Source organism: Tahibacter sp. (assembly GCF_032229445.1).
Lineage (GTDB): Bacteria > Pseudomonadota > Gammaproteobacteria > Xanthomonadales > Rhodanobacteraceae > Tahibacter.
The window spans coordinates 1-48,185 of sequence record NZ_JAVTWC010000082.1; the positions used below are offsets into that span (position 1 = coordinate 1).

Annotated in this window: 39 protein-coding genes; 23 read left to right on the forward strand and 16 right to left on the reverse strand. The window is 66.1% G+C overall.

The window, feature by feature from the left end; all coding sequences use genetic code 11:
- Positions 1-157 precede the first annotated feature (157 nt).
- From RUU78_RS14455 to RUU78_RS14470, 4 genes are all read right to left on the reverse strand, one after another.
- Entirely contained in the window at positions 158-823 is a 666-nt protein-coding gene (locus RUU78_RS14455) for an ATP-binding cassette domain-containing protein (RefSeq protein WP_313917768.1), read from the reverse strand.
- Positions 816-1,505, reverse strand: a complete 690-nt coding sequence (gene modB, locus RUU78_RS14460; RefSeq protein WP_313917770.1) for a molybdate ABC transporter permease subunit — start codon at positions 1,503-1,505, stop codon at positions 816-818. The genes RUU78_RS14455 and modB overlap by 8 nt, the downstream gene beginning before the upstream one ends.
- A gap of 6 nt (positions 1,506-1,511) precedes the next feature.
- Positions 1,512-2,279 carry a molybdate ABC transporter substrate-binding protein gene (modA, locus tag RUU78_RS14465; RefSeq protein ID WP_313917771.1) on the reverse strand — a complete coding sequence of 256 codons (768 nt, stop codon included), beginning with the start codon at positions 2,277-2,279 and terminating at the stop codon, positions 1,512-1,514.
- Between the two features lie 228 nt (positions 2,280-2,507).
- The gene (locus RUU78_RS14470) at positions 2,508-3,269 is read right to left on the reverse strand and encodes an AraC family transcriptional regulator (protein ID WP_313917773.1); all 762 of its coding nucleotides are present in this window, start codon (positions 3,267-3,269) and stop codon (positions 2,508-2,510) included.
- A gap of 234 nt (positions 3,270-3,503) precedes the next feature.
- Between RUU78_RS14470 and RUU78_RS14475 the strand changes: the two genes are divergently transcribed.
- Positions 3,504-5,834 (forward strand): M9 family metallopeptidase, encoded by a 2,331-nt coding sequence (locus RUU78_RS14475; protein ID WP_313917775.1) that lies wholly within the window; start codon positions 3,504-3,506, stop codon positions 5,832-5,834.
- An 18-nt stretch (positions 5,835-5,852) separates the two neighbouring features.
- Here RUU78_RS14475 and RUU78_RS14480 read toward each other — a convergent pair whose 3' ends face one another.
- Entirely contained in the window at positions 5,853-6,143 is a 291-nt protein-coding gene (locus tag RUU78_RS14480; protein WP_313917777.1) for a hypothetical protein, read from the reverse strand.
- Positions 6,144-6,170: 27 nt separating this feature from the next.
- Here RUU78_RS14480 and RUU78_RS14485 point away from each other — a divergent pair, with 27 nt between their 5' ends.
- From RUU78_RS14485 to RUU78_RS14510, 6 genes are all read left to right on the forward strand, one after another.
- Positions 6,171-7,109 carry a proline racemase family protein gene (locus tag RUU78_RS14485; RefSeq protein ID WP_313917778.1) on the forward strand — a complete coding sequence of 313 codons (939 nt, stop codon included), beginning with the start codon at positions 6,171-6,173 and terminating at the stop codon, positions 7,107-7,109.
- Positions 7,106-8,236, forward strand: a complete 1,131-nt coding sequence (locus RUU78_RS14490; protein ID WP_313917781.1) for an FAD-dependent oxidoreductase — start codon at positions 7,106-7,108, stop codon at positions 8,234-8,236. Before RUU78_RS14485 ends, RUU78_RS14490 begins: the two co-directional genes overlap by 4 nt.
- Positions 8,226-8,471, forward strand: a complete 246-nt coding sequence (locus tag RUU78_RS14495) for a (2Fe-2S)-binding protein (RefSeq protein WP_313917783.1) — start codon at positions 8,226-8,228, stop codon at positions 8,469-8,471. Before RUU78_RS14490 ends, RUU78_RS14495 begins: the two co-directional genes overlap by 11 nt.
- The gene (locus RUU78_RS14500; protein WP_313917785.1) at positions 8,464-9,744 is read left to right on the forward strand and encodes an FAD-dependent oxidoreductase; all 1,281 of its coding nucleotides are present in this window, start codon (positions 8,464-8,466) and stop codon (positions 9,742-9,744) included. Before RUU78_RS14495 ends, RUU78_RS14500 begins: the two co-directional genes overlap by 8 nt.
- Entirely contained in the window at positions 9,735-10,640 is a 906-nt protein-coding gene (locus RUU78_RS14505) for a dihydrodipicolinate synthase family protein (RefSeq protein WP_313917843.1), read from the forward strand. The genes RUU78_RS14500 and RUU78_RS14505 overlap by 10 nt, the downstream gene beginning before the upstream one ends.
- Positions 10,641-10,741: 101 nt before the next feature.
- On the forward strand, positions 10,742-12,325 hold the full coding sequence (locus tag RUU78_RS14510) for an aldehyde dehydrogenase (NADP(+)) (RefSeq protein ID WP_313917787.1): 1,584 nt from the start codon (positions 10,742-10,744) through the stop codon (positions 12,323-12,325).
- A gap of 48 nt (positions 12,326-12,373) precedes the next feature.
- On the opposite strand, the gene RUU78_RS14515 is transcribed toward RUU78_RS14510, so the two are convergent.
- Positions 12,374-13,705, reverse strand: coding sequence for an amidohydrolase family protein (locus tag RUU78_RS14515; RefSeq protein WP_313917789.1), 1,332 nt, complete (start codon positions 13,703-13,705; stop codon positions 12,374-12,376).
- Positions 13,706-13,784: 79 nt separating this feature from the next.
- On the reverse strand, positions 13,785-14,192 hold the full coding sequence (locus RUU78_RS14520; protein WP_313917791.1) for a hypothetical protein: 408 nt from the start codon (positions 14,190-14,192) through the stop codon (positions 13,785-13,787).
- 77 nt (positions 14,193-14,269) lie between these two features.
- Here RUU78_RS14520 and RUU78_RS14525 point away from each other — a divergent pair, with 77 nt between their 5' ends.
- From RUU78_RS14525 to RUU78_RS14535, 3 genes are all read left to right on the forward strand, one after another.
- Complete coding sequence (locus tag RUU78_RS14525; protein ID WP_313917793.1) at positions 14,270-14,809, forward strand: MGMT family protein; 540 nt, start codon at positions 14,270-14,272, stop codon at positions 14,807-14,809.
- 212 nt (positions 14,810-15,021) lie between these two features.
- Positions 15,022-16,800, forward strand: a complete 1,779-nt coding sequence (locus RUU78_RS14530) for a DUF1800 family protein (protein WP_313917795.1) — start codon at positions 15,022-15,024, stop codon at positions 16,798-16,800.
- Positions 16,801-16,810: 10 nt separating this feature from the next.
- Positions 16,811-18,199, forward strand: a complete 1,389-nt coding sequence (locus RUU78_RS14535) for a DUF1501 domain-containing protein (RefSeq protein ID WP_313917797.1) — start codon at positions 16,811-16,813, stop codon at positions 18,197-18,199.
- Positions 18,200-18,347: 148 nt separating this feature from the next.
- Here the strand turns inward: RUU78_RS14535 and RUU78_RS14540 are convergent, their stop codons facing one another.
- Positions 18,348-20,744 carry a serine/threonine-protein kinase gene (locus tag RUU78_RS14540; protein WP_313917799.1) on the reverse strand — a complete coding sequence of 799 codons (2,397 nt, stop codon included), beginning with the start codon at positions 20,742-20,744 and terminating at the stop codon, positions 18,348-18,350.
- Between the two features lie 225 nt (positions 20,745-20,969).
- On the opposite strand from RUU78_RS14540, the gene prpB reads away from it, so the two are divergent.
- Complete coding sequence (gene prpB, locus RUU78_RS14545) at positions 20,970-21,857, forward strand: methylisocitrate lyase (protein WP_313917801.1); 888 nt, start codon at positions 20,970-20,972, stop codon at positions 21,855-21,857.
- Positions 21,858-22,637: 780 nt separating this feature from the next.
- The gene (gene prpC, locus RUU78_RS14550) at positions 22,638-23,792 is read left to right on the forward strand and encodes a 2-methylcitrate synthase (RefSeq protein ID WP_313917803.1); all 1,155 of its coding nucleotides are present in this window, start codon (positions 22,638-22,640) and stop codon (positions 23,790-23,792) included.
- A gap of 191 nt (positions 23,793-23,983) precedes the next feature.
- On the opposite strand, the gene RUU78_RS14555 is transcribed toward prpC, so the two are convergent.
- The 3 genes from RUU78_RS14555 to RUU78_RS14565 all read right to left on the reverse strand — a co-directional run bounded on the left by RUU78_RS14555 (position 23,984) and on the right by RUU78_RS14565 (position 29,889).
- Complete coding sequence (locus RUU78_RS14555) at positions 23,984-26,884, reverse strand: hypothetical protein (RefSeq protein ID WP_313917805.1); 2,901 nt, start codon at positions 26,882-26,884, stop codon at positions 23,984-23,986.
- A 123-nt stretch (positions 26,885-27,007) separates the two neighbouring features.
- Positions 27,008-29,029: an NADPH-dependent 2,4-dienoyl-CoA reductase gene (locus RUU78_RS14560; protein ID WP_313917807.1), complete on the reverse strand. Its 2,022-nt coding sequence runs from the start codon at positions 29,027-29,029 to the stop codon at positions 27,008-27,010.
- Positions 29,030-29,169: 140 nt separating this feature from the next.
- The gene (locus tag RUU78_RS14565; protein WP_313917809.1) at positions 29,170-29,889 is read right to left on the reverse strand and encodes a TerC family protein; all 720 of its coding nucleotides are present in this window, start codon (positions 29,887-29,889) and stop codon (positions 29,170-29,172) included.
- A gap of 807 nt (positions 29,890-30,696) precedes the next feature.
- On the opposite strand from RUU78_RS14565, the gene RUU78_RS14570 reads away from it, so the two are divergent.
- From RUU78_RS14570 to RUU78_RS14605, 8 genes are all read left to right on the forward strand, one after another.
- The gene (locus tag RUU78_RS14570) at positions 30,697-31,836 is read left to right on the forward strand and encodes an OmpA family protein (RefSeq protein WP_313917811.1); all 1,140 of its coding nucleotides are present in this window, start codon (positions 30,697-30,699) and stop codon (positions 31,834-31,836) included.
- A 334-nt stretch (positions 31,837-32,170) separates the two neighbouring features.
- A complete protein-coding gene (locus tag RUU78_RS14575; protein WP_313917813.1) occupies positions 32,171-32,596 on the forward strand; it encodes a YjfI family protein in 426 nt (141 codons plus the stop codon).
- A gap of 6 nt (positions 32,597-32,602) precedes the next feature.
- Positions 32,603-33,358: a PspA/IM30 family protein gene (locus RUU78_RS14580; RefSeq protein WP_313917815.1), complete on the forward strand. Its 756-nt coding sequence runs from the start codon at positions 32,603-32,605 to the stop codon at positions 33,356-33,358.
- A gap of 100 nt (positions 33,359-33,458) precedes the next feature.
- Positions 33,459-34,511, forward strand: coding sequence for a potassium channel family protein (locus RUU78_RS14585; protein ID WP_313917818.1), 1,053 nt, complete (start codon positions 33,459-33,461; stop codon positions 34,509-34,511).
- Positions 34,508-35,158, forward strand: a complete 651-nt coding sequence (locus RUU78_RS14590) for a DUF2491 family protein (protein WP_313917819.1) — start codon at positions 34,508-34,510, stop codon at positions 35,156-35,158. Before RUU78_RS14585 ends, RUU78_RS14590 begins: the two co-directional genes overlap by 4 nt.
- Positions 35,159-35,170: 12 nt before the next feature.
- Positions 35,171-35,584: a DUF350 domain-containing protein gene (locus RUU78_RS14595; protein ID WP_313917822.1), complete on the forward strand. Its 414-nt coding sequence runs from the start codon at positions 35,171-35,173 to the stop codon at positions 35,582-35,584.
- 11 nt (positions 35,585-35,595) lie between these two features.
- Entirely contained in the window at positions 35,596-36,141 is a 546-nt protein-coding gene (locus RUU78_RS14600; protein WP_313917824.1) for a DUF1190 domain-containing protein, read from the forward strand.
- A 2-nt stretch (positions 36,142-36,143) separates the two neighbouring features.
- Positions 36,144-37,307, forward strand: coding sequence for a glutathionylspermidine synthase family protein (locus RUU78_RS14605; protein WP_313917826.1), 1,164 nt, complete (start codon positions 36,144-36,146; stop codon positions 37,305-37,307).
- A 143-nt stretch (positions 37,308-37,450) separates the two neighbouring features.
- On the opposite strand, the gene RUU78_RS14610 is transcribed toward RUU78_RS14605, so the two are convergent.
- From RUU78_RS14610 to RUU78_RS14620, 3 genes are all read right to left on the reverse strand, one after another.
- The gene (locus RUU78_RS14610) at positions 37,451-38,317 is read right to left on the reverse strand and encodes a trypsin-like peptidase domain-containing protein (RefSeq protein WP_313917828.1); all 867 of its coding nucleotides are present in this window, start codon (positions 38,315-38,317) and stop codon (positions 37,451-37,453) included.
- A 110-nt stretch (positions 38,318-38,427) separates the two neighbouring features.
- Positions 38,428-40,482 (reverse strand): M13-type metalloendopeptidase, encoded by a 2,055-nt coding sequence (locus RUU78_RS14615; protein WP_313917830.1) that lies wholly within the window; start codon positions 40,480-40,482, stop codon positions 38,428-38,430.
- A gap of 80 nt (positions 40,483-40,562) precedes the next feature.
- Positions 40,563-42,590, reverse strand: a complete 2,028-nt coding sequence (locus RUU78_RS14620) for a M13 family metallopeptidase (protein WP_313917832.1) — start codon at positions 42,588-42,590, stop codon at positions 40,563-40,565.
- A gap of 188 nt (positions 42,591-42,778) precedes the next feature.
- Here RUU78_RS14620 and RUU78_RS14625 point away from each other — a divergent pair, with 188 nt between their 5' ends.
- From RUU78_RS14625 to RUU78_RS14635, 3 genes are all read left to right on the forward strand, one after another.
- Positions 42,779-44,158, forward strand: a complete 1,380-nt coding sequence (locus tag RUU78_RS14625) for an MBL fold metallo-hydrolase (protein WP_313917834.1) — start codon at positions 42,779-42,781, stop codon at positions 44,156-44,158.
- A 71-nt stretch (positions 44,159-44,229) separates the two neighbouring features.
- Positions 44,230-44,976, forward strand: a complete 747-nt coding sequence (locus RUU78_RS14630) for a gamma-glutamyl-gamma-aminobutyrate hydrolase family protein (RefSeq protein WP_313917835.1) — start codon at positions 44,230-44,232, stop codon at positions 44,974-44,976.
- 68 nt (positions 44,977-45,044) lie between these two features.
- The gene (locus RUU78_RS14635; protein ID WP_313917837.1) at positions 45,045-46,652 is read left to right on the forward strand and encodes an FAD-dependent oxidoreductase; all 1,608 of its coding nucleotides are present in this window, start codon (positions 45,045-45,047) and stop codon (positions 46,650-46,652) included.
- Between the two features lie 560 nt (positions 46,653-47,212).
- On the opposite strand, the gene RUU78_RS14640 is transcribed toward RUU78_RS14635, so the two are convergent.
- Positions 47,213-47,473: a hypothetical protein gene (locus RUU78_RS14640; protein ID WP_313917839.1), complete on the reverse strand. Its 261-nt coding sequence runs from the start codon at positions 47,471-47,473 to the stop codon at positions 47,213-47,215.
- Between the two features lie 3 nt (positions 47,474-47,476).
- Positions 47,477-48,022 (reverse strand): hypothetical protein, encoded by a 546-nt coding sequence (locus tag RUU78_RS14645; protein WP_313917841.1) that lies wholly within the window; start codon positions 48,020-48,022, stop codon positions 47,477-47,479.
- Between the last annotated feature and the right edge of the window lie 163 nt (positions 48,023-48,185).

Sequence of the window (48,185 nt, forward strand, 5' to 3'; positions counted from 1 at the left end):
TCTGGGACAGCAGGAAAATCAATAAGGTTCATTAATTGCGGAGCACTACACTAGCAGCGGGTAAGCAGGGGAAAGGAGTGAGAAATGGGTAAATGAGCAAAAGCGATGCGGAATCGCCTCTACTCATTTCTCACTCATCTTCACTCGTTCCTCGCCCTCAGCCACGGAACTCGCCGATCGGCCGTTGCTCCGCGACGCGCCCGTCGTCGAGCAGCACGACTTCCTGCGCCAGTGCCTGCACTTCGTCGGGCTGGTGGCTGACCAGCAGCGTGGGCAGGCCGATCTCGTCGCGCAGGCGGCGCAGGTATTGCAGCACCTGGCCGCGCGCCTCGCGATGCAGGCCGACGAGCGGTTCATCGAGCAGCAGCGCGCGCGGCTGGCTCAGCAGCGCGCGGCCGATCGCGACGCGTCGCGCCTCGCCGCCGGACAACGTTGCCGGCCAGCGCTCGAGAAGCTCGGTGAGGCCGAGGAGGCCGACCGCGGTGTCGAAGGCGGTCGCAGCGGTTATGCCCGATTTGCCGCGTTGTCCATAAAGCAAATTGTCATTGACGCGCAGGTGCGGAAACAGGCGCCCGTCCTGGAACACCACGCCGAGACCGCGCCGCGCCGGCGCGATATGCACGCCGCGCGCGCTGTCGAACAGCAACTCGCCGTCCAGGCGTATGCGTCCGGCGTCGGGCCGGCGCAGGCCGGCGATCGCGAGCAGCACGCTGGTCTTGCCGCTGCCCGACGGACCGAACAGCGCGACATGGCGCGCGTGCGATTCGAACGTGACCTGCAGGTCGAAGTCGCGCGGTTTCCAGCGGATGTCGAGTTCAATCATGGGCTGCGCCGTTGGCCTGGCTGCGCCGGCCGAGCAGGGCGGCGAACAGCGACGCGGCCACGCCGACCAGGAGCGCGACCCAGACCAGCCGCCCGAGGCCGGTTTCGCCGCCGGGCTGGTTCAGCAGTTCCCAGATCGCGATCGAGAGTGTGCGTGTTTCACCGGGGATGCTGCCGACGAAACTGATGGTCGCGCCGAACTCGCCGAACGCGCGCGCGAACGCCAGTACGCAGCCGGCCAGCACGCTGCGCCGCGACAGCGGCAAGGTGATGCTGAGGAAACGGCGCCACGGACCGGCGCCCAGCGATTCGGCGGCCGCTTCCAGCCGCCGGTCCACGCCGTCGAAGCCCGCGCGGATCGAAATCACGAGCAGCGGGAAGCTCATGATCACGGCCGCGACGACGGCGCCGCTCCAATGGAACGCGAACTGGATGCCGAACGTGCCCAGCCACGCGCCGATCGCGCCGTTGCGCCCGAACAGCAGCAGCAGCGCGTAGCCGGTCACGACTGGCGGCAGCACCAGCGGCAGGTTCAGCAGCGCCTCGAGCACGCTCTTGCCCGGAAAGCGCAGCCGCGACAGGGCCAGTCCGAGCGCCAGCGCGAACGGCAGCGCGACGACGATGCTGAGCAGCGCGACCTTGAGACTGATCGCCAGCGCCGTGCTTTCCGCCGCGCTCAGCACCGGCTGTCAATCCGACGCGGCGTCGCGGAAACCCCAGCGCCGCAGGATCGTCCGCGCCTCAGGGCCTTGCAGCAGTGCGAGCCATTGTTTCGTCGCCGCGCTGTCCCGGTCTTTCAGTGCCGCAGCCGGATAGGAGATGGGCGGATGGCTGCTGGCCGGAAACGCCGCCACGACCCGTACGCCAGGCTCGGACACCGCATCGGAGCGATACACCGCAGCGAGCGGTGCTTCGCCGCGCGTCGCGAGCGCCAGCGCAGCGCGCACGTTCTCGGTCGCGACGTAGCGTGTCTCGACCTGTGGCCAAAGGCCGAGTTTTTCGAATGAAGCCTTGGCGTACTTGCCGGCCGGCACGCTGCCGGGTTCGGCCAGCGCCAGGCGCGAATCGCCGAGCGCGCCGCGCAGATCAGTCTTCGCGTCGAGCGTGAATTCGAGCTTCGACGCGGCCGGCGCGACCAGCACGAGTTCATTGCGTGCGAGTACGAAACGCGTCGCTGCGGCGATATGGTCGCGCTGCTGCAGCCAGTCCATCCATTCCAGGTCGGCGGAGATGAACACGTCCGCCGGCGCGCCCGCCTCGATCTGTCGCGCGAGCGCGGAACTCGCGCCGTAGCTGATCGTGATCCCGGCGATCGCCTTCGTCTCGGGCAAGGCGACGATCTCGTCGAGCGCGGGTTTCATGCTGGACGCGGCGAATACCAGCAGTCCGCCTGCGCGCGCCGGCACGACGGCCGCGAGTAGCAACAGCAGCGGACCGATCAGTCGGAACAGGAGCATGCAGACTCGCGTGGTGGACGGCCTTGCGGCGGGAAAGAGGGGAGAGCAGTGAGAAACGAGTATAGACGCGCGGCACGTTGTTATTCCTTTCTCACATCTGTTCAACGAGGCAGCAATGCGTTGAGCGAAGTGGGAGAACAGTAGAGGCACGCGGCACGCTGCCAGTCATTTCTCATTTCTCACTTCCCTTCACTCGTTACGCGACGAGACGCAGGCTCCGGCAGCGCATCATTCATCGCTGGTCGGCCGCATCAGCTGCCGGTACTGCCGCGGCGCGAAACCCGTGACCTGGCGGAACTGCCGCGACAGCGCGCTCTGGTCGGAAAACCCCGCGTGCTGGGCGATCTCCGCGATCGGCAGCGGCGTGGACGCTAGCAGGCGCGCAGCGTGATCGATGCGCGACTTGATCAGGTACTGGCCTGCGGAAAGGTGGAAGATTTTCTTCATGCGCCGCTCGAACTGCGCCTGCGAAATGCCGGCGCGACGTGCCAGGTCTTCCATGCGCAGCGGCTGGTCGTAGTTCTCGAGCATGTAGTCGACGGTTTCCGCAAAGCCCGTGTCGATGAGTCCGGCGCGGCTGGGCTCGATGAGGTCCTTGGAAATGCAGGCCAGACCGATGACGCGGCCCTGCGCGTCGTACAGCGGTTCCTTCGTCGTCAGGCACCAGCCTGCGCTGCCATCGCGATACACGGTCAGGTCGAGGTTGTCGACGATGGGCCGGCCGGTGTTGAACAGACGCTCGTCCTGGCGCGCGTAGCGCTCGGCCATCGGACGCGGAAACAGGTCGAACGCGGTCTTGCCGATCGCGTCCTGCTTGCGCTTGAGTCCGCAGCGCACGACCGAGGCTTCGCTCATCGACACGTAGCGTCCTTGCTTGTCCTTCACCGAGAACACGATGTCGGGCAGTCGGTCGAACAGCGTTTCGACGTACCACGGCGAGGCGACGCGTGCCATGAAGGCTTCGCGCCAGCGTGCAAGTTCGTTGTTCATTGCTCCCCCTGGCGAATCGCTCGTCGATATTTGCTCTGTGACGGGCGTCTGCGTGGTTTGTGCGGATTGTGTCGTGCCTATGCCGGTATACGGCTAGACCATCATCGTCGCCGAAACCTAGCATCGTCGTCAGCAGGAGACAGGGTGGAGGCGAACGCGTTGCAGCGCGCCCGCCTCCGGAACACCGGTCTCGTGCAGTGTTGTCCACACAAGACGATGTTCGGGGAGAAACCAATGTATTCGTTTGTCCGGCTTTTGCAAGCCGGCACAGGACTGGCCGCGTGCCTGGTCCTTGCCGCCTTGCCCCTGGGTGCCAACGCGCGCCCGCAGATTCCGCTGCCAGGACCGGCCGCCGCCCGCGCGGTGGAGGTCAGTCCCTCGGCGCATATCCAGATTCACCGCGTCGACTGGGACCGGCGCGCGCCGCTGCCGTCCACGCGCGACCACCTGTTCCAGTCCTATGACGCGCCGCAGGCACTGCGCGCGCCGCGCGGCACCTGCAATATCGCTGGTTTCGCCAGCGTGAGCGGCGCGGCGCTCGTCGCGGCGGTGCGCGCGGCCGACGAATCCTGCTTCTACAGCGGCGGCCTGTTCGACGTGACCGGCACCACGGCCGGGCAGATCTTCGCCGAAAGCAAGATGATCACCATCGCCAACGCGATGCAGGCCGATGCGGCGAGTTATCCGGGCGACAACAGCAACCACATGCTGGAACTCGTGCTGTTCCTGCGCGCGGGACTGTTTGTCGAGTACTACAACCAGCCCGATGTCGGCGCCTATGGCACGGCGTTCACGAACGCCATCCGTCCGGCCCTGAACGCCTTTGTCGCGAGCAGCCACTTCCAGGACGTCAGCGATGCGCATGGCGAAGTGCTGTCCGAATTCGTCACCCTGATCGACAGCGCCGGCGAGAACGCGCAGCAGCTGGGCACCGTGCGCGGCATCCTCGATCGCTACGGCCCGGCCTGGTCCAGCCTGGGGAACATGACGGCCGCAACCAACAGCGTGTTCACGGTGCTGTTCCGCGGCCACTATGATCCGGCATTCCAGACGCTGGTGCAGGGCAGCGGCAGCGGTGTGCTCGATACGCTCGTGAGCTTCATCAATGACAACCGCGCGGCTGATGTCGGCAGTGACCGCGAATACCTGCTGATGAATGCCGCGGGCGAACTCGGCCGCTTCAGCCAATACAGCGCGACGGCCTTTCACAATCTTGCTCATCCCAAGATCAAGTCGGTGCTCGACCAGTTCACGATCGGCGGACCGGGCGGCGGCATCTACGTGCGCATCGCCAGCGTCGTGGACTACTACGACAATGCCCACTGCAGCTATTTTGGCTTGTGCAGCTTTGCCCAGGACCTCGAGAACCAGGTGCTGCCGCTGGCCAACGCGCGCGACTGCAGCGCGACCCTGCGCGTGCGCAGCCAGGCGCTGACGGCCACGCAGCTCGATCAGGTCTGCAGCATCGTCGGCGCGGAAGAAGGCTATTTCCACGCCCAGTCGCAGACCGGCAACACGCCGGTGCCGGACGATTTCAATGCGCGCCTGGAAATGGTGATCTTCCATTCGAGCAGCGACTACGAGACCTATTCCGGCGTCATCTTCGGCAACGACACCAACAACGGCGGCGTCTATCTCGAAGGCGATCCGTCGCAGCCGGGCAACCAGGCACGCTTCCTCGCCTATGAGGCCGAGTGGCTGCGGCCGGACTTCCAGGTATGGAACCTGACCCACGAGTACATCCATTACCTCGACGGCCGCTTCAACTGGCACGGCGGCTTCGGTGCGCTGCCGATGGACGCGCCGTACTCGACGATCTGGTACATCGAAGGGTTTGCGGAGTACCTGTCGTACTCGTACCGCAACCTACGCTACGACGATGCCATCGACGAGGCCGGCAACCCGGACACGTTCACGCTGGCGCAGCTGTTCGACACCGAATACAGCACCGACTACGCGCGCACCTACCAGTGGGGCTATCTCGCCACGCGCTTCATGTTCGAACGCCACCGCGACAAGATCACGAGCCTGTACGTGGTATCGCGCCCTGGCAACTACAGTCCGGGCTATCAGGGTTGGCTCGACCCGATCCGCACGGCCTACAACGCCGAGTTCCGCGCGTGGCTGGTCTGCTTCGCCGCGCACAACGGGGACACGACGGTCTGCAACGGCGGCCAGCCCGACGCGATCTTCGCCGACGGTTTCGGTACCGATCCGAGCGTCGTGCCCGAGTGCACGCTGACGGACGTGCGTCAGCTCGACAACGGCTGCAAGCGCAGCAACCTGTCCGCCGCCGCGGCGCAGGACCGCGTCTATCTGATCCTCAATCTGCCGGCGGGTCGAAGCAATCTGAAGTTCCGCATGACCGGCGGCAGCGGCGATGCGGATATCTATGTCCGCGCCGGCAACTGGCCGACGGATACCGTCTTCGACCAGGCGCCGCGTCTGGTCGGCAACGACGAGACCGTCACCGTGGCCACGCCGGCCGCCGGATGGCACTACGTCATGCTCAAGCCGCGCACCAGTTCATTCGGCGGCGTGCAGGTGGCGACGAGCTGGGACTAGATGCCGCTGCGACGTAAGCTAATAGATGTTCCCAAGCCGCAGCGCCTGGCGCTGCGGCTTTTTCTCTTTGTCAAATACGGCAACAAGGGATCGGTCAGTGCGTCGCGCAAGTACGCGCATCGGCAGCGGCATGAACGTTTTCCCGGTCTTGGCGTCACATGTCTGCAGCGCGGGGTCACCGCATTCATCCTTGTGAAAACCCGCCCTTATGACTTTAGTCGAACCTGCGCCGGCGCAGACCAATTGTGCGATTCGTGCCACGCGTGCAAGGCGATGCGCCAATCTGAATCGCGGCGGCTTGGTTAGCATGCGGGCTCTTCCCTATCGTTCCTGCGCATGAGCCAGACCCGCGTCATCGATTCCCATACCGGCGGTGAGCCGACCCGTGTCGTGGTCGCGGGTGGGCCTGACCTCGGCGGACGCGACCCGGTCGCGGCGCGCGACTGGCTGCAGCGCGAACAGGATCGCTGGCGCCGCGCGATCGTCTGCGAACCGCGCGGTTCGGATGTTCTGGTTGGTGCCTATCTGCTGCCGGCGACACGCGAGGACTGCCTCGCCGGCGTCGTGTTCTTCAACAACGTTGGCTATCTCGGCATGTGCGGACACGGCAGCATCGGCGTGGTCGAGACGCTGCGCCATCTCGGCCGCCTCGGACCCGGCCGCTTCCAGCTCGAAACGCCGGTCGGCGTGGTTGCGGTGGAACTGGCCACCGACGGTCTCGTGACCGTCGCGAACGTGCCGAGCTATCGCCACGCCGCAGGCGTCACGCTGGATGTGCCGGGCCACGGTCGCCTGCATGGCGATGTCGCCTGGGGCGGCAACTGGTTCTTCCTCGTCGACGACCACGGCCTGACGATCGAGCGCGACAACATCCCGGCGCTGCTGGACTGCAGCGTCGCGATACGCCGCGCGCTGGACCAGGCCGGCATCCGCGGTCGCGACGGCGGCGAGATCGATCATGTGGAGCTGGTCGCGGACTCGTTCGACCCCGGCGTGGATTCGCGCAATTTTGTACTTTGTCCGGGCCTGGCCTACGACCGTTCGCCCTGCGGCACCGGCACCAGCGCGAAGCTGGCCTGTCTTGCGGCCGACGGCAAACTCGCGCCGGATGTGGTGTGGCGCCAGCAAAGCGTCATCGGCAGTGAATTCCAGGCGCGCTACCGGCGCATCGACGCACAGAACATCCTGCCGCTGATCAGCGGCCGTGCCCACGTGGTCGCCGATTCGACCCTGCTGTTCGACGCGGCCGATCCGTTCGCCTGGGGCTTCGATTGAACCTCGACGCGATCATCGTCGGCGGCGGCATCGTCGGCTGTGCGATCGCCGAGCGACTGGCGCGCGCCGGCCTCGCGATCTGCCTGCTCGAACGCGACGTGCTCGGCGGCGTGGCAACCGCGGCCTCGATGGGGCATCTCGTCGTGCTCGACGACGATGCGGCCGAACTGTCGCTGTCGGCGTATTCCTGCGCGCGCTGGCACGAACTCGCGCCGCAGCTGCCGACGACGGCGGACTACCGCCGCACCGGCACCCTGTGGATCGCGCGCGACGCCGCCGAGATGGGCGAGGCCGCGCGCAAGCGCGAGCGCCTCGCCAGCGCGGGCGTCGATAGCGAACTCGTCTCGCCGGCGCAGCTCGCGTTGCTGGAACCGGCGCTCGCGCCGGGCCTGGCCGGTGGACTGCGCGTCGTCGCCGACGCGGTGGTGTACCCGCCGGTCGCTGCAGCCTGGCTGGCGCAGCGCGCCGTCGCGGCCGGTGCGCAGGTGCGCTGCGGCGTCGAGGTGCGCGCGATCGGCGACGGCGACGTGCTGCTCGCCGACGGCAGCCGCCTGCGCGCGCGTCATGTCATCGTCGCCAACGGCTGTGCCGTGCCCGAACTTCTCGCCGGCGTGCCGGTGCGCAAGCGTAAGGGACACCTGCTGATCACGACGCGCGCGCAGCCGGCGGTCAATCATCAGCTCGTGGAACTGGGCTATATGCAGAGCGCCCACGGCGGCGACGGCGAATCGGTCGCGTTCAATGTGCAGCCGCGGCCGACGGGCCAGCTGCTGCTCGGTTCCACGCGCCAGTTCGACGACCATAACTGCGGCATCACGCCGCGGCTGCTCACGCGCCTGGTCGCGCGCGCACAGGAATTTCTGCCGGCGCTGGCCCGCATGACCGCGCTGCGCGCCTGGACCGGTTTCCGTCCGACGACGCCGGATCACCGCCCGCTGATCGGCGCCTGGCCGGCGCGGCCCGGCGTGTGGCTGGCCTGCGGCCATGAAGGCCTCGGCGTGACCACGGCACTCGGCACGGCGGACCTGCTCGCAGCGCAGCTGCTCGATCAGCCGCTGCCGTTCGACGCGCGGCCCTACGCGCCGGCGCGGTTTGCGGCCGATGCGGAACTGGCCCATGCCGGCTGAGGTGCGCATCCGCGTCGATGGTGTCGAGGTTTCGGTGCCCGCCGGCTGCTCGGTCGCCGCGGCGCTGTGCCATGCGGGCCGCAGCGCGACGCGTCAGGCGCTCGATGGCGCGCCGCGCGCGGCGTGCTGCGGCATGGGTATCTGCTTCGAATGCCGCGTGCGCATCGACGGCGTCGAGCGGCTGGGCTGTCTCACGCGCATCGCCGACGGCATGGAGATTGGCTGCGATGCGTGAACTGCGCACCGAGATCCTCGTCATCGGCGCCGGCCCGGCCGGCATCGCCGCCGCGGTCAGCGCCGAGCGTGCCGGCGCGCGCGCGCTGCTCGTCGACATGCAGGCCGAGCCCGGAGGGCAGGTCTGGCGTGGACAATGGAACAAACCGACAAATAGCCAATCGCGCCGCTGGATCGCCGCGCTGCGCCAGTCGCCGGTGGAGTGCCGGTACGGCCTGCGCCTGGTCGATTTCGCTGCGCCGGGTCTGGCCGTGTTCGACAGTCCCGACGGGCCACTGCGCGTGCGCTGCGAGCGCCTTATCGTCGCCACCGGCGCGCGAGAGCGCCTGCTGCCGTTCCCGGGCTGGACGCTGCCCGGTGTGTTCGGCGCCGGTGGACTGCAGGTTCTGGTCAAGAACGGCTGGCCGGTCGCTGGCAAGCGCGTCGTCGTCGCCGGCAGCGGTCCGCTGCTGCTCGCCGCGGCAAGTAGCCTGCGTGCCGCTGGCGCGCAGGTGCTGCGGGTGGCCGAACAGGCCGCCGCTACGGATCTCGCGCGTTTTGCGACGCGTCTGGCGCGTCATCCGGCCAAGCTGGCCCAGGCCGCCGCGCTGCGCCTGCGCCTCGCCGGCGTGCCGTATCGCTGCAACGCCTGGGTCGAACGTGCCGACGGCGACGAGCAATTGCGCAGCGTGCGCCTGCGCATCGGCCGCTACAGCGAGCGCCTCGACTGCGACGCACTGGCGGTGGGCTTCGGCCTCGTGCCGAACATCGAGATCGCGCAGCTGCTCGGCTGCACCCTCGCCGACGGCGCGGTCGTGGTCGACGAGCACCAGCACAGCAGCGTGGCCGGGATCTTTTTCGCCGGCGAGGCCTGTGGCATCGGCGGCGTCGACCAGGCGCTGATCCAGGGTGAAATCGCCGGCCGCGCCGCCGCCGGCAGCGCCCGGCTTTCGTTCGGCCTGCGTCGTGCGCGAACGCGCAGCGAACATTTCGCGCGTTCGCTCAATCATCACTTCGCGCTGCGCGACGAACTGCGCCAGCTCGCCGCGGCCGACACCGTGCTGTGCCGCTGCGAGAACGTGTGCTACGGCGCCGCGCAGGCCTGCCGCAGCCAGCGCGACGCGCGGCTACAGACGCGCCTGGGCATGGGCCACTGCCAGGGCCGCATCTGCGGCACGGCCGGCGCGTTCCTGTTCGGCTGGGATGCGGCGACGCCGCGTCCGCCGCTGGCACCGGTACCCCTTTCGTGTTTCACCGCTTCCCCTACCGAAGAAAATCCACAGGAATCTCCATGAGCACCATCTGGCACGGCGTACTGCCTGCGATCACCACTCCCTTCGACGCCGACCTCGCGATCGACCACGCCTTCGTCGCGCAGCATGTGCGCTGGCTCATCGACAACGGCTGCAACGGCATCATTCCATGCGGTTCGCTCGGCGAGGGCGCGACCCTGTCGTTCGACGAGAAGGTCGCGCTGATCCGCACCTGCGTCGAGGCGGCCGCCGGCCGCGTGCCCGTGATCCCGGGCATCGCCGCGCTGTCGACCGACGAAGCGGTGCGCCTGGCGCGCGCCAGCGCCGACGCGGGCTGCGGCGGCCTCATGGTGCTGCCACCGTATGTGTATTCCAGCGACTGGCGCGAGATGAAGGCGCACGTCGCCGCGGTCATGTCTGCGACCACGCTGCCGTGCATGCTGTACAACAACCCGCCGGCATACAAGACGGATTTCAGCGCGGCGCAGGTCGCCGAACTCGCCGCCGAGCACGGCAACCTGCAGGCGGTGAAAGAGTCCAGCGGCGACTCGCGCCGCGTGACCGCGCTGGTCGCGCTGCTCGGCGCGCGCGTGCGCGTCGGTGTCGGCCTCGACGACATGGTCTGCGAAGGCGTGGCCGCCGGCGCGGAGTTCTGGGTGGCTGGCACCGTCAACGCACTGCCCAGGGAATCGGTCATCCAGTTCGAACTGGCCAAGGCCGGCCGCTGGGACGAGGCGCAGGCGCTGTACCGCTGGCACCTGCCGCTGCTGCGCCTGGATACGGTGGTGAAGTTCGTGCAACTGATCAAGCTGATCCAGCAGGAAGCCGGCATGGGCAACGAGCGTGTGCGCCCGCCGCGCTTGGAACTCGTCGGCGCCGAGCGCGACGAGGCGCTCGCGGTGATCCGCAAGGCGCTGCGCGAAAAGCCGGTGGTGTGAAGCTCCCTCTCCTCCGAGCTTGCTCGGGGGAGAGGCTATCGTGGCTTGGGGTTTCGCAACTTGGCTTACTGTGTTGATTGGAAAAACATCGGAATCGATAAATGTCCACGATTAAGCTCCAAGGCCTCTCGCTCATCGGCACCTCACGCGGCGGCGTCGGCGGCGCTGCATTCCACGGCGTGAATCCGGCCACCGGCGAATCGCTGCAGCCCGCCTACCACAGCGCAAGCGCGCAGGAGATCGAGGAGGCCGTGCGGCTGGCCGCAGCAGCCAGCGCCGATCTCGCGCGCCGCAGCGGCGCCGAGCGTGCGGCCTTGCTGCGCGCGATCGCCGAGGAACTCGAGGATGCGCGCGCCGATTTCGAACGCCTCGTGCCGCTGGAAACCGCATTGCCGTCGGCGCGCGCGGGCGGTGAACTCGGGCGCACGACGGGACAACTGCGCCTGTTCGCTGATCTCGTCGACGAAGGCAGCTGGATCGACGCGCGCATCGATCATGCGGATCCCCAGCGGCAGCCGCTGGCGAAGCCCGATCTGCGTTCGGTGCTGCGGCCGATCGGCCCGGTCGTCGTGTTCGGCGCCAGCAATTTCCCGCTCGCGTTCTCGGTCGCCGGCGGCGACACCGCCAGTGCGCTCGCCGCGGGCTGCGCCGTCATCGTCAAGGCGCACCCGGCGCATCCGGCGACGAGTGAACGCGCCGGCGTCGCGATCGCCGCGGCAGTCGCGCGCTGCGGGTTTCCGGCCGGTACGTTTTCGCTGCTGTTCGATGCGGGGCACGAGGCCGGTGCCGCGCTCGTGCGTCATCCACTGGTCCGCGCGGTCGCGTTCACCGGTTCGACCGGGGGTGGCCGTGCGCTGATGGACATCGCCGCGGCACGCGCGCATCCAATCCCGGTCTTCGCCGAAATGGGCAGCATCAATCCGGTGTTCGTGCTGTCCGCGGCGCTGTCCGCGCGCGCGGACGCCATTGCGAACCAACTGCACGCCTCGGTGCTGCAGGGGGTCGGCCAGTTCTGCACCAGCCCCGGCGTCATCGTGATTCCGGCCGGTCCCGACGGCGACGACCTGCGCGACCGGCTGCGCGAACGCTTCGCGGCGTCAACGGCGGCCGCCATGCTGACCGCCGGCATTGCGCGGCGCCACGCGGAGGGGGCGGGACAGTTGGGACGCCACGATGGTGTCTCGGCGCTGGTGGCGCCGGCGCAAGCCGCAGGCACGGCGCAACCGAACCTGTTCGAAACGGACGCGGAACGCTTCATCGCCGACGTCGCGCTGCAGGAAGAGGTATTCGGCCCGACCAGCCTTATCGTGCGCGTGCGCGACGCCGCGCAGATGCGCGAGCTTGCCGCGGCACTGCCGGGCCAGCTGACCGCCACGCTGCTGGCTGACACCGATGACGAAACGGCTGCGGCAGCGCTGATAGAAACGCTGACGAACGTCGCCGGCCGCGTGCTCATGAACGGCGTGCCGACGGGTGTCGAAGTCAGCGCCGCAATGGTGCACGGCGGACCGTATCCGGCCAGCTCCGACGCTCGCAGCACGTCGGTCGGCACCGCCGCGATCGAACGCTTCGCGCGGCGCGTGTGCTACCAGAACGTGCCGGATGCGTTGCTGCCGGCGGCGCTGCAGGAGGCCAATCCGCTCGGGATATTGCGCCTCGTCGACGGCATTCGCGCGGTGCGTTGAGCGTTCAATGGCGTTCGCGGTGCCGTCTGAACCACACGCCGCGAGATCTCACTTCACCCGCTTGCCATGCTTGAACACCATGTCGACGTTCTGCAGCAATGCGATATGCCGCAGCACGTCGCCGCGTACGGCGATGATGTCGGCGTACTTGCCTTCGGCGATGGAGCCGTAGTCCTTGTCGGCCTTCATGGCCACGGCGGGCCAGTACGTCGCCGCGCGGATCGCGTCGATCGCCGGAACGCCGAGGCGGTTCACCCAGACTTCGAGTTCGTGCCAGGTGCTGTCGCTGTGGAACTTCATCGGGATGCCCGAGTCGGTGCCGACGAGCAGCAGCACGCCGTTCTCGCGCAGCTGGGCGAACTTGGTCGACAGCGTCGGCCAGCGTTGCGGTGTCTGCTGGAAATAGGCGATGCGCTCGGGGTGGGTCAGCGAGCCGCGGATGTCGGCGACGATGTCCGCCGGCAGGCCTTCGTGCCAGCGCGTGTCGTCGATGTGCTCGTGGTTTTTTACCACATAGGGAAAGTTGTACAGGCCTTCGATGGTCGGGGTCCAGAACAGCGGTCCCAGCGACATGTTGGCGGTGCGCTCGCGCAGCGCTTCCATGACGTCGTCGGGATAGCGCGGCGCGGCCGCGAGGCCGGTGTGCTCGAGGCAGTCCGCACCGTACTTGAGCGCGCGGCGGATTTCCTCGGGACGGTGCGCATGCGCGACGACGGGCTTGCCGTGCTTGTGCGCTTCGTCGATGACGGCGGCGACTTCGGCTTCGCTCATCTGGTCCTGGTCGATGAGCTTGATCACGTCCACGCCCGCATCGGCGAGGCGCTTGACCTTGGCGCGCGCGTCGGCCGGCGAGTCCACGCCCCAGCGGAACGCCTCGGTGCCCGGATACGGTTTTTTCTGGATGAATGGCCCGGAGACGAACAGCGTCGGCCCTTCGATCGCGCCGCGCCGGATCGCGTCGCGCACGGCGATCGAATCGCCCAGCGGCGCGCCGAGATCGCGCGCGCCGGTCACGCCGGCGTGCAGCAACTGTTTCGCCGACGCCGGCATGATGACGTCGCGGAAACGGTCGATGTAGACCTTGTCCCAGTGGGCGTAGTCGGCGTGCCCGTTGATCATCAGGTGGACATGCATGTCCCACAGGCCGGGGAGCACGGTCATGCCTTCGGTGGAGACGATTTCGGCGCCGGCCGGTATCGCGATCTCGCCTTCGCGCCCGACCGCGACGATGCGTTCGTTGTCGACGATGACGACGCTGTCGGCGATAGGATCGCGCAGCGAGCCGTCTACCAGTGTCCCGCCGACCAGCGCCAGGGTCTTGCCCTGGGCAGGCGCGACGACGGCGAGTGCGATAAGTGCAGCGACGAATCCGGCTTTCATGGACGGGCTCCGCGGTAGGAAGCCCGATTCTGTGGTGACGGCCGGTGCGGCGGCAATGCGGCCGCGGCCGTCTCTGCGATCAGAACGCGTCGCCGCCAGCGGAGATGGACTGCTCCATGCGATCGCCGAGCGGCCCCATTTCGCTGATCAGCAGATCGATTTCCTCGACGACGAGATTTTCGTAGGGACGGTTTTCGCACAGCTGCAGATACGGCGAGCCATCGAGATCGCTGACGGCGAGGAAGCCCACGCGCTGCTCCCAGTTGAAGCGCAGGCAGCGCTTGGCGTCCATGCCGGTCAGCGGGCCGATCGGTGTGGAGATGCGCAGGAACTTGCGCCCGTCCTCGTGATCGAGCTCCGACAGATAGATGCCCTGGTGGCGGCTGCCGCCTTCGAGCAGCAGGTCAAAGCAGATCAGGTACGGATCGTTGATGCGCAGCTGATGCCTGGCGCTGATGTGCGAGCGGATCTGCTCGAAGCTGTGCATGGATGAATCTCCGGGTAGGGAATGGGCCGTATGCTACCGTGCCGGCAGCGGCGAAGTGGCGCGATGGGGGCAAGCGGATGGCGAAACAAGACTTGACAGCCAAGGCCGGGTCCGTCGCCGTGACCCGCGTCGGCGAAGAGGCCGCGGCGGCGATTCGTGCCGTGGTCGCGCGTATTCCGCCCGGCCAGGTCAGCAGTTACGGCGAAGTGGCGGCACGCGCGGGCCTGCCCGGACGCGCGCGCATGATCGGCAAGGTGCTGGGCAATACGCCCGATGGCGTCGAACTGCCGTGGTTCCGCGTGCTGCGTTCCGATGGTCGTATTGCATTTCCGCCGCAGTCCAGGGCCTACCGCGAACAGCGGGCGCGGCTGATCGAAGAAGGCGTGCGCGTGGAACGCGGCTGTGTCTCGCTCGACGAGTTCGGCTGGGAGCGCAATCTCGATTTCGCCCTGTGGGCGCCGCCGCCGGGCAAGCCGGCCGCGCGCACGCGCGCGGCAACGGCCGAAGAAGCGATCTCGCGCCAGCGCGAGAAGGCGGCGCAGAAACCCGGCTCGCGCAACCGCGCGGGTGCGAAATCCAGGCCGTCCCCGCGTCCCGGCGGCAAGGCCCCGCGCTGAACCACTGATCGCACCGAACGGACCGGCCGTCGCGACCCTGATGCGAGTGTGCGCGCCCTCACGCGTCGGTGGCCACGACTGTCGCTAGCCTGCGTCGCGCGACCGCCGGTCGGGAAATTTTCGGGAACTGTGAAGGCCTGCGCATTCGTGCTGTTCGCTAGTGGCGGGCGGCGTCGTTGCGCTACCTGTCGTTCGGACAAACGGGGAAAGAAATGGATACGGAATCCACCGCGGTTCGCTGGCGCTGGCTGCACGGGCTGTGCGCCACTGTGTTCTGTCTCGCCGCGCCGCTGGCGCAGGCGCAGGGGCTGAGCCACAAACCGGATGCGGTCTGGCGTCACGGTTTCGAGGCACCCAATGCCGGCCCGTTCAGCGATGCCGAAGCGGCGCGGTTCCTGAATCAGGCCACGTATGGAGCGACGCTGGCGGATATCCAGCATCTGCGCGCGGTCGGCTACGAAACCTGGTTCGCCGAACAGTTCGCCGAGACGCCGTCGTACCAGCAGCCCTTCCTCGACTGGGCCGGTGCGCAGGCCGGCGTCTACCAGCAGCAGCGCCTCGAGGCCTGGCTGATCAATTCCATCGGCCTGTACGACCCGAGCAACCCGCCGCGCGTACACAAGGATCAGTTGCGCCAGCGCGTCGCGTTGGCCCTTTCGGAAATCTTCGTCGTATCGGACCAGAATCCCGGCCTGCTGCTGCAGGCCTGGTCGACCGCGAGCTGGTACGACATGCTTGCGCGCAACGCGTTCGGCAGCTATCGCACCCTGCTCGAAGACGTGACGCTGCATCCGGCCATGGGCGTGTACCTGTCCATGGTCGGCAACCGCAGGCCCGACGCGACACTGAACATCCGCCCCGACGAGAACTACGCGCGCGAAGTGCTGCAGCTGTTCTCGATCGGCCTCAAGCAGCTCAACGCCGACGGCAGTCCCGTGCTGGCCGGCGGGCAACCGGTGCCGACGTACAACCAGAACACGGTGCGCGGTTTCGCCCACGTCTTCACTGGCTGGAATTTCAACGACTGCTCGACCGCGGAGTATCCCGACTGCGTCGGCGACTACCACAACCCCGACTCCTCCGCGGTGCGCGATCCGATGCTGCCGTTCGAGGCGTATCACGACTCGACCACGGCCAAGCAGCTGCTGGTGTATCCGAACGCGCAGCCGAGCGGCGGTCTGCTGCAGCCCGGTGGCACGGCGCCGCAGGAACTCGCGATCGCGCTCGACAATATCGCGAGGCATCCGAACGTCGGCCCGTTCATTGGACGGCTGCTGATCCAGCGCCTCGTCACGAGCAATCCGAGTCCGGCCTACATCGCGCGGATCTCTGCCGTGTTCGCCGACAACGGCGCCGGCGTGCGCGGCGACCTGCGTGCAGTGGTCAAGGCTATCCTGCTCGACCCGGAAGCGCGCTACGGATTTTCCGGCGCGAATGCGGACCGCTACGGCAAGCTGCGCGAGCCGATGCTCAAGCTCGTGCAGCTCTGGCGCATCACCGCACCGCGCTCGGTCAACGGCCGCATCAACCTGTCGATCGATCCGGCCGAGTGGTACGGCCAGGCGCCGCTGCGTTCGCCGAGCGTATTCAATTTCTTCCGGCCGACGTTCCAGCAGCCCGGCGAGATCCGCGACCTCGGCCTGTTCAGTCCGGAATTCCAGATCGCGACCGACACCATGCTCGTGGCGACGCCGAACGATCTGGACTGGCGCATTTTTTACTTCTACATCGGCAGCACATACAGCTATGCGCAGGAACCCAACGCGCTGCTGATGGACTACGGCGCAACGCTGAACCCACTCGCGGCCGACCCGGCGGCGCTGGTCGAGCGCCTGAACCTGCTGCTGATGTCGGGACAGATGTCGCCGTTCATGCGCGATGTCCTCGTCACGCGCCTCACCGCGCTGGCCAACGGCAACGGTGGGCGCGACCGGGTGCAGCATGCGCTGTACCTGGTGCTGAACTCGCCCGAATACTCGATCCAGAAGTGAGGACGCGCAGATGAGACTGAATCGTCGTGATTTCCTGCGCGGCTGCGCGCATGGCGCACTCGGCGGCGTCGGCGCGTACTCCGCGCTCGGCAGCCTGGGCCTGCTCGACGCGGCCATGGCCGCCGGCAGCGGTACGATCTTCCCGGACTACAAGGCGCTGGTCTGCGTCTTCCTGCACGGCGGCAACGACAGCTTCAACACCATCGTGCCGCGGGATACGACGCATCACGCGGTCTACGCCGCCTCACGCGGTGCGCTTACCGTGCCGCTGGGCGATCTCATCGCGGTCGATCCGCTGGCTGACGGTCTGCCCGGTGACGGCGCGCTGTACGGCCTGCACCCGCAGATGAGCGCACTCGCGGGCCTGTTCAACGGCGGCCAGGCCGGTATCGTCGCGAACGTCGGCACGCTGATCCGGCCGACGACGCAGCAGGCCTACCAGCAAGGCACCGTCGCCCTGCCGCCGCAACTGTTCTCGCACGAGGACCAGGCCAATATCTGGCAGACCTCGCGTCCCGACGACGGCAATGCCGCGGGCTGGGGCGGGCGCATCGCCGACCTGATGCACGCCGGCAATCCGAACCAGAACCAGTCGATGCTCGTGTCGCTGGAAAGCCAGGCGCTGTTCCAGCGCGGCGACGTGGTCAACCAGTACGTCATGAGTTCCTACGGCGTCGAGGAGATCGGCTATCTCGATGCCTGGGGCAACGAAGCCGGCGTCGCCGCGTTCAACGCGCTGCGCCAGGAGGGCACGCAGGCGCATGTTTTCGAGCGCAGCTACGCGCGCGCGACGAACAGCTCCATCGCCAACTACCAGGCCATCGGTGCGGCGCTCAACAGTGCGGGCGACGTGACGACGGCGTTCCCGAACTCGCGCCTGGGGCGGCAGCTGCGCATGGTCGCGCGGCTGATCAAGGCGCGTAACGCGCTCAACCTGCGGCGGCAGATCTTCTTCGTCAGCCTCGGCGGCTTCGATACCCACGGCAGCCAGGCCAGCGTGCATCCGCAGCTGCTCGCCGATCTCTCGCAGAGCCTCAAGGCGTTCTACGACGCGACGGTCGAGCTGGCGCTGCCCGGCAACGTGACCGCATTCACCGCGTCGGATTTCGGCCGTACCGTTTCGATCAACGGCGACGGCACGGACCACGGCTGGGGCGGCCATCACTTCGTCGTCGGCGGCGCGGTGCGCGGCAGGCGCTTCTACGGCCGCATGCCGTCGCTCGCGCAGAACGGCAATCCCGATGACGCGGGTTACGGCCAGCTGATCCCGACCCTGTCGGTCGACCAGTATGCCGCGACGCTGGCGCGCTGGTTCGGCTTGGGCGAAACCGGCATCGACGACATCCTGCCGAATCTCGCCAACTTCGGCAGCCGCAATCTCGGCTTTTTGAACCTGTGAAAATGTGCCGAGAGTATCGGCCCTCCCCCTTCGAGCGGGTGAAATGCAGCCGCTTGGAACCGCATGGTTCTGGCTGCCTTGAACGCGCAACGGACCGAAGGGTTGGGTGGGAATGGTTTCGCATCGGCCGGTTGGCCTCACCGAGGGCTTAGCCCGGCTGCAGCGCGGCGCATTCGGTCATCCACTGCTGCACCAGCGCCGCGGCCCAGCGCTGGTTGCGGCCGATGTGGTTGCCACCGGCCAATTGCTGCAGCGTCGTGAGATGCGCTGCCGTCGGCGTTTCGCGGCAGTCTAGCAGCGCGATAGCGGCGGCGGCGGTGCCGCTCGCGGGTTTATCCGCGAACAGCTCCGCGGCCTGCGCGCGTGCCTGCGCGTTGTCGCCATTGGCGACGAGCGCGACAAAGCGCAGCGCCTTCAGCGCACGTGCGCGCGCATGGGTCGGGCCGAACAGTGTGGCTTCGCCCGCGATGCCCTCGTCCAGCTTCTCGACCGCCTGAGCGTAGTTGCCGGTGACGAGTTCGAGCGAGGCGAACTGCGCCAGCGTGATACTGAGGTCGCCGTGCGGCGTGCCCCAGAACGTGCGTCCGCGCGCGAGCACGTCGTCGAACAGGCGGCGCGCCTCGGCGTGCTGTCCCAGGTCGCGCAGCACCCACGCCAGGTTCAGGCGGACCTTCAGCGCGCGCGACGGATGGGCCGCGCGCAACGGGTCGATCAGGCGGTCGGCTTCGCGCAGCAGCGTCTCGGCGCGCGCGCCGTTGCCTTCGAGCATCTCCAGCGCGGCGAGGTTGGTCAGTGCCGCGGGCCGCACGTCGGTGCCGTCGCGATCCGGCGGCGGATGCGCCGCGAGCGCTTCGTCGAAGCGCTCGCGCGCTTGCGCCGTGCGGCCGAGTTGCTGCAGCACGAGGCCCGAGGTGACACCGAGGTCGACGAAGGCGACCGAGTCCTGCGCACCTTCGCGGCGCAGGCGCTCGCGGCCCTCGTCGAGTATCGCCAGCGCTTCCTCGCCACGGCGCAGGTCGTAGAGGACGCCGCCCCATTTCGATTCCGCGTCGGCCGCGTCGAAGATCCATTCCGGGCCGGCGGCACGCAGGCGCCGCGTCGCCTCGGCGTAGAGCTTCTCGGCATCGGTATTGAGGCCGAGTGCCTCCTGCGCGTCGGCGATCGCGGCGATCAGCAGCCCGTCGAGATGGTCGCGGTCCTCGCCGCCGCCGCTGCGCTCCAGCAGGCTGCGGCTGGTCAGCTCGAGCAGCCGCCGCGCCGTGATCTCGCCGTCGCGAACCTCCGCCGGCGGCACCTTCGCGAACAAGTCAGCGAACAGGCGCCCGACGGCGCGCGCGCGGTCGCGCTCACGCTGGGTCTGCGCGAGCTGCGCATCGAGGCGGTAGACGTGATAGCCGATCAGCCCGAGCACGGCTGCTGTGACGAGTCCTGCGACCCAGTGCCGGAGCAGTCCGCGGCGCAGGCGGTAGCCGCGTTCGCCACGGCGCGCCTGCACCGGCTCGCGCGCGAGATATCGGTCGAGATCGTCGCGCAGCGCGTCGGCTGATACATAGCGGTCTTCCGGCCGCTTGCGCAGTGCCTTCGCACAGATCGCATCGAGATCGCGATCGATGCCACCCCGGTTGCGCGACGCGGCGCTCCGCGACAGCGGCTCGGGCTCGCACTGCAGGATGGCCTGGGTCAGCGCGGCGGCGCCCTGGCTCTGCGCGTACGGTGAGGTACCGGCGACGAGTTCATACAGCAGCACGCCGAGCGCGTAGATATCGCAGCCCACGCCCACGCGTTCGCCGCGCACCTGCTCCGGCGCCGCGTAACGCAGGGTCATCAGGCTGCCGCCCTCGGCGGTCGTCGTGCCGCTGTTGCCGTCGAGCAGCTTGGCGATGCCGAAGTCGAGCAGCTTGGCCACGCCGTCGCCGCCGACCAGCACGTTCGCGGGCTTTATGTCGCGATGCACGATGAGGCGCCGGTGCGCACAGGCGATCGCGTCGGCCAGATCACGCACGAGCGCGACGCGTTCGCGTACGCCGAGACCCTGTTGCTCGCACCAGTCGTCGATGCGGGCGCCGTCGACGTAGGCGGTGACGAGAAACGGGGCGCCGCGCGAGTCGCTGCCGCCGTCGACGAGGCTGGCGATATGGCGATGGTCGAGTTCCGCCAGGATCTGGCGTTCGCGCACGAAACGTTCGTGCTCGGCGTCAGACCAGCGCTCGCGGTCGAGCTGCTTGAGCGCGTAGCGCTGTACGAACGCGCCGTCGCTGCGTTCGGCCAGCCACACCCGGCCCATGCCGCCGCGGCCGAGTTCGCGCAGGCAGCGGTAGCGCGGGAATTCGGCCGGCGCGAGGTCCTGTGTGGTCTGGTCGAGGCTGGGCAGGGGTGTCTCCGCGGCGGCGAGCATGCGACGCAGTTCCGCGGCCAGTGCCGCGTCGGTCTGATCCAGCGCGGCGAGGCCGGCCTGGCGCCGCGCTGCGTCGGCCTCGTGCAGTTCGAGGAACAGGGCTTTGCGCCGGGAGTAGTCCTGCGGGCCGGTATTGGTAGGCGTGGTCACGGCGGCGGAACCCTGGAGTGGCGCGGTGGTTGACGGTACGCAGAACGGCGACGCTTTCTCCGCGCTGAGGCGAGTATGCCCGCAGACCGCGCTGGTACGGTCGCAGCGAGCAGTTGGCCGGACAACCCGAACGCACGTTTGCGTGCCGATTTGGCCAGTAGCTGCGCCGACGCTGCCCAAAACGCCGAACTGGCTTAAAATCGCGCTCTTTGAGCGGAGATCCCGATGAGCCAGAACCTCAGTGCCGGCGCCCGTTTCCGCGCCGCCGTCGCCGCCGAACAGCCGCTGCAGGTCGTCGGCACGATCACTGCCTACGCCGCGCGCATGGCCGAGCGCACCGGCTTCAAGGCGATCTATCTCTCCGGCGGCGGCGTGGCGGCGAACTCGCTGGGCATGCCGGACCTCGGCATCAGCACGATGGAAGACGTGCTGACCGACATCCGCCGCATCACTGACGTATGTTCCTTGCCGCTGCTCGTCGACGTCGACACCGGCTGGGGCGGTGCATTCAACATCGCCCGCACCGTGCGCTCGCTGATAAAGGCCGGTGCCGGCGCAATGCATATCGAAGACCAGGTCGCCGCCAAGCGCTGCGGCCATCGTCCGGGCAAGGCGATCGTGCCGAAAGACGAGATGGTCGACCGCATCAAGGCCGCGGTCGACGCGCGCCACGACGAGGGCTTCGTCATCATGGCGCGCACCGACGCGATTGCGGTCGAAGGACTGGACAAGGCAATCGAGCGCGCTCAGGCCTGCGTCGAGGCCGGCGCTGACATGATCTTCCCCGAGGCGATCTACACGCTGGACCAGTACCGCACGTTCCGCGACGCGGTGAAGGTGCCGATCCTCGCCAACATCACCGAGTTCGGCCAGACCCCGCTGTTCACCACGACCGAACTCGGCAGCGCGGGCGTGGACATCGTGCTGTACTGCTGCGGCGCCTACCGTGCGATGAACCAGGCCGCGCTGAACTTCTACGAGACCGTGCGCCGCGACGGCACGCAGAAGGCTGCCGTGCCGGGCATGCAGACGCGCGACGCGCTGTACGACTTCCTCGGCTACCACGCCTACGAGCGCAAGCTCGACGAGCTGTTCGCGAAGTCTGGCGAATAAGATGAGCGACGCGGTGCCCGACGCGGATCTGCAGACGCGCCGCCGGCGCGACTGGAACGGCGTGTGTGCTTCTGCTCGACGCTCGACGAATGCTGGGTGGCCGAGAGCGCTACGAAAAACCGCGAGGACGCCTATCACCCGGTCGATCGCTGCGACCGCGTCGAAGCGGAAGAATTCAACGATTGAAGCAAGCGCGCGCACAGCCGAAATCAGCGAAAACGTGAGTAGGTGCGTTCTTTATATCGATGTTGGAGCCCCCTTGAGTCAAGGGGGCGGCTGAGGCCCGCGAAGCGGGCGTCAGCGGGGTTGTGGAGATCTGGAGCACGGCCCAAGTGCCATGCTGCGGACGTTTACCGAGATACATGCAAAGGTTGTGGAGATCTGGAGCACGGCCCAAGTGCCATGCTGCGGACGTTTACCGAGATACATGCAAAGGTTGTGGAGATCTGGAGCAAGGCCCAAGTGCCATGCTGCGGACGTTTACCGAAATCTTTAGAGGAATGCTGGGTCGTCGACACCGCACTCGATGGCGCCAACGAATACCAGTCCGTCGATCGCTGCGAACGCATCGAGGCGGAAGAATTCAGTGACTAATGCGTGCCTGCATACCGCCGGAATCAGTGGAAACCTGATCCGGTAGTGGCTCCTGATGTTGGAGCCCCCTTGAGTCAAGGGGGCGGCTGAGGCCCGCAAAGCGGGCGTCAGCGGGGTTGTGGAGATCTGGTGCACGGCCCAAGTGCCGCGCTGCGGACGTTTACCGAAATCTTTAACGGAGTGCATATGAGCGAAGCGCCTCAGCAAATTCTTCCCAAGGCCAAGAAGTCGGTGGCCCTGTCCGGCGTGGCCGCCGGCAATACCGCGGTCTGCACCGTCGGCCGCAGCGGCAACGATCTGCACTACCGCGGCTACGACATCGCCGATCTCGCGGAAAAGGCCACGTTCGAGGAAGTGGCTCACCTGCTGGTGCACGAGCACCTGCCGACGCATGCGGAGCTGCGCGCCTATCGCACCAAGCTCAAGCGCCTGCGCGGCCTGCCGCAGCCGGTCAAGGCGGCGCTGGAACTGCTGCCCGCGGCCACGCATCCGATGGACGTGATGCGCACCGGCGCGTCGGTGCTCGGTACCGTGCTGCCGGAAAAGGAATCGCATCCCGTTTCCGAAGCGCGCGACATCGCCGACCGGCTCATGGCCTGCTTCGGCTCCATGCTGCTGTACTGGTACCACTTCAGCCACAACGGCCGCCGTATCGACACCGAGACCGACGACGATTCCATCGCTGGCCATTTCCTGAACCTGCTGCACGGCAAAGCCGCGAGCGAGCTGCATGTGCGCGCGCTGGACCAGTCGCTGATCCTCTACGCCGAGCACGAATTCAACGCCTCCACGTTTACCGCGCGCGTCATTGCCGGCACCAACAGCGATTTCTATTCCGCCATCACCGGCGCGATCGGCGCGCTGCGCGGTCCCAAGCATGGCGGCGCGAACGAGGTCGCGATGGACATCATCTCGCGCTACCGCAGCGCCGATGAGGCCGAAGCGGATATCCGCGCGCGCATGGAGAAAAAGGAAATCATCATCGGCTTCGGCCACCCGGTCTACACCATCGGCGATCCGCGCAATCCCATCATCAAGTTCATCAGCCGCCAGCTCTGCGAGGCCGGTGGCAACCGCAATCTGTTCGAAGTCTCCGAGCGCATCGAGCAGCTGATGATGGATCTCAAGAAGATGTTCCCCAACCTCGACTGGTTCAGCGCGTCGAGCTACCACATGATGGGCGTGCCGACGGCGATGTTCACACCGCTGTTCGTGATCGCGCGCACCTCGGGCTGGAGCGCGCACATCATCGAGCAGCGCATCGACAACAAGATCATCCGCCCGAGCGCGAACTACATCGGGCCCGACGATCGCGAGTTCATGCCGATCGAGAAACGCTGACCGCGCGCACGACGCGGTTGCCCGGCGCGCTGTCACTGGCGGCGGGAATCCGCTTCGCGGTTGCGGGTTTGCGCGACAACGAAAAGCCGAGGCATTGCTGCCTCGGCTTTTTTGGTTCTTCAGTCGCGAGAAGTCCGCGCGACTTGCGGCTGCTGCCCGTCTCGTCGCAGCACCGCTGCTCCTCGACGCGCCTACTGATACCCGTCGGAGAAGATCAGCTCCGCCGATTGCGCCGGACCGCCGACGAACAGGATGTCGTTCGCGTCGGCGCGGTAGTTGCCCTGGCGCAGCGCATCGATCGACAGCTCCCAGGTCTGCGCGTCGATCTGGCGCGCGCCGGCGAAGCGGTACCAGCCGAAGGTCGTGGCATCGCCCGGCGTGCGCGGACCGTAGTTGCGCCAGCTCCAGTTGGTACCGAAGGTCGCACTGTGGAAGCGTACGCGCAGCGTGGCGCCGGCGCACGACGGCACGGAGAAGCTGATCAGCCCGTAGGTGTCATGGCTGGCCGCGCCGGCGATGCCGTCGGGCGGATAGAGCGCGGCGGCCAGCGTCGTCGTGTCATTGAGCTGGGTGCAGCTGCCGCCCTGTATCGAGACCGTGGCGCTGCCGCCGCCGTTGACGGCTTCGAGTGCGCTGAAACCCGCGGCCGGCAGCGAGGCGACGCGGGTCTGGGTCGAATCCTGGATGCCGTCGCCGTTGCCGTCGCCGGCGAGGATGCCGTTCTCGACCGCGCTCGGTGCGCCGTCCGCATCGTCGTCGCTCGGCGTGGTGTAGTCCCACACACCGGCCGTCGTGCCGGCGAGGATGCGCGCGGGCGCACCGGGCATGCGGCGCGGCATCGCCAATGCCGTGGCCGCGTCGGCCGGCAGGCCCAGACTGATCGAGTTCCAGCTCGCGCCGCCGTTGGTACTGCGGTACACGCCGCCCGGATTCGCACCGTCACCGCCGGTGCCGGCATAGATCGTGTCGCCGCTGGGATCGTTGGGGTCGATGAACAGCGCGCGCACGTCCTGGCCGGCGATGCCGGCGGAGGCCTGGCTCCAGGTCGCCCCGCCATTCGTGGTTTTGTATACATCGCCCGCGGGCGTCGGGCCGTACAGGTTGGACAGACCGGCGTAGAGGATCTGCGGGTTGGCCGGGTTGATCGCGAGCGCGAGCACGCTCCAGTTCGTGCTGCCGGCGCCGGCGTAGCGCGGCAGGCCATTGCTCGCATGGACCCAGCTGCTGCCGCCGTCGCTGGACTTGAACACCCCGTTGGCGATCGTCGGCGGTGCGGCGCCGGCGACGTCCGGCGACCAGTTCAGAAACGTGCCGATGTAAAGGTTCTGCGTATTGGACGGGTCGAACACGAGCGGCACGACGCCGCCCATGTAGGCGTAGTTCTGGGCGCCGGGCGGGCCGAGGTCCTGCGGCAGCGGCAGGCCGGTTTCGGAGCCGGTCCAGGTCGCGCCGGCATCGGTCGAGCGATAGATGCGCGACGACAGGTACGGCAGGCCAGGCGCGGTCAGGTCAGCGCGGCCGCTGCCGGCGACGAACAGTTTGCGCAAGCCGCCGCTGCCGATGGCGCAGGGGCCGCTGACCGGAGGTGCGACGCAGGATCGTGGATCGAGCGCAATGGTGCGGCCGGTGCCGAGGTCGGGGCGTCCGCCGATGAGCGCGACGCCGCTGTCGATCGTCGTCCAGCTCGCGCCGGCATCGGTGCTTTTATAGACGCCGCCGTCCTTGTTCGCCGCGGCGGGAATGCGTTCGGAACGGCCCGAAGCGTAGACCGTGAAGTTCTCCGCCGTCAGCGGATCGGTGTCGACCGTGGTCGGGTCGATCGCGATGCTGCGAATCTGTTCCGCATTCAGGCCGCTGTTGGAAATGGCCCAGTTCGCGCCGCTGTCATCGGATTTATGGATGGCTTGTGTGGTCGTGACTGAATCGCCATAGCCGGCGAGGAACACCGCGGTGGCGCCGGTGTCGACCGGATGTGTGGCGAGCGCACGGATATTGCTCGACTGGAAACCGGTGTTGATCGCACTCCAGCTGGTGCCGCCGTTGCTGGTCGAGAGCAGGCCACCGTCGCTGGCGCCGGCCCAGATGCGCGCGGTGGTCGGGAAATTCGGATGCAGCACGAGTGCGGAGATCTGCGGTGCCTGTGTGCCGTTGGCGCTGAGGCCGTTGCTGGCGTCGAAGGTCTGCCAGGCTGGGCTCGCCACGCTCGCGTCCGCCGTCACCAGAAGGCCGCGAGCCGTGCAGGCGACGACGAGGCCGTTCGGGGCCGTCGGATGCGCGGCGATGCGCGTGATCTGGCCGCAGGCCGCGCCGCTCGCCGGCAGCGCGACGTTGCTCCAGCTCGTGCCGCCGTTGGCGCTGGTGGCCACCGACAGGCTGTTGCTGGCGAACAGGCGCAGCGGTGCGCCGGGTGCGCTGATCAACGTGTCGATGCCGCCCAGGCCCGTGGGTTGCGCTGGCGTGGCAGCCCAGCTCGCGCCGCCCGTGGTACTGCGCACGACGACCGCGCCGGCGTAGGTGCCGGGATCGCTGTACGACAGGCCGGCGTAGATCGTGCCGTCGGCGGCGTACTCGATGCCGCTGTACTGCGGACCGCCCGGCGCGATGCTCCCGGCCGTGGTCCAGGTGCCGCCGCCGTTGTTCGAGACATGGAGCTGCTGGTAGCTGGTGGCGGCGATGTCATTCGTGCTGCCGCGGCGCAGGGCGATATCGCCGAGATAGGTTCCGGGCGCCGGCGTGGCGACGGGAATCCACAGGTCGCCGCCGTTGCCGGAGCGGTAGACCTGCTGGCTGGTCGCGAGATACAGCACCGGGCTCGCGGTGGCCGCGACGAGGTCGACGGAGAATATGGCCTCGGGCAAGCCGATCTCGATGCGTGTCCAGGAATTGCCGTTGCTGGTCGTGCGGAATACGCCGCCGCGGCCGGCGACCCAGAGCGTCGACGGCGACGCCTCGTAGCCGGCGAGTGCCGTCACGTTGCCGCCGCTCGGGCCGGCGGTGCTCCAGGATCCGACTGCGGCGGACGCGGTGGTCGTCGTGAACGCGACGAGGACGGCGGCGCAGATGCCTGCCTGGCGCGATGCGGTGACTGTCATGGCAACTTCCCATCAAAAAGTACTACACCGTAATACGCATTACGGTGCAGGGAAGTGAAACGGGTCGCTGCACGGGCGTGACGTGACGCACGTCCCGGCCCTCGGCCGGCTCTGCCGGGTTCGCTACAGGCTGGCTGCCAGGCGCGTGCCTTGCGCAATTGCACGCTTGGCGTCGAGCTCGGCCGCGACATCGGCGCCGCCGATCACATGCGCCTTGAGTCCTTGCGCGAGCGCAGCGTCGTAGTCGCGGCGGTTGGATTCCTGGCCGGCACAGAGCACGACGGTGTCGACCGGCAGCACTTCGCTCGCTTCGCCGATGCGGATGTGCAGGCCGGCGTCGTCGATGCGCTCGTAGGTCACGCCGACGAGCATGTTCACTTTCTTCGCCTTCAGCGCCGCGCGATGAACCCAGCCGGTGGTCTTGTTGAGCTTCTCGCCGGGCTTTCCCGGCGTGCGCTGCAGCAGCCAGACCTGGCGTTCGGACGGCTCGGGATGCGGTTTGGTCACGGCTCCGCGCGTGGCATAGCTCATGTCGACGCCCCATTCCTCGGACCAGCGGGCGATGTCGGTCGTTGGCGAGGGATGCGACTGGGTCAGGAATTCGGCCACGTCGAAACCGATGCCGCCGGCGCCGATCAGTGCGACGTGCAGGCCGACCGGTTTGTTGCGAGCGAGCACGTCGTAATAGCTCACGACCTTGCGATGGTCGATGCCGGTGATCGACGGCGTGCGCGGATGCACGCCGGTCGCGAACACGATCTCGTCGAAGTTCTCCTGCTGCAACGCCGCTGCGTCGACGCGCGTGTTCAGATGCAGCGTCACTCCGGTTTCGGCTATGCGCTGGCGGAAATAGCGCAGGGTCTCGAAGAACTCTTCCTTGCCCGGAATGCGCTTGGCCATGTTGAACTGGCCGCCGATGTCGGCTGCGGCGTCGTAGAGCACGACCGCGTGGCCGCGCTCGGCCAGCGTGGTTGCGCAGGCGAGTCCGGCCGGTCCGGCGCCGACCACGGCGATGCGTTTCTTCTTCACGGCGGGCGTGATGACGAGTTCGGTCTCAAAGCACGCGCGCGGATTCACCAGGCAGCTCGCGCGCTTGTTCTCGAACACGTGGTCGAGGCAGGCCTGATTGCAGGCGATGCAGGTATTGATGGAGGCGGCCTTGCCGGCACGCGCCTTGTTGACCCACTGCGGATCGGCCAGCAGCGGCCGAGCCATCGACACCATGTCGGCATCGCCGCGCGCGAGGATGGCCTCGGCCACGTCGGGCATGTTGATGCGGTTGGTCGTAATCAGCGGAATCTTCACTTCGCCGCGCAGCTTGCGCGTGACCCAGGTGAATGCGCCGCGAGGCACGCTCGTCACGATCGTGGGTACGCGTGCTTCGTGCCAGCCGATGCCGGTGTTGATCAGCGTGGCCCCGGCGGCTTCGATGTCCTTTGCCAGCGCGATCACTTCGTCCCAGCTCTGGCCCTGTTCCACCAGGTCCAGCATCGAGACGCGATAGACGATGATGAAATTCGCGCCGACCGCGGCGCGTGTGCGGCGGACGATCTCCACCGCGAAGCGGCGCCGCTTCTCCGGCGTGCCGCCCCAGTCATCGCTGCGCTTGTTCGTGCGCTCGACCAGGAACTGATTGATGAGGTACCCCTCGGAACCCATGATCTCGATGCCGTCATAGCCGGCATCCTGGGCGAGCTTCGCCGAGGATACGAAGTCGCGAATCGTTGATTCGACCGCACGCGACGACAGTTCGGCGGGTGTGAACGGCGTGATGGGGGATTTGATCTTCGACGGTGCGACGGACAGCGGGTGATAGGCGTAGCGACCCGCATGCAGGATCTGTACGCAGACCTTGCCGCCTTCCGCATGCACCGCGCCTGTCACCTTGCGATGGCGCGCGACGTGCCAGGGCATGGACAGGCGGCCGGAGAACGGCTTGAGCCAGCCGCGGATGCTGGGGGCGATGCCGCCTGTGACGATGAGTCCGACGCCGCCTCGCGCGCGTTCGGCGAAATACACGGCGAGCTTGTCGAAGTCGCTGGACTTGTCTTCGAGGCCCGTGTGCATGGACCCCATGAGCACCCGGTTCGACAGCGTGGTGAAGCCCAGGTCCAATGGGGCCAACAGGTGCGGGTAGTCGCTCATGCGCGGTCTGCCGTGCGGAAGATTCGGCGCACCTTGCATGGAATGGCTGGAGACAGCAACTCAGCGCAGGTCGGTGCCCGGTCATAGCGTGATGGTCGGCAGGCAACGAAAAAAATGCCGGCGTTTCCGCCGGCCTCGATTCACTGCGGGAGTTCGCGCGCCTTGAGCTCGCGCGCCCGGTTTCGCTTCTCCCGCCGCGCTTTCTCGCGCAGCCAGCCGAAGCCCAGGCCGCCGCCGATGATCACCGCGTAGGCTGCGAGTTCGATTGCGAAATGGCCGCCGATCCAGTTGGCGACGAATTTCTCGTGCATGATCATCTTGCCTGCGGTCCAGAGCAGCGCACCGGCGCCGATATAGATGACGATCGGATAGCGGTCGACCAGCTTGAGGATGATGGTGCTGCCGCCGACCACGATGGGTACCGAGATCAGCAGGCCGATCACCACGAGCACGACGTTGCCGTGGGCGGCACCGGCGACGCCGAGTACGTTGTCCAGGCCCATCAGGGCGTCAGCGATGATGATGGTGCGCATCGCACCCCAGAAGCCGCTGACCCGGCTGATCTCGTGTTCGTCGTCGTGGTGGTCTTCGGACAGGAGCTTCATCGCGATCGGGATCAGCAGCAGGCCGCCGGCCAACATCAGTCCCGGGAAGTGCAGCAGCCAGACCACGACCAGCGTCATCAGCGTGCGCACGATGATCGCACCGGCCGTGCCCCAGAAGATCGCTTTCTTCTGCAGATCCTTGGGCAGGCTGCGGGCGGCGAGCGCGATCACGATTGCGTTGTCGCCGGCCAGCACGAGGTCGATGAGGACGATCGCGAACAGCGCGGTGAAGAAGTCGGGTGACAGAAATTCCATGGATACCCCGGTAGGTCAGTTGTCTGGCTGGGACAAGGACACGCAAAAAACGCAGGCAAGACTTCGCCGTGTCCGGCGAAGGTCTTGCTCACTGCGTTACCGGGATGGGCGGCGAACGACAGCCGCGTGACCGGGGCGAGAGCCCGTGATGACGATCAGCGCGCGAGGAGCTACTCCCCTTCGATCCGGGCATAAGTAGCGGCTGGCGCGGCCAAGGTCAAGCGGGCAGGTCCGGATCCACCGCGAAAGTTGGCAGTCGACCAGCAGCGGCTTTGACCTGCGCAAACAGGAATTCGCCTCTGGCTCCCGGGAATGAGCCTTTCACATAGGTGTGTGCGGGCGGTGGATCCGGCATGTCGCGGTTGCGGGCGTGCACTCAGAGCTTTCGGCGCGTGGTCACGCCGTGCCGTCGACATGCTGCCGCATCGCTCCTGGTCGTCACCAGGGCACGAGTATGGATTGCTGGCCTGCCGCAGAAATCGGGGTGTCACCAGCCGACACCGTACTCCAGCGCAGCGCAGCATCATGCTGCGCTGCCGCGGGCCCTGCGCCTGGGGGCCATTCACACCGTCGTGACTTCGTTTGCGCAATAAACACGCGAATTGTTAAGACTCTACTGAGCGGCGCATGAACGGGCAGGGAGCGCGGTAGTTACAGGTCGTTGATTTTGCTAGACTGCCGGCCGCCCAGGAATGGGCCCAAATGTTAAGCCACGCCATCGCCGCTTTTAATTGTTAAAGTGAACGAGCTTTGCGTCCGTACGGGGTGGAGTGGACGCGCGCGATAACACCAATGAGGAGACTCCGAATGAAACGTAATGGCTTGTTTGCCCTGATTGCCCTGTCACTGGCCGGTATTGGCTCGGCGCAGGCGCAGGACTACAGCAACTGGTACATCGCTCCGCGCATCGGCGCCGTGATCCCGGACAGCGACCGCGAAACCGATGCGTCGCTGTTCACCGGTATCGGCATCGGCTACTGGTCGACCCCGAACTTCGCGGTCGATTTCGAACTGACGCACAACAATGCCCAGTTCGAAGACGGCTCGCTCCGTGACGGCCGCGAATTCGAAAATGCCGGCGTCGGCTTTGCCGGTCGCTACTTCTTCGGCGATTCCGGCAGCTCCTGGCGTCCGTACGTGATGGGCGGCCTCGGCTTCCTGCGTCACGCTGCGATCTCGGGCGACAACCTGCGCCCGTTCAAGGTCAATGGCTGGGATCCGATGCTCACCGTCGGTGGCGGTATCCAGCACGGCTTCAGCGATCGTCTCGCCTTCCGCGCCGAAATCGCTGCCCGCTATGACCGCGACAACAACTCGCGTCAGTTCTACACCTCCGACGACAGCACCGGCTTCATCGATGCGATCGCCAGCGTCGGCCTGCTGATCAACTTTGGTGGTGGTGACGGCGTCGTCGCTCCGAACGAAGTCCGTAACGATCCGCCGGTCAAGCCGAACGAAACCTCGTGCCGCGACCTGGACGACGACAAGGACGGCGTGAACAACTGCGACGACCGTTGCGCCTCGACCCCGGCCGGCACCAACGTCGGTCCGGATGGTTGCCCGCTCGTGGTCACGATCGATCTGCGTGGCGTGAACTTCAAGTTCGACCGTCCGAAGAAGGGTGAGTCGAACATCGGCCCGACCCTGCAGGAACCGACCGCCGACTCGATCGCAATCCTGGATCAGGCCGTCGACACGCTGCAGCGCAACTCGGCCGTCCGCGTCGAAGTCATCGGCCATACCGATGCCGTCGGTACCGACGAGTACAACCAGGGTCTGTCCGAGCGCCGCGCGCGCATCGTGTATGACTACCTGACCTCGCACGGCATCGACGCTGGTCGTCTGTCCGGCCCGACCGGTTACGGCGAATCGCGTCCGATCGACACCAACGACACGAAGGAAGGCCGCGCGCGTAACCGCCGCACCGAACTCGAAGCGCAGAAGTAAGCGCTGTCGTTCAAGGCAACACCTGAAAGCCCGGCGCAAGCCGGGCTTTCTTTATGTGGGCCCGGCGCAGGCGCACTCGTGTGCCGGCCGTGCTGGCCCGGTGGAATGCTCGCGCCTCGCTCCTGATGCGACGTCGTCGCCCGGCCTCGCGACAGCCTCGCCGTTCCGCCGCAAGTCCCACTCGCGGGACTTGTACCCGCGCGCGTTAGCCGTCAGATTAGCCACCGCGCCGCCGCCGCGCAGGAATGGCCCCGTGTTCGCTCCTGTCACGTTGGCGCGTTGCAATGGCAGCAGCGCCACCACTCACGATTTTTCGCAGGAGGCTAGGTACATCGTGAACACCCCCTGGACTACCGAATCGCTGTTCGAGGCGTTGCGCTCCGATACGAGCGTCGATCTCGAAGGCATAGAGCTCAACCTTGTCGGCGGCGTTGACGCCACCATCAACATCGCCATGCACGAGCACGGCGATCTGGCCATGCATCTGGCCGTGTCCGGCGAGCAGATCTTCGTTTCCTCGCCGCTGTGCCTGGCCAGCCAGGTCAAGGACCGCAACGCCTTCAACGAGGCCTGCCTGCGCCTGAACCCGGTCAACCCGCTGTCCAACCTGGGCCTGCAGAGTGTCGGCAACGATGATCTCTACATCGTATTCGGCGAACTCTCCAGTCGCTCGCCGCTGGTGGCCGTCGTGGAGGAAATCCACGCACTCGCCGACAACACCATCCAGGCCGCCGAGGCCTTCGCCGACCATCTGAAGTGACCGCCCATGGCCATCTGGACCAAGATCATCACCCTGTTCCGCGGCGCCGCGCATGAAGCCGGCACGGCTGTGGTCGACGCCAACGCGATGCGCATCCTCGATCAGGAAGTGCGCGACGCGCAGAACGCGCTGCTGCGTTCGCGCGACGACCTCGCCAAGATCATGGCGCAGCGCAAGATTGCGAACGACAAGCTAAACGACAAGAAAGCCAAGCAGACCGAATACAGCAACTACATCCGTGAGGCGCTCGCGCGCGACAACCGCGGTCTTGCGCAAGAGGTAGCGACCAAGCTCGCGCAGATCGAGGCCGACATCGCGACCGAAGGCAAGATCATCGGCGACTACGACACCAGTATCACCAAGCTGCAGACTGCCTCGCGTCAGGCCGAAACCGTGATCACGCGCCTGAAACAGCAGATCGACACGGTCAAGGCCACCGAAAGTGTGCAGCGCGCACAGGCGGCGCTGGCCGCCCAGAGCGCCGGCACCGGTGCGAAGCTCGGCACCGCGCTGGACTCACTGGAGCGTATCAAGCTGCGCCAGACCGAGCGTGCCGCGCAGCTCGAAGTGGCCGACGAAATGGCCAAGGCCACCGGTGAAGATACCGATTTGCAGCGGCGTCTTGCCCAGGCCGGCATCGTCGCCGGTGAATCCTCGGCGGATTCCATCCTCGCGCGTTTCGAGTCGGCGACGCCGAAGGCCATCAGTCACGACGGCGTTCCGCAGCTCGACCACGCGGGTGCGGCCAGCAAGAGCAGTTGATCGGACGGCGCCCGCCGGCCATGCCGGCGGGCGTATGTCGAGGGAGGTTGCGGCGGACGGGGGCGTGAACCGCAGCCAGGCATGAGTACGGGGAGGGCGTATGCCAGTCTGGGTTCGGCTGATGCGGGCGTTCCACCGGCATCTGGCGCTGATGAGCTGGGGCGTACTGTTCGGCATCGTGCTGCTGCACTGTCTTGTCAGTTGGGAACTGATGCTGCTGGCCGGCGAGGAAAAGCTGGTCACGTTCACCGACTGGTTCTACTACTACGTCGTTACCGCGACCACGATCGGCTACGGCGACCTCTCGCCGCAGACACCGGCCGGACGCTGGATCGCCGTGCTCTGGTTGCTGCCCGGCGGGGTCACGCTGTTCGCCATGTTCATCGGCAAGGCAACCACCGGATTGATCGATACCTGGAGGCGCAGGGCCATGGGCAAGCACAGTTATCCCGGCATGAGCGGCCATACCGTCATCGTGGGCTGGATGGGACGCGATACCTTGCGCATGCTGGATCTTCTGAGCCAGGACAGCACTACCGACGACGAGGGCATCGTCCTTGTCGCGTCGGAAGAAATGGAGAATCCGCGGCCCGAGCACGTCCGCTTCGTGCGCGTCGACTCGCTGGCCGACCCGGTCTGTTACCAGCGCGCCGGCATCGCCGCCGCGGCCCGTATCATCGTCAATGCCGCGAGCGACGAGCAGACCCTGGCTGCGGCCTTCGCCGTACTCGCGAACAAGGTGCGCGGCCATGTCGTCGTGACCTTCGAGCGCTGTGAAACCTGCGCCGTGCTCAAGGCCCACTATCCGGCCGTCGAATGCGTACTGCCACTGCATGTCGAGGTCATGGTGCGCGCGGCGCAGGATGCCGGCAGTGCCGCCGTCGCCGCGGAACTGCTGTCCATCGCCGGCGGCGCGACGCAGTTCAGCCTGCGCGTGCCGGCGCAGAGCCAGGGCCTGGGCTACGGCAAGCTGTTCAATGTCTTCAAGCACGAGCTCGGCGTGACCTTGCTCGGCTATACCGCGGGCGTGGGTGCGCAACCGCGCCTCAACCCGCCCGATAGTGACCGCGTCGCCGCCAACGCGACGCTGTACTACATCGCCGATCAGCGCGTCGACCCGGCGCGCATCAATTGGGGAGCCTGTACACCATGAGCTGGTTGGGAAAGATGTTCGGATCCAAGCCCGAGGAGCCGGCGATTGCTCCGGTCGGTCCGCTCGGCCTGCGCCTGAAGGGCGCCGTCGCGGTGGACAGTCTGCCGTTCCGCGTCGCTGGCGACCGCCTGCTGTTCGAGGCGCCCGAGGGCAATCAGCTGATCGAGGCCTGGGGCGAGGTTGAACTCGGTGGCGGATCACGCCTGCATCGCTACTACCTCACCGATGACGCATTCGTGCAGGTCAGCACCACGGCGGGCCAGATGGACGACGTCAAGCTGTTCGTTTTCCACGAGACCGTCAATCCGCCGAACCAAACCGCGTTCAACGACTGGGTCAAGCGCGGTTCGCAGATCGGTGCGGCGCAACTGGACGTCAACGGCCAGCGCTACGATCGCGTCTGGGGCGAAGGCGTCACGGGTGACTGGGCGCCGCCGGTCGTGTTCGACGAAAAGGTCTACAACAAGGACTTCCGCGAACCGGACTACGAACTGACCCACTATGCGATGCTGTACCAGCGTCTCGTGCCTGGACTCGATCGCTATGAATATGTGCTCGTCAGTGCCGAAGACTACGGCCCGAACGAATATTGCATCACCTTCTCGGTCGGCGTGGACGTGAGCCAGGCCGACCTCACCGTCACCTGAAAGGAGCTAGTCATGACCGATTCGATTCTGCGCTACCTAAATGGCGTGCCGGCCTTCCTGTCCTATTTCGCGATCGGTGCGGGGTTGATCGTCCTGTTCTGCCTGGTCTACGTGCGCCTGACGCCGCACGCGGAATTCGCGCTGATCAAGGAGAACAAGCCGGCTGCGGCGATCGCATTCGGCGGCGCGCTGATCGGCTTCGCACTGCCGCTGCATGCGGCGATATCGCATGCGGTCAGCCTGCTCGACTGCGTGCTCTGGGGTGTCGTCGCGCTGATCGTGCAACTGTTCGCATTCTTCGCCGTGCGCATCGTCATCTCCGATCTGCCCGGCCGCATCGCGCGCGACGAACGCGCCGCCGGCATCTACTCCGCGGCCGTCGCGATCTCCGTCGGTCTGGTCAACTCGGCCAGCATGACCTACTGAGGGCCAGCGCCATGAAACGATCCCCCACCGTCCGCCTGCTGCTCATGGGCGCCGCGCCCGTGCTGCTGACCGCCTGCGAAGCGCAGGAAGAAGCCGTCCTGTACAAGGACGCCACCGAATGCGTGGCTGCGGCACGCCTGACCGAAGACCAGTGCAAGGCTGCGTTCGACCACGCCAAGTCCGAGCACGAACGCGTCGCGCCGCGCTATACCTCGCAGGCCGATTGCGAAACCGATTTCGGCGCGAGCAAATGCCAGAGCGTGAACCAGGGCGCCGGCATCCAGTACATCCCGCTGATGGCCGCCTATGCGCTGGGCTACTACGCGGGCCGGCCGAACTATTACCAATCACAGCCTTTGTACTATTCGCGCACCAGCTACGACTCCAGCGGCGGCTACGTCAATTCCGGCGGACAGCAGGTCTCGCGCACGACAGGCAATGCCACTGTCTCGCGCAGTTCGATGGAACCGCCAGCGCGTGCGGTGACCATGTCGCGCTCCGGCTTCGGCTCGTCCTCCAGCGCCAAGGGCGGCTGGGGCGGCTCCTCGGGAAGCTGACGGTGCGCCGCATAGCGATCCAGGAACGTTCCGACTGGCGCGAGACCGCAACCGGATTCGGTTTCCGCTTCCACACCATCGACGGCGAGCCGTACTGGGACGAGAGCGCCTACTACGCGTTTTCGCTCCGGCAGATCGAGGAGGATCTCGAGGATCCGACGACCGAGCTGCACGAGATGGCCATGGGCCTCGTCGGCGAGATCGTCGCGAGCGAGGAGATGATGGACCAGCTTGCGGTGCCGGCCGACTACCGCGACTGGATCGCCGAATCCTGGCGCCGCGGCGAGCCGCACCTGTACGGACGCATGGACCTGGCCTATGACGGCAAGGGACCAGCCAAGCTGTTCGAGCTCAACTACGACACGCCCACCGCGTTGTATGAAGCGGCGTTTTTTCAATGGGTATGGCTCGACCAGCAGAAGGCGCGCGGCCAGCTGCCCGACGCGGCCGACCAGTACAACCTGCTGCAGGACCTGCTCGTCGAAACCTTCGCGACGATGGCGCCGGACCTGGCCAAGCCGCTGTACTTTTCCGCCGTGCGCGACTCGCTCGAAGACCAGGGCACCATCGAGTACCTGCGCGACTGTGCCGAGCAGGCCGGCGTCACGACGCGCTCCATCGCGATCGAGGACATCGGGCTTTCGACCGACAGCCGCTTCACCGATCTCGAGGACTACGTCATCGAGTCGCTGTTCAAGCTCTATCCGCTGGAGTTCCTGTTCGCCGAGCGCTTCGGCCCGGCGCTGCCGCGCTCGGGCATCCGGCTGATCGAGCCGCCGTGGAAGACCCTGCTGAGCAACAAGGGCATATTGCCGCTGCTGTGGCAAAAGCACCGCGGTCATCCGAACCTGCTCGAAGCGTATTTCGAGACCGCAACCAGCGAAGCGCTCGCGCCGGGCTGGGTCAGAAAGCCGTTGTATTCGCGCGAAGGCGCGAACGTGACCGTGATCCTCGCCGACGGCAGCCAGCATGTGGCCGCTGGCCCTTACGACGATTCGTCGTGGATCCGCCAGGCCGCGCACCCTCTGCCGCAGTTCGACGGCAACTACGCCGTCATCGGCAGCTGGGTCGTCGCCGACCGCGCCGCCGGCATCGGCATTCGCGAGGACACGACACTGATCACGCGCGACACGTCACGCTTCGTGCCGCATATCATCGTGGACTGACAAAGTCTGGCGAGGCGTCTTGGCGGCCTCGCCAATCCGATGACGAAAACTTGCAGAAATCAGCAGACGTTGGCTACCAGTTTCTGTGCATCTTCCTTGGCCTTATCAAGGAAAATGAATATGAAAGCTGATAGCAGATTGGCTTAGCGAACTAACTCCACTCGGAATCTGTCGCCGAGCCTAGACACTGAAAAATGCGACCAGTCATTACTAGTGACAACCCCGCGCCTGCAGAGGTCGTGTATCGTGCCCCGGTAGGGGCCGTCGGCGAGTAAGAGATCAACCTCAAGGCCGAGCAATGGCCACAATGATGAGCCATACGATACAAACTCATCAGAATCTGCAGCGCAATCCAGGGAGCTAGAGATCGCTCCGCAGATTGAACCAGTCGCTTGATGAATGCTTGGTCCGCCGCTCATGCCGCCATCTACTGGTGCGTCTATTTGAAAACAGGGGAATGGCAGCATTGCCGAATCACGCTTCATGGCATGCACGGTGACTACTCTGCCTTGGCCGAAGCTTGGACTAATTTTTAGGGTTGCGCTCAATTTTTTATCAGCTACTGAGACATCTTTCATTTGCGTCCGAGGAAAACCGTAAGCGGTGATGCGATCGTCGACTTTGGGGGGTGAGAATGAAATTGTTGGTTTGGCCCACCGGATGCGAGCGTGAAGTTCTGGAGGGCCACCAAGTAGCAGTAAGCAGACGTCGGCGTCAGTGCAGGAACGGTACTCCATTACTTTGACGCCTAAATGGACGCCGTCAGGTTGAAGTAGCGTTCCGAAAATATCCACCTCTAGAGGCCCTTGCGCAGGATTTTCTCTTGTTGGGCAAAGTTCTCCAATGAAGTGTTCGAGGACGTGGCGAGCTGTGATCGCTAGGCCAGGCGCTAGGACGAAGGCTGATCCTGACAGCGACGGGGTTCCAAAGCGGTCCATCGCGAAAATCGGTGTCGCGAGCATGTTGATGGGGGCGTCTAAACCAACACTAGTGAAGGCGTCTGGTTTCATTTTTGACTCGCTTTCTAAACCGTGCGAGAAGCGGGAACACTGCAAAATCAGTAGCAATAGAAAAGGGCGCCTTGCGGCGCCCTTTGTACTTCATCGCGGTGCGTCAAGAGTTACCAGATCTTCACCTGCTTGTCCCCGTCGCGCACCATGGCGTCGCCACTCTTGCAGCCAAAGGCCTGGGCGAAGGCCGGCAGGTTGGACGGCGCGGCGATGGCGCGGAACTGCGCCGGTGCATGCGGATCGACGTTGAGGCGGCGCTTGAGCTCGGCGTCGCGGAACGCGCGGCGCCAGACCTGGGCGAAGTTCAGGAAGAAGCGCTGGTCCGGCGTCAGGCCGTCGATCTTCGCGTCCGGATCGGCCGACTTGCTCTGCGCGAGCTTGAACGCGTCGTAAGCCATGGTGAGGCCGCCGAGATCGGCGATGTTCTCGCCGAGGGTCAGCTGGCCCTTGACGTGCAGGCCTTCGATCGCGACATAGCTGTCGAACTGCTCTACGAGCTTGGCCGTGCGCGCGTCGAACTTCTCGCGGTCTTCCTTCGTCCACCAGTCGGCGAGGTTGCCCTTGGCGTCGAACTTGCTGCCTTCGTCGTCGTAGCCGTGCAGGATCTCGTGGCCGATGACCGCACCGATGCCGCCGTAGTTCAGCGCGTCGTCGGCCTTGGGATCGAAGAACGGAGGCTGCAGGATCGCCGCCGGGAACACGATCTCATTCTGCAGCGGGTTGTAATAGGCGTTCACGGTCTGCGGCGTCATGCCCCATTCGCGGCGATCGACGGGCTTGTTGATCTTGGCCATCGACCAGTCGTTGTTGAACTTGGCCGCGGCGGCGACATTGGCGAAGTAGTTGTCGGGCTTGACCGTCAGGCCGTCCCACTTGCGCCACTCTTCCGGGTAGCCGATCTTGGGCGTGAACGAGGCCCACTTCTCCAACGCCTTCTTCTTCGTGTCCGCGCCCATCCAGTCGAGCTTTTCCAGCCGCGCCTTTGTCGCCTGACGCAGGTTGTCGACGAGCTGCTGCGCGCGTTGCTTGGCTTCGGGTGGAAAATTCTTCTCGACATAGAGCTGGCCCATCGCCATGCCCATGCCGTTCTCGACGGATTCGAGGACGCGCTTCCAGCGCGGCTGGTTTTCCTGCTGCCCGCGCAGCGTCTTGCCATGGAATCCGAAATGGGCCTCGGCCAGGGCGTCGTTGAGATACGGCGCGGCGCCGTCAATGGTCTTGAAGCGCAGGTAGGCGCGCCAGTCGGCGATCGGCGTCTGCTCGATCATCGTGTCGACTTCGGCGAAGAACTTCGGTTGCGACAGCGAGAAGCCCTTGCTGTCGGACAGGTTCTGGCTGGCGAAGAACTTGTTCCAGCCGAAGTGCGGGTTCTGCTTCTGCGCTTCGTCGAGCGAAACGAAGTTGTACTGGTTTTCCGGCGAACGCAGCTCGACCGGCGCGAGCGATGCCTTGGCCAGGCGCGTCTCGAACGCGAGCACGGTTGTGGCCTGACTCGTCGCTTCGGCCTTGGCCGTACCGGCCAGCTCGAGCACCTGTGCGATGTAGGCGACGTAAGCCTCGCGGATCTTCTTGTAGCTGCCGTCCTTGCCTTCTTCGAGGTAGTACGCGCGCTCGGGCAGACCCAGGCCGCCCTGGAAGGCGTAGGCGATTTCCATCGACGAGTTCTTGAAGTCGGCTTCGCCGCCGAAATTGAACAGCAGGCCCAGGCCCGCCGCATGCGTGTCATGCACGAACGCAACGACTTCTTCGGGCGATTTCAGGCTGTCGACGCGCTTGAGCCAGTCGGCGATCGGCGTGACGCCGGCCTTGTTCGCGGCGGCGGCGTCGATGCCGCTCTGGTAGAACGCGCCGATCTTCGCCTCGATGGAAGCGGGTGCAAGGGAAGCGAGGTTCTTGGCGGCGGCCTGCGCGAGATCGTGGGTGGCGTGGATCGACGCTTCATCGAGCTGCTCGAAACTGCCCCAGGTCGAACGGTCGCTGGGGATCGCGTTGGCCTTGAGCCAGGTCGCGTTGACATAGCCGAACAGGTCGTCGCAGACATTGCGCTGCGTATCGAACTGCTTGGTGTCGATGCCGCGGGTCAGTTCGACCGTCGCGGCGGACGAGAGGGTGGCGCAGGCGAGGCCGATGGCCAGCACGAGCGGTTTGATCAGGCGGTTGTTCATGAATTGCCTCTTTGGCGCTGTTCCCGCTATTGCGAGATATTTGAAAAACTGGCGGTGGATTTTTGCATCAGACGTGACATTTACCAGATCACGACGCGCTGCTTCGCATCGCGTGCCATGGGGTCTCCGTTCTTGCACGAAAACGCCGCGGCGAACTCAGGCAGGTTGGCGACTGGGCCGAGCACGCGCCATTTGGCCGGCGCGTGCACGTTGGACTGCACCTGCAGGCGCAGCGCCTCGGGCCGCTGTGCCGTGCGCCAGGCCTGGGCGAAGGCGAGGAAGAAGCGCTGTGCCGGACTCAGGCCGTCAATGGGCGCATCGGTCTTGCCGGCCCGCGCGATCTGGAACGCGTCCCAGGAAACCTGCAGGCCGCCGAGGTCGGCGATGTTCTCGCCGAGCGTGAGCTTGCCCTGGATCGCCAGTGCGTCGACGGCGATGAAAGCGTCGAACTGCTTGACCAGCGTGTCGGTGCGCGCGTCGAACTGAGCGCGGTCTTTTTCGCTCCACCAGTTCGCGAGGTTGCCCTTGGCATCGAACTGGCTGCCCTGGTCGTCGAAGCCGTGCAGCAGCTCGTGACCAATGACCGAGCCGATGCCGCCATAGTTGACCGCGTCGTCCATCTTCGCGTCGAAGTACGGCGGCAGCAGCTGCGCGGCCGGGAACACGATCTCGTTCTGCAGCGGGTTGTAGTAGGCGTTGACGGTCTGTGGCGTCATTTCCCACTCGCTGCGGTCCACCGGCTTGCCGATCTTGGCGTACAGGCGCCGGGCCTCGAAGCGGCTGGCGGCTTGCGCATTCGCGTAGTAGTCGCCGCGAGCGATGGTCAGTCCGGAATAGTCGCGCCAGTGGTCCGGATAACCGATCTTGCTGACGAGCGTATCGAGCTTGGCGTAGGCGGCCTGCTTGGTCGCCGCATCCATCCATTCGAGCTTGCCGATGCGCACGCGCAGGGCTTTCTTGAGATTTTCCACTAGCTGCTCGGCACCGGCCTTGGACGCTGGCGGAAATACGCGGGCAACGTAGATCTCGCCTACCGCCTCGCCGAGCGCCGCGTTGGTCGCGTCCAGCGCGCGGCGCCAGCGCGGCTTGAGCACTTCCACGCCGCGCAGGGTCCTGGCGCGGAACGCGAACTGCGCGTCGACGAAATCGCGGGACAGATACGCGGCTGCGCCGTCGGCGATGTGGAAGCGCAGGTACGACTGCCACTGCGCCAGGGGCACGTCGGCGAGCGCCTTGTCCATCGCGGCGAAGAACTGCGGCTGGGCCAGCGAGAACTTCCTGATGTCGTCGCGGCCGAGCGCGTCGAAATACTTCGCCCAGGAAAAATGCGGCGTCTTCGCATCGGCTTCGGCGACGCTGTGGATGTGATAGAAATTGTTCGGATCGCGCAGCGCGAGCGGATCCAGCGAGTCCTTCGCCAGGCGCGTTTCCAGCGCGAGCACATGCTTCGCGTTGTCGCTGGCCTTCGCATCGCCGGTCAGGCGCAGCAGCGTGGCGACATAGTCCTGATACTGCTGCAGCAGTGCCTTGGATTTTGCATCGACGCGAAAGTAGTACTCGCGGTCCGGCAGGCCGAGTCCGCCCTGTGTGGCATAGCCGATCACTTGTCCGGCGTTCTTCATGTCCGATTCGGGGCCGAAATCGAACAGCACCTGGGTGCCCTGCGCGTGCCACTCGCGCAACAGCGGCGCGATGTCGGCATTGCTCTGAAGCGCGGCAATGCGCGCGAGGTCGGCCGCGAGCGGCGTGGCGCCGGCCTTCTCGATCGCGGCTTCGTCCATGGCGCTCGCGAAGAAATCGCCGATCTTCTGCGTGGCGCTGCCGGGCTTGCCCGGGTTCGCCGCCGCGGCCCTGAGCACCTCGTGCAGCACGTCCTCGTTGCGCTGCTGGATCTCGTTGTCGAGGCTCCACTGGCTGTACTCGGGTGGAATCGGGTTGCTCGCCAGCCAGCCGCCATTGGCGTACTGGAAAAAATCGCTGCAGGCGCTGGTCGTGGTGTCGAAATTGCGCAGGTCGAGACCACGCTCATTCGTCCGCGCTGAGGCGAGCGTGGTAGACAGGGCCAGGACCAGGGCCGCCAGACGCGGCGCGGCGCAACGCAGGTTCATGCGGAAATTCCGGAGCACGGCTGGGATCGTCCAGATTAGGCACGAAACCCAGCATCTTACAGTGTCAAAGGTTTGGACGCCGCCCGCCGCGACTCAGGGCCAGGCGGGCTTGCCTGCTGCGCTCGTGTCCGCTGTGCACGCAGCGGACGCAGGCATAATCGGTGCGGATTCATTGCCACGGAGTCGCCATGCAGGTCCAGTTCTGCGGTGCCAACGGCGAGGTGACCGGTTCGTCGCATCTGCTGCGCGTCGGCGAACGCCAGATCCTGATCGACTGCGGCATGATCCAGGGCGATGAGGAAACCGAGCGGCGCAACGCCGAACCGTTTCCGTTCGATCCGCAGCGCATCGACGCACTGGTGCTAAGCCACGCCCACATCGACCACATTGGGCGTGTGCCGCTGCTGGTCAAGCGGGGCTTCCGCGGACCGATCTACGCGCAGGCGGCGACGGCGGATCTGAGTCGCATCATGCTCGAAGACGCCGCCTCGATCGCCGAAAGCGACATCGTCCGCGACAACCTCAAGCGCCTGCAGCAGGGACTCAAGCCACAGCAGCCTCTGTATACCCGTGCCGACGCGCAGGCTGCGCTCGAGCGTCTGCATCCGCTGCCCTACGACAGCGAACTGGAAATCGTGCCGGGCGTACTGCTGCGCCTGCGCGACGCGGGCCACATCCTGGGTTCGGCGGTCGTGGAGATCTGGCAGCCCGGCGGTCGCAAGCTCGTCTTCTCCGGCGACATCGGTCCGCGCGGCACGCCGATCCTGCGCGATCCGGCACGGATCGACCACGCCGACATCGTGCTCATGGAATCCACCTACGGCAATCGCCTGCACCGCTCGCGCAGCGATACCGTCGCCGAACTCGGCCGCATCTTTGCCGCAGCGCTGAATACCGGCGGCAATGTCGTGATTCCGGCGTTCGCGGTCGGGCGCAGTCAGGAACTGCTGTACTGGATGGCCGAGCACCATGACGACTGGAACATGGACCGCTTCCAGATCTTTCTCGACAGTCCCATGGCCGGCAAGGTGCTCGAAGTCTACGAGCGGCACGAAGACCTGTTCGACGAAGACGCGCGCGCGCTGTGGGCGCACCGGCCGAATCCGCTGCGCCTGCCCAATCTGCGCGTGACCGTATCGGTCGCCGAATCGCAGGCGATCAACCAGCATCCGGGCGGCGCCGTGATCATCGCCGGGTCGGGCATGTGCAACGGCGGACGTATCCGCCATCACCTGCGCCAGAACCTCGGCCGACATAACGCGCACATCCTGTTCGTCGGCTACCAGGCACAGGGCACACTGGGGCGGCTGCTCGTCGACGGCGTCAAGCGCGTGAAGCTGTTCGGCGACTGGATCGACGTGCACGCGCACCGCCATACGGTCGGTGGGTTGTCGGCGCATGCGGACCAGGCGGGCCTGCTCGACTGGTACGGCCACATCGGCGCGCGTGCGCCAGTCTATCTCGTGCACGGAGAGGACATCGCGCGCGAAGCGCTGGCCGACAAGCTACGCGAGCGCTTCCGCTGCCGCGTCGAGCTGAGCCAGCCGGGCATGACGGTGCCGGTATAGCGGTCCGCCATATGCGTCATTTTCGCGGCTGGCCTGGTTTACCCTGACGGCCACACGCAACGCAGCCCACCATGTCCCGACTTCTCGTCTTCCAGCATGTCGCGGCAGAACCGCTGGGTACGTTGGATCGCCTGATCCGCCGCCGCGGCCACCGCATCAAGTTCGTCAACTTCGAGCGTCATCCGGACGCGCAACCGTCCATCGACCGCTATCGCGGCCTGATCGTGCTCGGCGGTCCGATGAACGTCGAAGACCATGCGCACCGCGAGCACCTGCTGACCGAGATGCGCACGATCGAGGCCGCGCTGAAGCAGGAAAAGCCGGTGCTCGGCATCTGCCTCGGCGCGCAGCTGCTGGCCCATGTGCTCGGCGCGCCGATACGGCGCCAGCGCGAGGCCGAGATCGGCTGGTACGACGTCGTCACGACGGCGGCCGGGCAGGCCGACCCGGTACTCGCGCCGCTGGGTGCGCAAGCGCCGCTGTTCCAATGGCACAACTACACATTTGAAATTCCGGCCCGGGCGCAGCTTCTGGCCCGAAGCTCGGTCTGCCCCAACCAGGCGTTCCGCTACGGCAGCAACGCCTACGGGTTCCAGTTCCACCTCGAAGCAAACCAGGCGCTGATCGAACGCTGGCTGTCCACGCCGGCTTACCGGGACGAACTCGAGGCGGCCGGGCTGGTACAGGATCCGGAGACGATTCGAGCCCGCACGGCGCGCGAGACCGCCGCGATGGAGCAGCGCGCCGAGCACGTGTTCGGCGAATTCCTCGATCTGGTCGGCCGGCCGCTGCGGCGCATCACGCTGGGCTCGCGCTGATGCGCGGACGGCTGCGATATGCCAGCAAATCCGGTATACATCGTGCACTCCCGGAGAGGACGCTTCGCATGTCCCGCACGCCACTCGCGCGCCTTTTCGCGCGCAGCTTTGCCATTGCCCGCACCGCTGCCGCGCGCGGCGAACCGCTCGATGAAGCGTTGCAGCGCGCCGATGCGCAGCGCGCGGCGCGGCGACGCTTCCTGCAGCAGGGCGTGATCGCCGCCTCGGCACTTGCCGTTGCTTCGTGTGCCCGCGTGGCGCCACGCGCGGCGGATGGCGGCGACGTCGTCATCGTCGGTGCCGGCATCGCCGGGCTGTCTGCCGGATGGCGTTTGCGCCAGGCCGGCGTGGCCGTGCGCATCATCGAGGCGCAGAACCGTTGTGGCGGCCGCATGCTGAGCCTGCGCGACCACTTCGCCGACGGGCAGGTCTGCGAACTTGGTGGAGAGCTCATCGACAGCGGCCACGTGCGTATGCACAAGCTGGCGGCGGAACTTGGACTGACGCTCGATGACCTCATCGGTGCAGAAACACCGGGGCTGGAAGACGGCTGGTACTTCGACGGCCGTCTGCGCAGCGAGCACGAAGTGCTGCAGGCGTTCGCGCCGGTGGCGGCACTGATCGCGCGCGACCAGGCCGTGATCGGCGATGCGGACATCGGCAGCGGCAGCGCGCCCGCGGTCCATGCGCTGGATCGCCTGACCCTCGCGCAATGGTTCGATCGCAACGGCGTCAGCGGCTGGCTGCGCACCTTGCTCGAGGTGGCCTATACCACCGAGATGGGGCTGGAATGCGACCAGCAGTCGGCGCTGAACCTGCTGACCTTCATCGACGCCGGCACCGATAAATTCCACCTGTTCGGTGACAGCGACGAGCGCTATCACGTGCGCGGCGGCAACGACCTCGTGACGTCGGCGCTGGCTGCGAAGCTCGACGATGCGATCGAGACCGGCACGGTGCTCGAGGCGCTGGGCCAGTCCGACGACGGCCGCTATGTGCTGTCGCTGCGCCGCGGCGGCGCAAGTACGCAGGTGCGCGCGGCACAGGTCGTCCTCGCGCTGCCGTTCACGACCCTGCGCCAGGTGCGCCTGGACGTGGAACTGCCCGCGGCCCAGCGCGACGCGATCGCGCGGCTGCGCTACGGCACGAATGCGAAACTCATGATCGGATTCGAGCGGCGCGTCTGGCGCGAGAACCGCATTGGCAACGGCAGCCTGATGTGCGACCGGGGCCTGCAGACCACCTGGGAAACCAGTCGCCAGCAGGCCGGCGCGGCCAGCATCCTGACCAATTTCACCGGCGGCCGGCACGGGCTCGACATCGGCCAGGGCTCGCCGAAGTTCCAGGCCGACAGGGCCGCGGCGTCCCTCGACGCGGTCTGGCCCGGCGTCGCCGCGTCGCGCGGCGCGGCGCGGGAAGCCCGCTTCCACTGGCCCAGCCATCCGTGGACCCAGGGCAGCTATGCCTGCTTCGGTCCGGGCGATTGGACCGGCCTGCGCGAGCACATCGCCACACCGGGTGGAAACCTGCACTTTGCCGGCGAGCACTGTTCGCCCGACAACCAGGGGTTCATGGAAGGCGGACTGGAATCGGGCGAAACCGTGGCCGAGCGCATCCTCGCGCGGCACAGCGCCGCGCTCGCGCCGTTGCGGCGGCGTCTGGCCAGGGTCGCCTGACATACGCGCCGACGCCGTGGGGCGTTGGCTGCGGTCGGTCGCCGGGCTGGCGTATCGGAGTGGCCGACTCTCTGCGCGTAGAGCTATGTGCTCTGCAATTTCGCCACACTGAGTTTCCTACAGTAACTCAGTCGGTACATGAGCCAACTGTTCTTCAAGCACCAATCCCCGAGGCTTCTCGCCTTCGTTTTCCCGAGGCGCGCCGGACGTGATCCAGTGTTCGCTGAATTTTCTAGCTCGCGCAGGTGATGCATCCTGATAGCCGTGCTCGGCTCTACAACATGGGCAAAAGCCGTAAAGCGGGGTCTGCCCTTCATGCCCTCACTGTGGAATGGGCGATTGAGATCCGCACACTACGGCAGGAAAGCTGATCATTGGGCATCGAAATAGTCCCATTGCTTGCTCAAAGATGTAGTCATCTACCTTGCGGCGAGATTTTCGCGAGATAACTCTACTTGCGCGATAAAAGTGGCAACGAGTCATCCGAAACTTCAAATGGAGCCAGCAGGTTTCGACTTGTTTCGCGCTGTTGACGGCTCCCTGCCCAATACAAATTCCGGTCACATAGCGGAATCCGTAACAACCAACCATTCCTCTGTGCTCACCCCAAACTCAAATAACGCTTGATCTTTTGCCTCTTCTACGGATGGGTGCCACGTATCCGCTGTTTGCTCCCCCAGTGCATTCTTGCGCAATAGGTAAATCAATCCATAGTCGCGCACGATCTCAATGCTAGCAGTTGGTTGAGACTGAATTGCTATTACGTGATCTGTCTCGGCCACGCTTTTTTTTCCAACAGTCGCTGTCAACAAAATTTCCACAGGCTAGTCCTTGATTGGGAGATGAAGGTTTTCCACGGCTTTCCCCCGAACTCCCATCGCTTCGAAGTGAACGTGTGGGCCATCTGAACCATGGGTGCCTAAAATGTCGGCAGCCGTCATTCGAAACTGTCGAGCCCCATCCGCAGATTGAAAAACACCACTACCTTTTGGACCGATCTCTTTGTAGCCTGCTCCCAACCACTTTGCGCCAAGTTCCAATGCCTTTTGACTATTCATCGGCGCATGACTGCCGATGTTGCCCATTGGATTACTACCGGGCTGAGGAAGCTCTATTGGTAACTGTCCCCCCTTTGCGGCGGGAGACGGACCCTGCAGGGCACCTTGCGTTGACTTTCCCCGAGTGATGACGCCAATCACAACCGTTGCTGCAAGCGTTGCAACAGTTTCTTTGGAATAGTTTCCAGTGTCGATGAAAGAGCCGATCGCCTGACCCATGGCGGCGCCTTGCTCAGCAAGACTGCCCTCCGTTGTCGCCGCCGCCTCCCCGCCTGCCCAGATACGCATTCTTTCAGGATCGTTACGGAACATTAATCCGACTGCTGCGCCATATGCTCTATCCGACTGCCTACCATCAGGGTCCACATTCCTGTACGGGTTGTTATTCGCATACCAATACCGATTGAACGACTCAGGACTGAATGGCACTTACTTAAGGCGCACCGGATGACCCTGCGCGCGAACGATTTCCCGC

What these genes read in the sequence shown, in the direction of transcription:
- RUU78_RS14520 (WP_313917791.1), bottom strand. Translation starts at nt 14,192, where the DNA reads ATGCACAGCTTCGAGCAGATCCGCTCGCACATCAGCGCCAGGCATCAG.
- RUU78_RS14475 (WP_313917775.1), top strand. Translation starts at nt 3,504, where the DNA reads ATGTATTCGTTTGTCCGGCTTTTGCAAGCCGGCACAGGACTGGCCGCG.
- RUU78_RS14570 (WP_313917811.1), top strand. Translation starts at nt 30,697, where the DNA reads ATGAAACGTAATGGCTTGTTTGCCCTGATTGCCCTGTCACTGGCCGGT.
- RUU78_RS14485 (WP_313917778.1), top strand. Translation starts at nt 6,171, where the DNA reads ATGAGCCAGACCCGCGTCATCGATTCCCATACCGGCGGTGAGCCGACC.
- RUU78_RS14595 (WP_313917822.1), top strand. Translation starts at nt 35,171, where the DNA reads ATGACCGATTCGATTCTGCGCTACCTAAATGGCGTGCCGGCCTTCCTG.
- RUU78_RS14630 (WP_313917835.1), top strand. Translation starts at nt 44,230, where the DNA reads ATGTCCCGACTTCTCGTCTTCCAGCATGTCGCGGCAGAACCGCTGGGT.
- RUU78_RS14635 (WP_313917837.1), top strand. Translation starts at nt 45,045, where the DNA reads ATGTCCCGCACGCCACTCGCGCGCCTTTTCGCGCGCAGCTTTGCCATT.
- RUU78_RS14585 (WP_313917818.1), top strand. Translation starts at nt 33,459, where the DNA reads ATGCCAGTCTGGGTTCGGCTGATGCGGGCGTTCCACCGGCATCTGGCG.
- RUU78_RS14455 (WP_313917768.1), bottom strand. Translation starts at nt 823, where the DNA reads ATGATTGAACTCGACATCCGCTGGAAACCGCGCGACTTCGACCTGCAG.
- RUU78_RS14525 (WP_313917793.1), top strand. Translation starts at nt 14,270, where the DNA reads ATGGCGAAACAAGACTTGACAGCCAAGGCCGGGTCCGTCGCCGTGACC.
- prpB (WP_313917801.1), top strand. Translation starts at nt 20,970, where the DNA reads ATGAGCCAGAACCTCAGTGCCGGCGCCCGTTTCCGCGCCGCCGTCGCC.
- RUU78_RS14645 (WP_313917841.1), bottom strand. Translation starts at nt 48,022, where the DNA reads ATGTTCCGTAACGATCCTGAAAGAATGCGTATCTGGGCAGGCGGGGAG.
- RUU78_RS14480 (WP_313917777.1), bottom strand. Translation starts at nt 6,143, where the DNA reads ATGCTAACCAAGCCGCCGCGATTCAGATTGGCGCATCGCCTTGCACGC.
- RUU78_RS14500 (WP_313917785.1), top strand. Translation starts at nt 8,464, where the DNA reads ATGCGTGAACTGCGCACCGAGATCCTCGTCATCGGCGCCGGCCCGGCC.
- prpC (WP_313917803.1), top strand. Translation starts at nt 22,638, where the DNA reads ATGAGCGAAGCGCCTCAGCAAATTCTTCCCAAGGCCAAGAAGTCGGTG.
- RUU78_RS14530 (WP_313917795.1), top strand. Translation starts at nt 15,022, where the DNA reads ATGGATACGGAATCCACCGCGGTTCGCTGGCGCTGGCTGCACGGGCTG.
- RUU78_RS14580 (WP_313917815.1), top strand. Translation starts at nt 32,603, where the DNA reads ATGGCCATCTGGACCAAGATCATCACCCTGTTCCGCGGCGCCGCGCAT.
- RUU78_RS14470 (WP_313917773.1), bottom strand. Translation starts at nt 3,269, where the DNA reads ATGAACAACGAACTTGCACGCTGGCGCGAAGCCTTCATGGCACGCGTC.
- RUU78_RS14620 (WP_313917832.1), bottom strand. Translation starts at nt 42,590, where the DNA reads ATGAACCTGCGTTGCGCCGCGCCGCGTCTGGCGGCCCTGGTCCTGGCC.
- RUU78_RS14515 (WP_313917789.1), bottom strand. Translation starts at nt 13,705, where the DNA reads ATGAAAGCCGGATTCGTCGCTGCACTTATCGCACTCGCCGTCGTCGCG.
- modA (WP_313917771.1), bottom strand. Translation starts at nt 2,279, where the DNA reads ATGCTCCTGTTCCGACTGATCGGTCCGCTGCTGTTGCTACTCGCGGCC.
- RUU78_RS14555 (WP_313917805.1), bottom strand. Translation starts at nt 26,884, where the DNA reads ATGACAGTCACCGCATCGCGCCAGGCAGGCATCTGCGCCGCCGTCCTC.
- RUU78_RS14590 (WP_313917819.1), top strand. Translation starts at nt 34,508, where the DNA reads ATGAGCTGGTTGGGAAAGATGTTCGGATCCAAGCCCGAGGAGCCGGCG.
- RUU78_RS14510 (WP_313917787.1), top strand. Translation starts at nt 10,742, where the DNA reads ATGTCCACGATTAAGCTCCAAGGCCTCTCGCTCATCGGCACCTCACGC.
- RUU78_RS14495 (WP_313917783.1), top strand. Translation starts at nt 8,226, where the DNA reads ATGCCGGCTGAGGTGCGCATCCGCGTCGATGGTGTCGAGGTTTCGGTG.
- RUU78_RS14535 (WP_313917797.1), top strand. Translation starts at nt 16,811, where the DNA reads ATGAGACTGAATCGTCGTGATTTCCTGCGCGGCTGCGCGCATGGCGCA.
- RUU78_RS14615 (WP_313917830.1), bottom strand. Translation starts at nt 40,482, where the DNA reads ATGAACAACCGCCTGATCAAACCGCTCGTGCTGGCCATCGGCCTCGCC.
- RUU78_RS14625 (WP_313917834.1), top strand. Translation starts at nt 42,779, where the DNA reads ATGCAGGTCCAGTTCTGCGGTGCCAACGGCGAGGTGACCGGTTCGTCG.
- RUU78_RS14560 (WP_313917807.1), bottom strand. Translation starts at nt 29,029, where the DNA reads ATGAGCGACTACCCGCACCTGTTGGCCCCATTGGACCTGGGCTTCACC.
- RUU78_RS14600 (WP_313917824.1), top strand. Translation starts at nt 35,596, where the DNA reads ATGAAACGATCCCCCACCGTCCGCCTGCTGCTCATGGGCGCCGCGCCC.
- RUU78_RS14565 (WP_313917809.1), bottom strand. Translation starts at nt 29,889, where the DNA reads ATGGAATTTCTGTCACCCGACTTCTTCACCGCGCTGTTCGCGATCGTC.
- RUU78_RS14610 (WP_313917828.1), bottom strand. Translation starts at nt 38,317, where the DNA reads ATGAAACCAGACGCCTTCACTAGTGTTGGTTTAGACGCCCCCATCAAC.